The sequence below is a fragment of the Bacteroidia bacterium genome, from assembly GCA_037045145.1.
GTDB lineage: Bacteria > Bacteroidota > Bacteroidia > AKYH767-A > OLB10 > OLB10.
In genome coordinates, this window is record JBAOIA010000011.1 from 692,060 (window position 1) to 749,730 (window position 57,671).

Genomic DNA, 57,671 nt, shown 5'->3' on the forward strand with positions numbered 1-57,671 from the left:
CCCATACCACCGGTGTTAAGTCCGGTATCATTATCGCCTATACGTTTATAATCTTTTGCTTCTGGCAGCAGACAATAGTCGTTGCCATCGGTCAGAACAAAGACAGAGAGCTCTATGCCTTTTAGGAATTCTTCTATGACTACTTTGCTTGCTGCTTTACCAAAAGGTTGATTGATGAGAAGATGATGCAATTGCTCCTTTGCCTCAGTTATGGTTTCGCAAATAATAACACCTTTGCCGGCAGCCAAACCATCCGCTTTTAGTACATAGGGCGCAGAAAGTGTTTTCAGGAAATCATAACCTTGCTGTAATTGCGTTGAGTCAAAGGTTTCATATCGTGCAGTGGGTATATTGTTCCGTAACATAAAAGCTTTAGAGAAATCTTTGCTGCCTTCAAGTCTGGCACCCGAACGTGCCGGACCAATTACAGGAACAGATTTTAATTCGCTATCAGCAAGAAAAAAATCATGAATCCCATTAACCAAAGGCTCTTCAGGACCCACAATAACCATGTCAATTTTCTTCTCATGCACAGTCTTTTTGATGTGTTCAAAATCATTTATACTGCCTGAAATGTTTGTTCCTAACTGTAAAGTGCCTGCATTGCCGGGCATAATATATAAGTGTTTCAGTAATGCACTCTCACTCAGTTTTTGTGCAAATGCATGTTCGCGTCCACCAGACCCAAGCAATAAAATATTCATGCTAAATTTCTTTCTGCAATGATAAATAAATATGGCGTGCATTTACAGTTTGTTTGTTAACCGGTAGTCTGAATACTGTGCTGAAAGGGCATATTTCTATATTAAGACAAGGAGCTGCCAATAACTGATTTTTTTACTTTATTTTTATGCCGTAGAAATTTCTGATTGGCAAAAGAAACTACTTTATCATTTTAGCAAAAACAACTTTTGATGAGCAGCCTTTTTAACAAACAAGATAACGAAAGAATTGTTGCACGTGTTGCAGCAGTTCAATCGGAAAAAAAAGCTATTTGGGGAACAATGTCGGCAGAGCAAATGTTGTTGCATTGCCAACAGCCATTTAAAGTGGTGTTTGAAGAGTTGAAACTTAAACGCAGCCTGGTGGCAATTCTTTTTGGAGGTTTAATAAAAAAATCAGCCTTGGATGATAAAGCATTTAAAGCAAACTTACCTACAGCAACAGAATTTAAAACCAACCATCTGAATCCGGAATTTGAAACAGAAAAGAAAAATCTGATTGCCTGTATTCAGAAATTTCAGTCTGCAGGCCCCGAAGGTGTAACGCAACAACCACATCCTTTTTTTGGAAAAATGACAGATAATGAGTGGGATAAGCTTATGTACAAACACCTTGATCACCACTTAAGACAATTTGGCGCATGAAATGGAGGTTCATACCTGTGGTTTTTATAATATCTTTGCTTATGATGTCATGTGAAAATGATATAGAGCAAGTAAAATTAGTTACAGGTAACATTGTTGAACCTATTGAAAGTGCTAAAGGACTTGAAATTTTATACAGTGACTCAGGTAAAGTTAAAGTTCGCATATCTGCAGGTGAGATGAATCGTTATTTGCAGCCCAAGCCTATCACAGAAATGCCAAAAGGTGTTAAGATTGATTTTTTTGATGACAACCTGAAGGTGACTTCCACACTCACTAGCGACTATGCCGTGCGTGACGATTTTAATAAAAACATGGAAGCAAAAAAGAACGTGGAGGTTGTGAATGTTAAAGGAGACAAGTTAATGACAGAATATTTGAAATGGGATGAAAAAACAGGGCTGATATCCTCTCCCGAATTTGTAAAAATAATTACTGCCGATGAAATAATATATGGCAACGGTTTTGAGTCAAATCAGGATTTCAGTCGCTACAAAATATTTAATATCAAAGGCATTATTAACCTGAAGAAAAATGAAAATACTGAGAATACTTGAGATATCATGGCTAATAATAGCCATAGGTTCATTATGTGCCGGAGTCTATAAATTGATTTCAGCAGGACTCAATCAGGCTGTATTTATTTTTGCTATCTCTATTATAGCATTTGTTTTTTTTATGATAAGACGAAAACAAAGAATTGCAATGGAGAAGCAAAATACTTCACGATAATTACTTTTGCAGCACTAAATTGATTTAATACCTGATAATGATTTCCGACTATCTTCCTGCCATACTTGCATCGCTTGCTTTTGTTGCATTTTATTCAGGGATAGAAATTGCCTATCTGTCAAGCAATAAATTTAAAATTGAGCTCGACAGTAAGCAAGGAAAGTGGAGTGGCAAAATCTTATCTTATTTCAGCAAATCGCCTTCGCGTTTTATCTGCACCATACTTGTAGGTGTAAATATCTCATTGGTTATTTATGGTACCAATATGAGTGGTTTACTCAATCCCTATTTGCAACAGTGGTTACCTCAGCAACTTAACAGTGAAATTAGTCGTTTGATAATCGAAACATTAATAACCACATTCTTTTTACTTATTGCAGGTGAATTTTTACCCAAAATTTTATTCAGTATTAACCCTAACGAAACACTCAACATGTTTACCTGGTTTATATGGCTGAGCTACATTATACTTTTCCCAATTGTTTGGCTGATACTTAAACTGGCACATTTTCTTTTACGCAATGTTTTTAAAGTTGATTTTGTAGAGGAGACCTCCGGTTTTGGTCGTGTAGATTTGGATAATTTTATTGAAGAGATAAGCGAAAATTCAGGTGGCAATGGCGAATACAATAAAGAAATTCAGATGTTTCAGAATGCACTCGATTTCGATAGCTTAAAGGTGCGTCAATGTATGATACCGCGTAATGAAATTATTTCGCTCAGCAATAAGGAGTCTGTAGAAACATTAAGAAAGAAATTTGTTGAAACAGGGTTATCTAAAATAATGATTTATCAGGATACCAGAGATAACATCATTGGGTTTGTGCACAGCTATGAAATGTTTAAAAATCCTGAAAGTATCATGTCAGTTTTGTTGCCTGTATCAATTTTCCCGGAAACTTTGCCTGCACGTGAGTTACTCACACATCTTACTGCCAATCATCGTAGTGTTGCCATTGTTGTTGATGAATATGGTACTACCTCAGGTATGGTAACCATTGAAGATATAATTGAAGAGATTTTTGGTGAAATTGATGATGAACATGACATTGATGTTTATCTGGAGCAGAAAATATCGGAAACAGAATTTTTATTTGCGGGAAGACTTGAGGTTGATTATCTGAATCAGAAATACAATCTTGAGCTGCCGGAATCAGAATTATATACCACCTTGGCAGGACTGATTTTTAATCATCTTGAAGATATTCCGCATGTAAAAGAACAATTCACCATTGGCAGCTACAAGTTAACTGTTGAACAGATAAGTGGAAATAAAATTGAACAGGTAAGACTTGTGATTTTGGTTAATGCCGAAAACTGAACTTCTTATTAATAAGCTCTGGCATTGATTCCCTGTATGTAGTTAATGAAAGCTTTACTCACCACTTTATTGCCACCGGGGGTTGGGTAGTTTCCTGTAAAATACCAATCACCTTTATTCTGCGGACAAGCAGTATGCAGGTCTTCTATTTTCTGAAAAATTATTTCTACATCAGATTTACAGTCTTCAGGTTTTAGCATTGATGTGATTTTTGCCGAAAGTTGCTCAGGTGAAAAAGGATTATATAAATCACGCACATAATTTTTCATTTCATTTACTCCCAATTCAAGTTGTTGTTTGCAGTGCATGTAGGTTTCTTCAATAATATGTTCCATATTATTTTCTTCAAGCAAAGCAATGGCAGCTTTGAACGCACACAGGTCTCCGATTTTTGCCATGTCAATACCATAACAATCGGGATAGCGTATCTGTGGCGCTGACGAAACAATAATTATTTTCTTAGGACCTAAACGATCGAGCATTCTGATAATAGAATTTTTTAATGTTGTGCCACGCACAATGCTATCGTCAATAACCACTAAATTGTCTATGCCTTTTCTGATAGTACCGTAAGTAATATCATAAACGTGTGTCACCATATCACTTCTGTCGTCATCGTTTGTGATGAAGGTGCGTAACTTGGCATCTTTAATTGCTATTTTTTCAAACCTTGGTTTAATAGAAAGGATTTCATTGAGTTTCTCATCAGAGATTTCTTTTCCTAAAGCTTTTAATTTTTTCTTCTTTACTTCACGAAGATAATCTTCCATTCCCTGCATCATTCCATAAAAGGCAACTTCTGCAGTATTGGGTATGAAGGAAAAAACAGTATTTCTTAAATCGTTATCAACAGCAGGCAAAATACTTTTACAGAGAAGTCGTCCTAGTTCTTTTCGTTCCTGATAAATTTCTGCATCGCTGCCTCTTGAAAAATAGATTCTTTCAAACGAACAAGATTTGCGTTCTACGGGCTCTTTGATGCACGGCATTGAAATGTGTCCGTTTTTTTTCATTATCAGTGCATGGCCTGGTTTTATTTCTGTTATGTCACTGAACGATAAATTGAATGCAGTTTGAATGGCAGGTCGCTCGCTGGCAACTACTACCACTTCATTGTCGGCATACATATAGGCAGGACGGATTCCGGCAGGATCGCGAAGCACAAATGCATCACCATGACCCATCATGCCGCATATAACATAACCACCATCCCACTTTTTTGAAGATTGTTTAAGGATACTTTCCACATCAAGATGCTCGGCAATGAGTGGTGAAATTTCTTGCTTGCTATATCCCTTCTCTTTAAAAGCATAGTACAGCCGTTCATTTTCTTCATCAAGGTAGTGACCAATATTTTCCATTACAGTCACCGTGTCGGCTTTTTCTTTTGGATGCTGACCAATACGAATCAGATTTTCAAATAACTCATCAACATTGGTCATGTTAAAATTTCCGGCCACAACAAGGTTGCGTGTCATCCAGTTGTTTTGTCGCAGAAAAGGATGACAGGCCTCTATGCCATTGCCGCCATAGGTGCCATAGCGCAAGTGTCCCATCCAAACTTCTCCACTAAAGGCAAGATGTTTTTTCATCCATGCTGTATCATTCAGTTTGGAAACATCACCATTAACATCAACTTTAAACTTATTGTAGATTCTGGAAAAAATATCCTGAATGGCATGTTTATCATTAGACCGGTAGCGACTGATGTAGCGTGTTCCGGGTTCGGCATCAAATTTTATGTTGGCAACACCTGCACCATCTTGCCCACGGTTATGCTGTTTCTCCATCAGCAGATAGAGTTTGTTTAAAGCATAAAATGGTGTACCGTATTTTTTATGGTAATAGTCAAGGGGCTTTAGTAGCCTTATCATGGCTACGCCACATTCGTGATGAAGTATGTCTGACATTGGGCTACAAAGATATAGCAAAAATCAGTACACGACAATATGTCAATGCTTAATTAATGATTTTTATGGATTGGTTTAGCTGTAGGCAGTTTGTCCTCTCCATCAGAATTTCAATTTCTAAATAGATTTTCAAATCCCTGTTGCTACAGAAGTACTGTTACTTGTGAAGCTGAAATACAAACTCCAAGCCACCGCCTTTTCTGGATTTTGCAGATATTGTTCCACCATGCATGGTTATGGCATTTTTTACAATAGAAAGTCCGAGTCCTGAACCACCTGTTTCTCGGGTTCTGCCTTCATCAACCCTATAAAAGCGTTCAAAAATTCGAGGCAGGTGTTTTTGGTCCGAAATCCCGACCCCGGTGTCGGCAAATGAAAAATAGTAATAATCCTTGTCTTCTTTTATCAGGGTCAAAAAGATATTTATGTTTTTACCTGCATATCGAATGGCGTTGTCAAATAAATTTTTAAATATTGATTTTATTAAACTTTCATTTGCATTGATGATGGTTTGCTCAGGCAGCTTCACGTGAAGGGTAATGTTGTTGTCTCGAAGCAGAATAGCATACTCTTCCTGAATTTTCTTTAAGAGAAAAGAAATGTCAAGTGGACTCTTTTTAAAGGTGTATCCGGCTTCATCAATCTTATTGATTAGGTTCATGTCTTGAACCAACTCGGTTAAGACCTTGGTTTGATTGAATGCCTGCGTAATAAAATATTGTTGCGTTTTTGTATCTAGATTTTTTTCCAAAACAGTTTCCAAATAGCCACTTACTCCAGTAATTGGAGTTCGGAGTTCGTGCGCAATGTTGCTTATCATCTGTTGTTTCAAAATTTTTACTTCTTCCTGCTTAGAAATATCGTTGATGACAACTTCAAAACTTTTATCTTCAAATAGTATAGCCCGTACAGAGAATATTTTTCCCTGTTTTTGAATTTTATACTCTTTATAATTGTCTTTATCATTGTTTAGAAACTGCTGCAGTTCTTCAAAGGCGCTGTCAACAAAAATAACTTTAGGGTCTGAACTGTTTTCATCGGTAATAATATGTGTGTATTGAATAAATAATCCATTATACAACTCAGCATTTTTATCAACCGTAAAAAAACAAATTCCCTCTTGAGAACTATGGATGTGTTGCAGTAGTTTTTCGCGTTCTAACTCAATCTTGTTTTTGTTAGCTCTTAATTGTTTGTAGTTTTCAGCAATTTCCTTACCTATTTCACCAATTTCATTTTTAGGAAAATTTAATGCGGCTTTTGCTTTTGGGTTAACTGCATAATTACGGAGTTCGTTTATAGAATTGCCAAAGCTATTTGCAATCCAATTCACAAGTATTAGTAAAATACAGAACAGCATTAACGTAAAATACAGAAAAACATTATCTGACTTAAAAAAGCTCTGCACCTGGATATCGTTTGGAAGGGCCACTCGAACAAAATAATCACCTTCGTTTTTTGCAAAATACAGATATTCCTTTCCTGTGGAGTGAGAAAGTCTAATATCTGTTCCAGTTCGGTTTTTGATGGAATTAGCAATTTCCGGCCGGCCTAAATGGTTTTCAAGTTTGTTCCATCCTAAAACAGAATTATCGTAAAGCACCTTACCGCTTCTATTGATAATGGTTAGCCTTAAATTTGCCGGAAATAAATTAGAGAGATTATCTAGAATGAGAATGTACTGATCCGGAGTTTTTTTTGCGATACTTTCATTTACAATATCGGCATATGTTCCCAGTTTTCCTTCAATAGCCTCTGACTTAAATCTCTTTTCACGAGTTTGTTCAAACAAAAAAACACTTAGTGCAAATAATGCAAACGCAATGGAAATGTATAGAAAAAGACGTTGTTTGAAAGAAAGTTTCATAGTTTCATTAAGTCGAACTTATATCCGTAGCCTAAGCGATTGGAAATAACATTGCCATATTCTTCCAATTTCTTTCTTAATCGTGTAATATGTACATCAACTGTGCGCTCTGTAACAAATACGTTATTGCCCCAAACACCTTCTATAATTTCCTGCCTTGAAAAAATACGGTTTGGGTTCTTGGCGAGTTTTTGTAAAATTTCAAACTCTGTTTTTGTTAAGTTAATAAGTTTTCCTTTGATAAAAGCTTCTTTGTTCTTTGTATTTATTTCAAGGTCTTTAAATTCCAGTGTTTCTTTTTGTTCTGTAGTTTCATTTTTGAATCTTTTGAGAATGGCTTTAATACGAGCACTGACTTCTTTAATGGAGAACGGTTTGGAAATGTAATCGTCAGCACCCACAGAAAATCCTGTTAACATATCGTTTTCGGTATTCTTAGCAGTTAAAAAAATTACCGGGATTGTACTTCCATCGAGTCGAATCTTTTCCAACATTTTATAGCCCGACATACCATCCATCATCACATCCAGTAAAATTAATTGTGTTTGTGGGTTTAGTTTGGCCAGTGCTTCTTCAGCAGAATAGGCAGTATCTACAATGTAGCCTTCGCTTTTGAGGTTGAATTCAAGAATTTCACAAATACTTTTGTCGTCATCAACAATTAGAATATTCTCGTTCATTTAGGAGAGATAGCAGTGTCAAAGATAGTTAATAGTTTATTTTAGAAGTTATTATTCCCGGAATGTTTTAGTACTCTGGCGTCAACAAAAAACACAATTTCTTCTACAATATTATTGTTATGGTCGCCAATTCGTTCTAATTTTCGAATCAACAGTAATAGTTTCAACATGCAAATCGTTTGATCCGGATTGTTTTTAATATGATTGGATAGTGTTTCAAATACATTATTGTAAATTTCATCTACTTGATCATCTTTTGAAATTATTTTTTCGCTTACTTTAGTTTGTTCTGACTCAAAGGCAACAAAACCATCCAATAGCATACCCAGTAGAATATCAAACATTTTTTCAATACCAAGTCGTTCTACTAAGTCATGATCAATATTTTCACATTCTTGTTCGGTTATAAAGCGTGCTATGCCATCAGTAAAATCTCCAATGCGTTCCAAACTACTGCTTATTTTAATGAGGGACAAAGCAAGCCTCAGGTCAATGGCAACAGGGTTGTTTAAGGCAATAAAATTTTCACAAAGATTGTCAACCTTTAGTTCAAAGTTGTTTACATCATTTTCGTTCTGTATTATTTTTGATGCCAATGCTATATCGTTATTTAGCATGGCTTTTTTGGCATTTTCAAGCTGTGAGATAACCAGTTTCCACATTAGTTTTACCTCATCTTTCAACAGTTGAATTTCCTTTTCAGTATGTTTCATTTTTTTTAAATAAAGAATTTTTAAATTTTTATTATATGTTGCTATCCAAATCTTCCTGTAATGTAGTTTTGTGTTTCTGTTTTGTCGGGGGCTAAAAACATTTTTTTAGTTTCAGAATGTTCAACCAACTCGCCATACATAAAAAATCCTGTTTTGTCACTTACTCTGGCTGCCTGTTGCATATTGTGTGTTACTATGATGATAGTGTAGCGTTGTTTTAATTCAAAAATAAGCTCTTCTATTTTAGCTGTAGATATAGGATCCAGGGCAGATGCGGGTTCATCCATCAGAAGAATAGAGGGCGACACGGCTAATGCTCTGGCTATACAAAGCCTTTGTTGTTGGCCTCCGGAAAGCTCAAATGCCGACTTGTGAAGTTTATCTTTCACTTCATTCCATAATGCGGCTGCCGTTAAAGATTCTTGTACTTTATCTTCTATCAATTGTTTATTGTTAATACCATTCACTCGGAGACCATAAGCAACATTTTCAAAAATTGATTTTGGAAAAGGATTGGGTTTTTGAAAAACCATGCCTACGTTTTTTCTCAGCTGATCAACCTGTACAGATTTGTGATAAATATTTTCATTGTTGATTAAACATTCTCCGGTTAATTTTGAGCCGTCTATTTCGTCATTCATTCTGTTAAACAATCGAAGGAAAGTGGATTTACCACAACCTGACGGTCCAATGAGCGCAGTAACGGAATTGTCTTCTATCTGCATGTTTATATCCTTCAATGCATGAAATGTATGGTAATAGAAATTTACATTTTTAGCTTCAATCATTTTTTGTTTTTTTGAAATTGATTTTTAATAATTCCTGCAATAGTATTCATCAGTAAAACAATGAGGATTAATACTAATGCAGTTCCATAAGCAACAGGCTGTGATTTTTCTATATCTGTTCCGCTGGTTGCTAGTACGTATAAGTGGTATGGTAATGCCATCACCTGATCAAAGATGCTACTTGGTAATTTTGGGAGAAAATAAGCTACCACAGTAAACAATATTGGGGCAGTTTCTCCTGAAACCCTTCCAATGGAAAGCACTAACCCGGTGATGATGTTAGGAAAAGCTGTTGGTAGAATTATTCTTTTAATAGTTTGTATTTTATTGGCACCAAGCGCCATACTTCCAGTACGATAGGTGTTGGGTACCGCTTTAAGAGCTTCTTCTGTGGTTCGAATTACCACAGGTAAAATGAGTAAACTCAGTGTCAGCGATCCGGCAATAATAGAATCGCCAAAAGCTAATGTGTTTACAAATAAAGTCATGCCAAACAATCCAAAAACAATAGAAGGAATACTAGCCAGGTTGTTGGTCATTATACGGATAAGTTTAGTTACCCAATTGTTTTTTGCATACTCAACAGTATAAATTGCAGACATTACGCCAAGTGGAAAAGCAATGAGTATGCTGCCTAAAACAAGATAAAGCGTGCCCACTATTGCCGGAAAAATACCACCGGAAGTCATTCCTTCTTCAGGATATGAGAAGATAAAATCCCAACTCATTACACTTATTCCATTGTAGCAGATAAATCCTAAAATCCAAATAAGTACACCCAATGTTATTATTCCCAGAATGCGGAATATGGCAAATGCAATCTGCTCTTTAGTTCTTTTTGAAGTAATCATTCTTTAATAATTTTTCTCCCTGAAATTTTTTCTGAAATTATGCTAATGATTAAAGTGATTAAGAACAAAACACAACCTAAAAGAAAGAGTGATTGATAATGTGTGCCACCACCTGGGGCTTCGCCTAACTCAGCTGCAATGGTTGCCGGTATTGTTCTTACAGATTCAAAAAGTGAGTGAGGCATTACAGCAGCATTTCCTGTTACCATTAACACTGCCATGGTTTCGCCAATTGCTCTGCCAACACCCAGAATGATAGCAGCCGAAATTCCTGATGATGCATAAGGAATGACAACCTTATAAATGGTTTGCCATCGGTTGGCGCCTAAGGCATAACTGGCATCACGCATAGCCTTTGGTGTATTTCTTAAAGCGTCTTCCGAGATAGTGATGATGGTGGGCAAGGCCATTATGGCTAGAATTAAGCTACCTGTAAATGCAGTTTCTCCTAAGGTCAAACCTCCAGCTTTTTGTACTATTGGTGCCATTACCACTAATCCAAAAAACCCATACACTACAGAAGGAATTCCTGCTAATAATTCAATAGCAGGTTTCATAATTTTTCTCACTTTTTCACTTGCAATCTCTGATAGATAAACCGCTACTCCTACTCCAAAAGGAATGGCTATTACTATAGCTATAAAACTCACTAAAAGTGTTCCCAGAATTAATGGGAGGATTCCAAAGAGTGCAGAAGGTGTTGCCGTAGGCAACCATGTAGTCCCCAAAAAGAAATCAGAAATGCTTATTGTGTCTGTTTTCAGTTCTTTTATGCCAGACATATTTTTAGGTACATATTTTAGAGGTAAAAACGCTATTATTGTTGAATCGGATTGAATAATTTCTTCCAGCTTTTGTGGTAATAATGAATAGTCATCACCCAATTCTTCATCAGAGTACATAGTAAAGATTTCATCAAATCTGAAAATGCGAATATCTTCATTACTACCACCAACATCTTTCCAGTTTTCAATCTCTGAATCAAATATTTCTTTAATCTCAACAGCGGTAAGCTTGTCAACAGGATTTTGTGTATTAACTACTAATGTATATCCTTTCTCCACTGTTGAAGATTTAAATAACCCTAACCCCTCTTTAAAAAGAAAAATAATGATAAGCAGCACTGTTATTCCGGTAACAGCACTGCTTATTTTAAGTAAACTCTCAACAAATTTTTCTAACACTTTATTCATTGTGCAGTTTTCGAAAATAATCTTACTTTATAGTAATATATCCTACTTTAGAAACTACGTTCTGACCTTTAGGGGTTAGAATAAAATCAATGAACGACTTTCCTTCTGTGCTTAGGTTGGTGTAATAATAGTAAAGCGGTCTTACAATAGGGTAGCTTTTATTTTTTGCGTTGGCTATTGTAGGCTCAATAAATGTTTTACCATTATTGTAAGAAACATTAAGTGCTTTTACTTTGTCTGTAATGTAGGCAAACCCAACATATCCAATTGCACCTTTTGTTTGACTTATCGACTGTATAATACCACCGGTTGCAGGCATACTCAATATACCATTCATGTAGTTTTTGTTTTTTAACACACTTTCTTTAAAAAACTCATAAGTCCCTGATGATGTTTCTCTCGAATAAGGTATTATTTTCATATCGTCTCCACCCACCTCTTTCCAGTTTGTTATCTTTCCCGTAAAAATCTTTTCTAATTGTTCACGTGTAAGTTGCGATACTTTGTTTGACGGATGAACAACAATACTCAAAGCATCATAAGCAATAATCACTTCCTTAACCGCTTTACCGGCTTCAGCGAGTTTTTGTTTTTCGTCAAATTTTATTTTGCGTGATGATTGTGCAATATCTGTTGTTCCGTTTAATAATGCTGTAATTCCCACACCACTACCTCCGCCAGTTACTGAGATTGAAGCAGATGGTTTTTCTTTTTTATATGCCTCTATTTCTTCTTGGGTTAGTGGTAAAACAGTGTCAGATCCTTTGACTTTTTGTGCATAACTTCCGGAAAGTGTAAGGACAATCACTAATGCCGTTAAAATTGATTTTTTCATTTTTGTTCTATATTTTTTTGCAAAGAAAGACCGCCTATGTTGTAATGGGCTTACTTTGCTGTTACATTTCAATTACGATTAAAATTTATATTGGAGACGACAGGTAAAAGCATTGTCTTTTTTATCGGTTTCATAACCTTTGAGATTAATGCATTTTTCATTATTAACTAATTCATAATAGCCTGTTAAACGGAAATTGGTATTGATTTTCCACTGCAATCCAAAGCCTGTGGTATTGAAAGCCACATCGCCTGCATCGGTATTGTTTTTTCCAATTTCATCACCTTTAGATTTTGTATTTGGGTCGTACCAGTCGTACTTAACAATAGCGGAAACCGGTAACGTTCCAAAATCTTGAACCAACATAACATAACCACCATTAAATTGTCTCATGTAAACATCGTTGGTAGGTAGGGTTGCAGCATTTGGGCTTTTACTGTTTGATTTTGCTCCTGGCTGTGTTCCAAAAAGATATTCAGAAGTAATTTTCGTAAGTCCAATAGTACTATAGGCTGTAAGATATAAATTAAAACCAACATATTCTCTCTTGGCAAATGAGCCTAAATTGCTTGCACTAGAATCAACAGTAAATCCATTGCCTGAATTTTTATAAACAAACTTTTTACCTTGATATACACCACCATTATAATAAGAAACTCCTGCACCCCATTTTATAATATCCTTAATAGAATTATTGATACTTAATTGTCCTATAAAATCTTTGTGGTTATCAATTTCAGATTTAATACCATTACCAGCAAACAGACCCGCATCTAGTTTCAAAATACTCCAAGGGGATGTTTTTGGTGCCTGAAGTGTTACTTTTGCTCCTAAATCACGTTCTTCTGGAAACAAAGTTTGAAAGATGGTAGATCTTTCCGGAGATTCTCTTAAAGAGGAAGAGTAGGATATTTCATAACCAAAAGGTCGGTCAAAAACACCTAAGCTTGCAGAAAGAGAATTTAACCATGGGTCAGTAAGTTTTAAATAGGCATCTTTTAATCCAAGACCTTTTTCGGTCAGGTCAAGTTGAAATACACCTATGCCGATGCCACGTGTGTATGCAAATTTTATTCTTCCCCTTCTGATGCCAACTCTGTTATACGATTTCTCTTTATTCTCGTTGGTGGCACCCACTTTGAGAGAGGCATCTTTTTCGCCATACTGAAACTGTGTTTGGATGTAGCCTGAAACAGAAAGATTTCTTACTTCTTTCAAGGCATCTTCAATTTCATAAATTTTTTGTTCTAAGCCGGATATTGACTGTTCCTGCACCGTTGTAGTGTCGTTTTGTGCAAACAAGATTGTGCCTGATATAATGTATCCGACAGTTAATAATAATTTCTTCATTTTTATTCTTATTAAATTTTATGCAAAGAAATTTGTGTTCTATTTCAACAACATTTCTTCCGGATTACATGTTGGTTAAGATTTGTTTAGTCATAGATGACCATTTGATACCTCTTTGATTTGCTAATATACAAATCATTTAAGCCTAGGAGCCCAATTCAACGGTAGTTTAATAATAAGTTTTCAGGTAAATGCCTATGGTTCTATTTATCAAATTAAATGCAAGTTACATTTTTTAAAAAGTGGTAATAGATTTAAAAGTGAAACAAAGATTTTAAGAAGAGGCAATTTAAGTATTTTTGTGCTTTATTTTAAAGTAGTTTTTTTATAATATGGAGTTTAAAATTTTAGAAAGCAATACTCAGTTGATTGACATTGAAGCAGAGTCAGAAACAAAAAGACAGGTAATCTTTAAGCATAGTACACGCTGTTCTGTAAGTGCATTTGCTAAAAAGGTGTTATTGTCAGAATTTTCTGAGGAATTGGGAGATGAATTTGATGTATATTATCTTGACTTACTTAATAACAGAATGTTAAGTAACACAATTGCCAAAAGATATGAAGTGCAGCATGAATCACCACAAATTTTAATACTTGACAGGGGGAAATGTATTTATCATGCTTCGCATAATGAAGTTTCCCTGTCTGATGCAAAAGCTTCTATTCAGAAATAATTTTTCCATACAAGGTTACTTACAACGGAAGCCCAATAACAACACATCATCAACCTGCTCGTTATTGCCACGCCACTTTTTTAAATAGTCTGAAAAGAAAGTTAATTGCTCTTTCATAGGTAGCTTATGTTTTTCAAAAAACAATTCTTTGAGTTTGCCCGACATGAGCTTTTTATTTTTATCGCCCCCAAATTGATCGGCATAGCCATCAGTAAAAAGATATACAGTACCTGCCTCGTCAAAAGAAATGGTCTGATTGATAAATTCCTGCTGTTGAGAATTGTTATTTCCACCGATAAATATTTTATTTCCCGAAAGCGTTTTAAGTTCATTCCCTGAAACAAATACAAGAGGGCGGCAAGCTCCGGCAAATGTAATTTGCTTTGCACGGCAATTGATGTAGCAAACGGCAATATCCATTCCTTCGGCAGCATGAGTTTCTGTTTGATTGAGTGATCGCGAAACTTCAATGCGTAGCTGATTTAATAATTCAGCAGGTTGCGTAATATTTTTATCTCTAACAAGGTGATTCAAAAGGGATATTCCCAACATACTTAGTAAGGCACCTGCAACACCGTGACCGGTACAATCTGCCACCACTACAATGTGCCCGTCTTCAACAGGCTCTAACCAATAAAAATCTCCGGCAACTATATCTTTAGGTTGATATAACACAAAACTTTCTTTAAAGAAAGAAGAAAATGTTTCTTCAGAAGGCAGAATGGCGCGTTGCAAATAGCTTGCATAATGTATGGAGTCGAGAATCTCTTTGTTTTTTTCTTCTATAAGAACTTTTTGTTGTTGTAGTTCGGCAGTTCGTTGCTGAACCTGTGTTTCGAGAAGTTCGTTTTGCTGAAGTATTAATTTTTCCTTTTCTAAAAGGGCTTCTAATGTTTTTTGTTGTGCTTCGGCTTTTTGAAGTAAGGCATCATCGAGTTTACGGGAGGCTTCAATGCCTTTACGAAGCATTTCCATTTCTAAAATAGTTTTCTTGATGGTAGCTTCAAGGTCTGAAAGGTCAATAGGCTTGGTAATAAAATCAAAAGCACCACGATTCATTGCAGTTCGTATGTTGCTCAGGTCGGCATAAGCAGATACTACAACAGCCTTGGTAAGAATATTGTTTTCTCTTAGTTTTTCAAGCAATGTCAGCCCATCCATCACAGGCATGTTGATGTCAGTAAGCATCAGATCAAAACTGTCATCGTTCTTTAATATCTCTAATGCACTTTTGCCATTAGACACATATTCAAATTCAAATTGATTTTCTTTAATCTGTTTTCTGAATTTTTGTCTGACTAAATCCTCTATGTAAGGCTCGTCATCTACTAATAATATTTTATTTGGCATAAGTTAGGATATTTTTATTCCAATTACTAAAATGTCATCAACCTGATCTTGCACTCCCTTCCACTTAATGAAAGTGTTATATAGATGATTTTTTTGTTCTTTCATTGGGAGATGGTTAATCGTTAAAAGCGTTTCTCTTAAGTTTTTTATCATAAATTTCTTCCCTTTCTCTCCTCCAAATTGATCGGCATAGCCATCAGAAAATAGATAGAGGGCATCTCCGGGTTGTAAGTTTATATGATGCTGAAGGAAACCTTCTGACTTATTGACTTGTTGCCCACCAATAGGCATTTTGGTAGGCTTGAAAGATAAAAACTCTTTATTACGTATCAGCCAAAGTGGACGGTTGGCTCCCGAAAATTGCATATTGCCATTCTTTTTGTCTATGGTACAAAATGCAATATCCATCCCTTCATTCATTTCGCTTTTGCGTTGCTTAAGTGCCGTTATAATACCTTCGTTGAGTTGTTCGAGTATTATGGAGGGTTCAGTAGTGCCTTTTTCATTAATTATCTGATTGATTAATGCGATTCCAATCATACTCATAAATGCTCCTGCCACACCATGTCCGGTACAATCTGCCGCAGCAATCATTACTTTTTCGTCACGTTGTGCAAAACTGTAAAAATCACCACTTACTATGTCTTTAGGCTGGTAGAGGATAAACAAATCAGAGAAACTTTGGTTCATCAGATTGATGTCAGGTAAAATTGCAGCTTGAATTCTTTTAGCGTAGTGCAAACTCTCAGTAACTTCCCGGTTTTTGGTTTCTATCACATTTTTCTGCTGCAATACTTCTGCTGTCCGTTCTTTTACTTCAGACTCAAGCAAAGCCTTTTGGTTTTCGAGGATATGTTTTTTTTCTTGTTCCTGAAGAATGGTTTTTGTGGATAATTCTGTTATTTCATCAATTTGTTTCGTCAAGGTTTTTCCCATTCGTGCAAAATCGCGTGCCAGATACAAGGCTACAGAAAAGGGAAGTCCCAAAATCATACCATATAGCACAATAACAGAATCTGAAATTTCAAATGATATTCCCGCAAAGTTCATATTGTCAGGCAATAAACGTGCAAGAATAAAAAGTATTAGAGGCAGCAAAAAAGCCATGACAAAAACTCTTGCACCATCTCTTTTTTTTCTGACAGATACGATAATCACTCTCAAAATTTCCACAAAGGAAATCATCATTAGCACTCCAATGAGGACATTGGCTGCATTTTTAAATGATGCCAGATAGAGCACAATCATGATGGCATACAAGGTTAATATAAACCACAAAATTTTTCTGAAACGGTTGTAAAATATTGTATGTAGCATTGCTACTATTGGCACTACAATCAAGGGGGCAATAAATTGTAGGGTTTTTGACATGAAGGCAATAGATGCATAGTTTGTAGAGGTTACTAAATGGTAGGTATAAAAAGAAAAAAGAAAAATACCAATACAATACAAGCTATAGTATAAGTTGGTTATTTTTCTTCTGTAATAGAGAAACATGATGAAATGTACCACAGCAAGGGTAAGGAAGATAGCGGAAATAAAAATGTTAAGTGAAAATTTTTTAGAAGTGCTAACGGTATCTTCAATTTCATTATTCAGGTCTTTGAATTTTATGGAGAAGTTTCGTCCTATGTTAAACCCACTGGTTTTAGCACCGGCACGGTGAAAATTAGAATAGCGGATGGCTAAAACATGGTTATGAGGATGAGAAAAAACTACGGCAACAGGTAATGGGTTAGCATTAAAGACAGCATCTTCGTCTATAAGGTTAGTTGCAACAGTTCCATACTTTTTCAGTAGTTTACCATCTAAATAAACCTCGGCAGCTGAACCATAAAGATGCAGTATAAAAGCCAGTGGACGATTTAACAGATGGCTGTCCACATCAAAATGCATGCGATACCAAACTATAGTATTGTAATTAGCATTGTCACGTATGGAGTCGGCTTTTTGTTCCCAGTCGGTATCGTTTAAGTTTTGATTATACCAAGTGGTGTCATCACCAATTTTAAGTTTCCAGTTGTTTTTAAACTCCAGTAGATTCTCAATATTTTCAAAAACACGAATAGCGGAGTCGGCTTGTTCTTGTCTTTGTTCATCATCAGAAAGTAAGTCGTTAAGATTAATTTTAACATTAACTCCCGTATCTTTTTTAGATTTTTCGAGGGTATTGTTGCCCCATGCAGCATGAAAAAGACAACAAAGAAAAAAACAAAAGAAAAACTTTGTAAAAGGATAGCTCATACTGCAAACTTAATTTGCAGTAAAGGTATATAAATTCACAGTAAGGTTTCTGATTTTAATTATTGGATATTCTGATTTAAGTGTAATTTAACAACTGTAATATTTGGTTTTCTACTTCTGCACTATTCCATTTGTTTTCAATATCTGTAATTTTCATTACTTCATTCATGATGTCGTTTTGCCTCTGACCACGAGCCTGTGCTTCATGATATGGAATATGGCTAAACGTAACCATAGTGTAAAGAGGAATCCATTTGTCAGGATGTTTTTCACTGAACCATCCTTCAATTTTTTTACGCAATAAAAATTCAGGCTTACCCACTAAATCACGCATCTCAATAAAATTGTCAACTGCAAGTTCACCAATAGCATCGGCAGCAGGTTTTCTCAACCGTTCGTATTCCAGTATTACTTTCTCCCAATCGTCAGCATGTTGATTGAGCAGATCGTTCAATACACTGCAATCTTCAAAACCACAGTTCATGCCCTGACCATAGAATGGAACAATAGCATGTGCAGCATCACCGATAAGAACTACTTTATTCTTAAAACTCCATGGTGCACACTTAACCGTTACCAACGAACCTGTTGGATTATGAAAAAAATCTTCTTCAAGATCATGTAACAATGGAACAGCATCAGGAAATGTTTTTTGAAAAAAAGCTTTAACTTCTTGTTTGTTGTGAAGCGATTCGAAAGAAGGATTTCCTTTTAAAGGGAAGAAAAGCGTTACTGTAAAAGTTCCATCAAGATTAGGTAGTGCAATGAGCATATATCCACCACGAGGCCAGATATGAAGAGCATTTTTTTCGAGTTGGTGACTGCCATCGGCTTTTGCAACAAACATCAGTTCTTTGTAGCCATGTTGAAGATAACTCTGTGAATAGTTGAACTGATCTGTTGAAAGCTGAAGTTGAAGACGCGAAGCTGCAAAGGCACCATCAGCACCAAAAATCAAATCTGCATGCTGAGAAGATTTCTGATTATTTTCCGAATGCTCAAATTGCATTTCACCTGATGCAAGTGTAATTCCGGTACACCGCTGATTAAAATGAATTTCAACACCACCTGCTTCAGCCAAATCAAGTAGTGTGCAGTTTAAAATTCCTCTGGAAACTGCGTAAATGCCCTGACCGTCTTTCCCATAGGGCTGTGTAGTTATTTTTCCGTCAACACTATGCATTGTGCGGTGTGTCATCGGTATTCCGATTTGACGAATTGCATCGTCAATGCCTACGCCCTGAAGACCTTTCCAACCACGGTCGCTCAATGCAAGGTTAATACTTCTTCCTGCCGGAATTTTTACTTTACGCATATCAGGTCTGCGCTCGTGAAGTGTAACTTTATATCCTCGTTTATTAAGATATAGTGCCAGCAACGAACCCACAAGACCGGCACCTATGATGGAAATTTTTTTCATTGTTGTTATTTATTTAGAAGCAAAGCTTCATGCAGGCATTTGCCGAATTGATAAATGTCGTTAAAGGAATTGTATAGTGGAACAGGAGCAATGCGTAACACTTCAGGTTCACGCCAGTCGGCAATGATTCCTTGCTCTGTCAGGTAACTATGTATTTTTTTACCATTGTGTTTGCATAACATACTCACCTGTGCAGCTCGTTCGTTTTCATTTTCAGGTGTTATCATTATAATATTTTTTTCTGAATTTGTCTTGCCAATAATGTCATTAATGATAAATCGTAAGAAGTCATTCATCAGCCTGCGTTTTTTTATCAGGTTTTGTATTCCTGCTTCGGCAAAAATTTCTAATGAGGCACGCAAAGCAGCCATAGGAAGCACAGGTGCATTACTCAGTTGCCATGCATCGGCACTTTTAACCGGAACAAAATCGTGCGGCATGGTGAAACGTGTTTGTGGGTCGTTTCCCCACCAACCTGCAAACCGAATCAACTCAATGTTGTTACAATGTTTTTGATGAACAAAAGCACCTGCCACACCTCCGGGTCCGGCATTAAGGTACTTGTAGCTGCACCATACTGCAAAATCAACATTCCAGTCGTGAAGATGTAACTCCAGATTTCCTATGCCATGTGCCAGATCGAAGCCAACCAATGATCCTGCAGCGTGTCCTGCTTTTGTGATAGAAGCCATATCAAAAACCTGCCCTGTATAATAATTGGGGTTGCCTAAAAAAACAAGCGCCAGTTCGTTCTGATGTTTAGTTATTGTTGAAAGGATGTCTTCATGTCTGATTGTATATTCTCCGTTGCGCGGATGCAATTCAATAATGGCATCATCAGGATTGAAGCCATGAAATTTCACTTGTGTTTGTAAGGCATACTGGTCGGATGGAAAGGCAGATGATTCACAGATTATTTTAAAACGTTTTGAAGTAGGTTTGTAAAACGACACCAACATGAAATGAATATTGGCAGTGAGCGAATTCATTACCACAGTTTCTGACGACAGTGAGCCTGCAATAAGTGCCATGTTATCTCTCAGAAATTCGTGATAGGGATACCATGGGTTTTTTGCCTGAAAATGTCCTTCAACACCAAAATCTTTCCAGTCATTTAACTCCTGTAAAACATATTCGCGTGTTTGTTTTGGTTGAAGTCCTAGCGAGTTTCCACAGAAATAGATGACATCTTTATCCTGATGCTTCGGAAAAAGAAATTTCTGCCGGAATGATTTTAAATTATCCTGCTCATCAAGTTGGGCAGCAAAATCATTTGAATTGATAAATTGCATGTGTGTAATTTAAATGCAAATAAACAAAAAACATTTTCGAATGACAGGCTATCTGCTCAGGCAATTTAATAATAAATAAATTATAACTTGTGTTTTAATGCTTAGCGACTCAAGAATGCATTAACCAAAGTTTCGGCTTTAATACACGATTGTTCAAAATAGTCATTGATAATTATATTATCGAAACGATTTTCGTACGATAATTCTTTGATAGATTTATTAAGGCGAATTTCAAGTGACTCTGCTGTTTCGGTATTACGTGCAATCAGCCGCTCACGAAGATTTTCTATTGAAGGTGGACGAATGAATACGGCAAGCAGGTTGTTGCCGAAATGTTGTTTTATCTTTAATCCTCCTTCAACGTCAACATCAAAAACAACAGAACAGTTTATAGCTTCAATGCGTTCAACTTCTGATTTTAAAGTACCATAATACCGACCTTCATAAACTTGTTCCCATTCAACAAAATGATCCTGTTCAATATGATTACGAAAGTTTTCAATCGTCATAAAATAATAGTCTTGACCTTCTGTTTCATGTGCACGTTTTGGTCGTGTAGTTGCAGAAATACTGAACTGCATGAAACTATATTTTGTTAACAGATGTTGAACAATGCTTGTTTTGCCACTACCGCTTGGACCACAGAAAAGAAAATGCTTTCTCATAAAATATTTGAGAGTTGTTCTTTTATTTTTTCTGCTTCATCTTTCATCTCAACAACTTTCCGTTGTATGTCTGCATCATTGGCTTTGCTGCCAATAGTATTTATTTCACGACCTATTTCCTGCATGAGGAAGCCTAACTTTTTACCATTATTGTTTTCATCATTCAGCATAGATAAGAAATAGCGGCAATGTTCTGCAAGTCTTACTTTTTCTTCAGTGATGTCTAATTTTTCGAGATAATAAATCAACTCTTGTTCAAAACGGTTTTTGTCCGTCTCGATATTTCCTCCAAGAGCTTTTAATGAATTGATTAGTTTACTACGCACAGTGTTTATCCGCCCTTCTTCAAAAGGAGTTATTTGTTCAAGTAATTGTAAAATCAAGTTCATCCGTAGCGAAATATCCTGTTGCAGATTCTGCCCTTCACGCTGACGGAACAGATTAAATTTTTCTATTGCCTGACTGATCAGGGAAGAAATATATTTCCATTCATTTTCATCAGCTTCATCAGAATCGGTGTTTACCACCTGTGGCATTTGCATCACTATTTGCAATAGATTGTCATCTGGCAATGAAAATTCTTTTTTAACTGCTTTTAAATCGGTCAGTAATGACTTTATTATTTCACGATTGAGCAGATTTTCCTGTTGCGAAAGATCGGACTCCATCGTAATCATCACATCCATCTTTCCTCTTTCAGCTTCTTTTAAAAACAAACTGCGCAAGTCCATTTCTTTATCCTTGTATGGATGCGGCAAGCGTAAATTCAGGTCAAAAAATTTACTGTTAAGAGATTTTATCTCTACGGAAATGGTCTTACTCTTATAGTCACCGGTGGCTTTTCCATAGCCTGTCATGGAACGAATCATTCTTCACAAAATTTTGGCTAAAGTAATCAGAATGATAACAGCAACATCAGCTATTCTCAGTATTATTTAAACCGGCTATTTTTTGCTTGCTTACTAAATAGACACCTGCAAAAATCAAAACAGCAGAAGCCAGATGCAGCCAGCCAGGACTGGCTTCGCCAAGAGCAATAGAAATAAGTGTAGCAAACACAGGCTGAAAGTAAATGTAGATACTCACTACCGAAGGACTAAGATGACGCAGCGCAAATACATTCATCAGATAAGCAACAAAAGTTACAGCTACAACAACAAAAAGAATACATAGCCATAAATTTAGTGACAGGGTGCTCCAGGCTACTTCCGTTACTTCATGATATCCAAAGGGCAAAACCATTAGTGCACCAAAAAAGAATGTCCATTTCATCACGGTTATTGGATGATAGTGCAGCATGAGAGGTTTTACCAGAATAATGAATATGGCAAACGAAACAGAGTTTAAGAAAATGTAAAGATCACCCTCTGTGTTTCCTCCCTGCAAGTTGAAGTTCTTACCCAAAAGAATTAACAGCATAGCACCGGCAATACCAATGGTTATTCCAACATATTTTATCCATCCCACAGGCTCTTTAAGAATTATGGCTGCCATCAATAAGACCAACACAGGGTTAGTTGTCATAATTAACGCCCCATTTATTGGTGATGTGAGGGAAAGCCCTTTAAAAAAGAGTAGTTGGTTTATGGCAACACCAAAGAGGGCACAAAGCAAAATAGTGTTTCGGTCTTTCTTTTTTATTTTTTCTGAAGGGATTAAAAATGCTGCAAGAAAAAATAAGACTGTTGCAGGAATTACTCTGATGACAATAAATCCAAAAGGTTTAATAAATTCAGGCATCACCTGTTTAGCAATGCTGAAGTTGGCTGCATAAAGCAGGTTAACAAACAAAACGGAAAGGTGAGCGCGTGTAGTGGCTTTCAAGCCTTAGTGGTTTTTATTTTTTTTTCTGCATTGCAGCTTTGGCTGCCGCAACTGTTTTTGGAGCATTTCCAACAAAAATTTCTTTGTCTATGATGATAACCGGCCGCTTCAAAAATGTATATTCTTCAAGAATATATTTTTTGTAATCTTTTTCTGTTAGTTTTAATTGATTGAGTCCTAAAGAACGGTATTTCATAGCTATTTTGCTAAACAATGCTTCATAGCTACCTGTAAGTTTTTGCATGGCATCAAGTTGTTGTTCTGTGATAGGTTCACTTTTAATATCCTGTACAATAATTTCAGCACCGGGTTTCAGCTCTTTTAATATACGCTGGCAAGTGGTGCAGTTGGCAAGATGATATATTTTTTTCATTCAACTTTATGGTGTAAAATCATTTTGCAAAGAACATCAAAAAACCTCAGATTCTTGTGTTCCTTACTTTATGTTTACCATCTCCGGCAATCTGTTTTATCATGTTGCGGAAAATAAAAAAATGAAAAGGTAACATGGCATACCAGTAATTCCGACCCATAATACCTCTTGGCCTGAATGTGGCAGTTTGTTTCAGAATACAACGGTTGTTGTTGTGAATGATAGAAAATTCTAACCATGCTTCACCCGGAAGTTTCATTTCGGCAAATAGTAAAAGCCTGTAATTTTTTCTGTCAACCAGCAGTACACGCCAAAAGTCGAGACTGTCACCCGGTTCAATATCTACATCACTTCTTCGTCCACGACTCATACCAACACCACCAATGAGTTTGTCAATTATTCCACGCATTCTCCAAAGTGTATCTGCATAGTACCATCCATTTTGACCACCAATATTAAAAAAGCGGCTGGCCACTTCTTCGGCTTTGTCTTTGTCAATTTCAATCCACTTGCGGTCTTTATAACATCCATTTGATGGAACTTCAATATGTTGGTTAACATCTAAACGACTTAAACTGCTGGATGCCGAATCTGTCCAGCTAGAAATAACCATGTTTTGTTCTATCCTTGCAAAGGCCATTTGTATTGCTTCGCGATAGGTGTACAACTCTTGAGGAATTACATCGCGAACAGAAGTTTCTTTACACACTACATCATTTTTCATACTCTGAACTAAAAGCTTTGCAATGGTGTAGTTGGCCGGTGTAGAAAAATAAATCCATGTTGCAGATAATCCCATGAAGCCAAAAGGCAGCGTTATGATTAACCTTCTGTATCCTCTTTCTGCTGCATATTCAAGCAACATTTTACGGTATGTGAGTACATCTGGTCCTCCTATTTCAAAAACTCTGTTAAAGGCTTTTTCATTCATCAGAGAAAGGTGCAGGTAATTCATCACATTGCGGATGGCTATTGGCTGACATTTTGATTTTAACCATCGCGGCACAATCATAACAGGTATTTTTTCTGTTAACCCTCTGATAATTTCAAATGAAATACTACCGGAACCTACTATAATACCCGCTTCAAAAATAGTGTAGGCAATACCTGAGTTTATAAAAACGTCTGTCACTCCCTTGCGTGCTGTCAGGTGTTTAGAAAGATTTTCTTCATTGCTGATGCCGCTCAGGTAAATGATTTGTTTAACCTGTGTGAGGGTGGCTACCAACACAAAACATCCGGCACAACGCAACTCATATTCTTTGAGAGTTGTTGCTGTATCACCTAAAGAGTGAATCAGGTAATATGCAGCATCAAAATTTTTGTTGTTAAAATGCTGAATGGCATTTTCCGGTTCCAGAAAATCATATTCAATAATATGTATTTTATCGAGCAGGTCGGGCGATGGTTTAAATCGCAGTGCATCTCTTACTACACAGGTAACATCATGACCTGCTTCTACCAATACAGGCAGTAGCCGCATACCAATATATCCGTTTGCTCCTGTAAGTAATATACGCATTTTTTACTTGAGGTTTTGTAATTATTCAGTCCTTGCAAACATAGCAGGATATTTGATTTCATGAAATGATATTTATTAGTAATTTTTAAGTTGTAGAAATCCTTTTTAGAGATGGGATTGAATAGAAATGAATTTTCTATCTTTGAATCTTAAATTTTCGTAAATGGCAAAGAGAACAGTAAAACAAAACACCAGGTTGAAATTTGATACGACATGGCAATATTCTTCAGCACCTGAAACGCCAGATCACATTGTGTTGGCCGACAAATACGATCTTTTTATCAATGGTAAGTTTGTTGCACCACAGAGTAAAAAATATTTTGACACCATCAATCCTGCAAAAGAAACACGCATTGCATCTGTTGCCGAAGCATCACAGGCCGATGTGGATTCGGCAGTTAAGGCAGCCCGAACAGCGTATGAAAAAGTATGGAGTAAAATGCCGGCACGCGAAAGAGGAAAATATATTTACCGCATAGCGCGCATTATGCAGGAGCGTGCCCGCGAACTTGCCATTATTGAAAGTTTAGATGGCGGAAAGCCTATTCGTGAAAGCAGAGATATTGATGTGCCTTTGGCTGCCGCACACTTTTTTTATTATGCAGGATGGGCAGATAAACTTGATTATGCATTGCCGGGAATGGCAGCACGACCTTTAGGTGTTGCCGGACAAATTATTCCATGGAATTTTCCATTATTAATGGCAGCATGGAAGATTGCACCTGCACTTGCCTGTGGCAATACTGTTGTACTGAAACCTGCTGAAACCACTCCGCTTACTGCATTAAAACTAGCAGAGATTTTCAGAGATGCAGACCTGCCTCCGGGTGTAGTAAATATTATTACTGGAGCCGGTTCAACAGGTGCTGCCATTGTTAATCACCCGGGAATTGATAAGGTTGCTTTTACAGGCTCAACAGATGTAGGGAAAATTATTCAGAAAGCATTAGCAGGAACAACAAAAAAATATACTCTAGAACTGGGAGGTAAGGCAGCTAATATCATTTTTGAAGATGCTGCCATTGATCAGGCCGTTGAAGGTATTGTTAACGGAATATTTTTTAATCAAGGCCATGTTTGTTGTGCAGGTTCACGATTGTTTGTTCAGGAAAGTGTTGCCAACGAAGTTGTACGTAAACTCAAAGACCGTATGGAAACACTCATCATTGGCGACCCATTAGATAAAAATACAGACATAGGCGCTATCAACTCACGCGAGCAATTGAATAAAATAAAAGCATTGGTTAAAGTTGGTGTTAACGAAGGTGGCGATTGCTATCAGTCACCATGTACATTGCCATCAAAAGGTTTTTGGTTTAAGCCTACAATTTTTACCGGTGTTGCACAGTCAAGTAGAATTGTTCAGGAAGAAATTTTTGGACCGGTACTGTCTATTCAAACTTTCAGAACGGTAGAAGAAGCCATTGAAAAAGCTAACAATACTCCTTATGGATTAAGTGGAGGTGTGTGGTCTGATAAAGGCAGTAAAGTATTTAAAGTTACTTCAAAAATTAAAGCCGGTGTGTTATGGGCCAACACCTATAATAAATTTGACCCTACTTCTCCATTTGGAGGATTTAAAGAAAGCGGCATGGGTCGCGAAGGTGGCATGCATGGACTTAATGCCTATTTAAAATAATTTTAGCACAATTGTATTATGGAGACGAAACAAAAAGAAAAAGAAAAAAAAGTTGCTGTTGGACTTAATGGTCATAGTCATCATGCCGAAACCGAAGTAAGGTTAGCTGTACAAAAAACATATAAGCTTTACATTGACGGTAAATTTCCTCGAACAGAGAGTGGAAGATATTATAAGCTTAATGATAAAAACGGAAAGGTTATCGCTAATATTTGCCGTGCATCAAGAAAAGATTTCAGAGATGCTGTAGTTGTTGCACGTAAAGCGCAAGGCGACTGGCAAAAAAAATCGGCCTTTAACAAGGGTCAGATTTTGTATCGTATTGCAGAAACTCTGGAAACACGCAGACAACAGTTTGTGTCAGCCCTAGGTCTGCAAGGTGTGAGCGAAGCGGCAGCGCAGAAAGAAGTGAGTGCAGCAGTAGATATGCTTGTTTATTATGCCGGATGGTCTGATAAATACCAGCAGGTTTTTTCAAGTGTAAATCCTGTGGAGTCATCACACTTCAATTTTTCTTTTCCTGAACCAACAGGTGTTGTTGCAGCAATTGAATCACAGCAGCAAGGCTTACTAAACCTGGTTTCACTTATGGCACCTGCTCTTGCAGGAGGAAATTCAATAATTATTTTGGCAGCAGAAAAATTTCCACTCACTGCAATTGATTTTGCCGAAGTACTGAATGCAAGCGATGTGCCCGGTGGTGTTGTAAATATTCTTACGGGCTTTAGTAAAGAGTTGCATTCACACTTTTCGTCACACATGGATGTTAATGCTATTGTTTATGCAGGCGATGACAGTACGGAATTAAAGACCATTCAGACCAATGCAGCTGGTAATGTTAAAAGGGTAGTTGTAGTCAGGAATATTGCCGAAGAAAGTCCATACCGTATCATGGAACTTCAGGAAGTAAAAACGACCTGGCATCCTGTAGGAATTTAAGTCAATAAATATTTCTTCCACTAATCATTAATGCAATTTCAATATCCAAGAAGTTTTTACAGATGGATATATGAAATTTAAATACCGGTATTTACATTCATAGTGAAATGACAGCCTTTATGATAAGGGCGTTATTATTTAATCTTTACAGGTATTCTATTTGGTGCAGTTTGCAGCCTCCTCTACGGAAACAAAATCCCCGGAAACGAATTTGCATCTGTTTGAGGAATGCGTGTTTGATATTTTTCGTTAATGGCTTTAATAAATTCATTGGCAATAAGCGCACTGCCTCTGCCTGTAGGTGTAATACCGTCAAGTGAAAAAAACTGTCCTTTAAGAAACTCACTGCTGTAAGCAACACCATTATGAGAATAGCCACTGCTTATTTTTTTAAAGAAAGCATACATGTCCACATAGGCTAAATTGTTTTCATCAGCTTTTGTTTTCAGATAGTTGTTGTAGCCTGTAATGGTGTTCCTCAGTGTATTGATTTCTGAAGCAGTGAGTACAAATCTGTTACCTAATGGTTTTTGTGTATTGCTACCCCAGCCTGCACAGTTTATACTATCAAGTGTAACCGGTAACAGTACTAACTCACCCGGCTTCATTTGTCTTTTTCCGGAAGCTGCCAAAGGGTCAGAAATTACCAATGGATTGTTGCCTGCTTGAAAAGTTATTGGAGGATTGTTTGAGGCATAAAGTGCATTAAGATCCTGTGCCTGCTGCTCTGTTAGTACCAAAGCATTGTATGCTATAGATGTAAAATATGGAAGATCGAGTAAGTCAGGAATATTTGCAACTACACCTTTGCGGTTGCCGGCAATGAGTGAGGTAAGTGCATTATTGATATTATTTTGAAAATTAGCTAATGGAGTAATTGTGGCCAATGATTGATTGCTACCTGCCATTGCACAGTCATAAATATCATTAAAACCAACCCAGAAAGAAAAAAAAGTCGGTAATTGTCTAACAGCATCTGAAAGTACTGTTGAAGTTTCAGGATTGGTAGCAAATCGAGAATAATATGGATTTTTAGAAAGCAGTAAATCCGGAGAACCAAAATTTGCATTGTCCAGATCAGATGATTTCATTCCCGGCACGCCCATATTGTTGAATGGTACATTACTGCCAATATAAGATTCTACTGCGGCAATGTCAGTTACGTTGGATGAGAATGTAGAAAATCCCGGAGCTGCACCACATGCTGTGCCATATTGAAGTTTCAGCTGTGGTATATAGGTCTGAAGAAAAAAGTTAAACCCTGCACCATCATTTCCGCTAACCAGTGGTTGCAGGAACTCGCCTCCGCCAACTTTCTTCAGTTGTCCGGCAAGAATAGCTGCAAAACTATTTTGTTGCCCAAGGTCGAACAGTGCATTATTCTGATAGCCTGCTGTGTAAGAACTGCCAATAGCAACATACTTCGAAAAGTCAATACTGTTGTTGTCGAACTTTATCTCTTTCAACTCTGGTTTGCAACCGGCAACTATTAAAACTGCAAGAAGTAAACTTTTCAGAAGATGGTTATTATTCATGTTTTTTATTGTGGTTTATTATTTAATTAAAATGAATAATTGATGCCAACACCAAAACAATGCGAAAGTGAATTGAATGCACCATTCAATCCGGTATCTTTATTTACCCCTTCACGCTCGGCCTTGGTTTCAAAATTATATGAACCTTCAATAACAAAAGCTTTACTCACATTAAACGATGCACCAATACCAAAAACATATCTGTCACCATCAGGCATGTCAGGGGTCATGTAGTTTTCTTTTACCGGAGTCTGATCAAAGGCAATACCTGCACGGCCTGTAACCTTATTACTTATTTTATACATTGCCCCTAAACGAAGTGTTAATGCATCTCTGTATTTACGAGACTGACGAAATTCTTCATTGAGTGTTGCGTTTGATGCATCAAATTCATAGTTTAGAGAATCGAATGAAGACCAACTGTTGAGGTTGGTTTCAAAATTCAGCTTTAATCCTTTAAAAACTTCATAGCTGAAACCTATTGACAAAACCGAAGGTAGCGGCATTTCTGCATCGGCATTTGTTGAGGATGGATATTGATCAACCAGCGAAGCAGGAATATTACTAAAGGTAACATCAGTGTTTTTAAAATTGAGTTTAACTTTTGATCGGTAGGTAAGTGCAGCGGTTAATTTTTTATTGATAGCATAATTTATTCCTGCATTAAAACCGAAACCGGTTGCCTTACTTTCAAATTGTACATCTGCTCCATCGGCAACTATCAACGCTCGATTCCATTTATGGTTAGCACTGGCAAAAACAAAGCCTGCACCGACACCTAATTTTTCAGAAAATTTATACGATAAAGTAGGTTGAATAAATAGCGTGTTCAGCTTAGATGACAATACGATATATCGCCCTTCCCAATCGCTTCTCCAGGTTGTATTGTACCCAAACGGTGTATTCACAACAATACCGGCAGCCATTTTATCAGATAACTTTATGGTGCCACCAACATAAAAAGGCAACATATTTTTTGATTCAGTACGATTTACCAATCCACTGTTATTACTACGGAAAGCTATTCTCGACTGCGAATAAGAAACGCCACCAAAAACATTGCTTTTCTCAAGAAAAACCATGCCACCGGGGTTGTAAAATATGACTGAACCATCAGTTTGCAATGCAGTCACCGCACCGGCCATACCGGCTGAACTATGGCTTTGTGGTAACATTTGAAATCCACCACCTGATACATGAAGACTACAGAGAAGAATCAGAATTAAAAAAGCTGAAATAAAATTTTTCATATTAATTTTAACGCAAACAAAAATAGCAACATCAAGTTTAGTAAACAAAGATATACATAACGATGACAATTTGTTGTTAACATTGCTTTGTTGGTCGCTTATTCATGAAAATGTTTATACTGCAATAATAAAAAATTGAAATTTTTATATTAAAATTGCACTGTAATTGCAACGCATTTTTTTCATCAACCAAAATCATTTTACATGTTAGTTAAAAAGTTATTTCTGATATTATTTTCTGTAACAACAACTTTATCCTGTATTGCATCTGTTGGTGACACTACATTTGTAAGTTCTCATACCAATGACACTGTAGTAACCAATCCCGGCACAGGAAGCAATGGTTATGCAAAATGGGCAGTTTTTCCTTCTGCCTCCACCAACTATCGCAAGATAATTTTAACCTTATCGCACAGATGTCCAAGTCCAATGGCATGTGGTGAGTGGGATTATCTTGATTACATTTACATCAGACGTACAGGAGGCCAGAACAACCCATCTCAGGATATTGAACTGGCACGTTACATTACTCCCTACGGAAACACATTCAATTCTACATTCAAATCATCATGGACTCTTGATGTAACAGATTTTGCATCTTTCCTTCACGATTCAGTAGAAATAGAATATATACACACCGGCTACGAAACGAATGTTGGTCGCGGATGGCTTGTTAGTGTTGATTTTGCCTTGATAGAAGGTACACCGGTAATGAATCCTATTGCATTTAAAAGATTGTGGCATGGTAGTTTTCCGTATGGTAATGCTTCCAATCCGATAGAAAATTTTCTAGGTGCCGACACCGTGACGCTTAATTTTAATACAGCAAATCTAAGATTGAAGGTTACACAGTCCGGGCATGGAGCAGATGCTAATTACTGTGCAGAGTTTTGCTCAAAGACCAGAACAATTTATTTTGATAATTCATTGGTTGATACCAAACAGGTTTGGCGTTTGTGTGGAACAAATCCTATTTATCCGCAAGGAGGCACATGGGTTTATGACAGAGCCAACTGGTGCCCCGGCAATTGGGTCTATCCATCAGTAAACAATTTTGCTGTTGCAGGAGGAAGCACGCATATCGTTGACATGAATATGCAAAGCTACAATGTGTCCAGTCCTTCAGCAAATTATGTCATTGAAGGACAACTTTTCGAATTTGGCCCATTAAACAATAGCATAGATGCAGCCATTGATGAAATCCTTGCACCTACAGATAAGTTTGAATTTTCAAGAAGCAACCCTACTTGCAACAATCCTAAAATAAGAATAAAAAATAATGGCTCTTCCACAATAACATCTGCAACAATAAAATATGGTTTACTTGGTGAACCCGAAAGTACTTTCAACTGGACAGGCTCATTAAACACTTTTGCTACAGCAGATGTTGATTTACCGGGATTAATCAGCTATACAAGTGGAAACAGAATTTTTAAAGCTTATATTGCTGACGTAAACAATACAGCAGATCAGTATGTTTATGACGATACAGCCTATTCCAATGCCAATGTTCCTGAGGTTATGGATACGGTGTTTATTCTGCTTGTAAAGACAAATAATTATCCCAATGAAAATGGTTATACACTGTACGATGAAAATAATAATATCATTGTGCAACGACTTGCCGGATCATTGGCAGTAAATACAATTTATCGTGACACCATTCATGCAACCCCGGGCTGCTATCGTTATGAAATAACAGACAGTGGTGATGATGGTTTATATTGGTGGGCAAACGCTGCACAGGGAACAGGTTATCATCGGATTCTACGAATGAATAATAGCATTGCAAGAAATTTTGAAAGAGATTTTGGTTCGCGCTACAGCTATCGTTTTGTATCATCTCCGGGTGCTGTAGTTGGCATTAACAGTCAAGAACGTTATGCCGATATAGTTGTTTATCCAAATCCAACCAAAGGTATCATCAATGCCGATATTACTTTAACTTCGGCAAGTCCGTTAGAGGTATCGGTTTATAATCCTTTAGGACAACGTATAGCAGTTCAAAGCAGAAATAATTTTAATTCAGGTATTATTTCTTTTGATTTCGAAAAACAGCCTAAAGGAATATATTTAGTAAAGGTAGTTGCCAACGATCAGGTTAAAGTACAACGAGTTGTGTTGGAATAATCAGTAAAGAAATTTAAAATTACAGCAGGTAGTTTTATATTAAAAATGCCTGCTGTAACTTTTTGTAACTGGCCAGCGTCATACATTAAAATAAAGGATATGAAAAGAAGTTATCAATATAGTCTGACCTTGTTTTTGATGTTTTTTGCACTTCTTGCAAATGCACAAACACATAAAACCTTAGAACAGTTTACCGGTATAGAACTGCGTGGGTCTCTTAATGCAGTTTATAAATCAGACAGCACATGGTCTATTGAAGTGCCTGAAGGAAATGTTGCCACACAATGGAGTCTTGAAAATAAAACGCTTGTTCTTAGTGGAGCAGGAAGTAATATTATTGTCAGGAGTCCTGATTTGCAAAAAATAAATATTACGGGCTCGGGAAGTGTTTCTGCAGAAGATACTATCGAATTGCACGATTTGAATATTGATATTTCAGGTAGTGGGAAGTTTAAGATGAACTATGTAAAAGCAAAAAACATAGAAGCTAATATGCGTGGTTCAGGAAAAATAATTCTCGGTGGCTCGGCACAGACATTAAATGCAAATCTTGCAGGCTCCGGAAAAATTATTACCAATAAATTAAATGTTGATAGAGCAGAAGTAAATGTAAGTGGTAGTGGCACATCTTCTGTTTGGGTAAGCGACTCACTCACTGCCAACATTGCAGGCTCCGGTAATCTGTATTACGTTTCTTCTCCAAGAACAATTAATCAGGCAGTTGCAGGCTCCGGAAAAATTGAACCTATAACACCTGCAATTGAATCTGAACTTAATTCAAACAGTATTACAATTACTACAAGTAACAAATCCGGTACCTACTGGGCAGGATTTGAGTTAGGATTTAACGGACTATATAACAGCAAATCAAAATTCGACACGCCTGATGGATATGATTTTTTAGAAATGATTCCTGAAAAATCATTGGCAGTAAACTTCAACTTTTACGAGTATGATGTGAAACTTGTTAAACGTTATGTTATTGCTTCAACCGGTATAGGTCTTTCCTATAACAACTACCGTTTCAGAAAAAACATGAGTCTGATACCCGACACCAATGCCTTGCTTTATACTGTTGACACCATGAACCTGCGCAAGAATAAACTCACGGTAAGCTATGCTACAGTACCTGTTCTGTTGACTTTTAATACTTGTGAAAATCTGAAAAAATCATTTCACATTACCACCGGTTTGTTGTTAAGCTATAAGCTTGGCTCGCATACTAAAAAAGTATATAATAAAGATGGCAAGAAAGAGAAGGATAAAACATTTGACGATTTTAATATAGATCCCTTCCGTTATGATGCTACCATCAGAATAGGCTATCGTGATTTTACGGTGTTTGCCAACTATGCACTCTCAGAACTTTTTAAGAGGGGTAAAGGCCCGGAGTTGCATCCATGGACAATTGGTGTTTCCCTGCTGCCTTGGTAAGATAAAATACCCAAACGGCATTGGCGAAGTGTTTCTAAGAAAATTTATTTAACTTTAATGTAGGCGTGAACTATTTCGCGCCTACGTAGTTGATGACATCATCCTTGCTGATAGTTTTGCCACCAAGAATCACCAAACGTTCTACCACATTGCGCAGTTCACGAATATTTCCTGTCCAGTTCTTTTGTTGCAATTGTTCAATGGCATCAGGAGTAATTGTTTTTACAGGACTTTTATATTCATCAGCAATTTCTTTCAGAAAATAATTAACCAACACCGGAATATCTTCTCTGCGATCGTCCAATGAAGGAACATGAATAAGTATAACACTCAGACGATGATATAAATCTTCTCTGAAATTATTTTTTTCAATTTCAGAACGCAGGTCTTTGTTGGTGGCAGCAATGATACGCACATCCACAGGAAAATCTTTTTCGCCACCCACACGTGTAATTCTGTTTTCCTGCAAGGCTCTTAAAACTTTTGCCTGTGCCGAAAGGCTCATATCACCAATCTCGTCTAAAAAAATAGTGCCTCCGTTGGCTTGCTCAAATTTTCCGCTGCGTGTTTTGATAGCAGACGTAAAGGCCCCTTTTTCATGACCAAACAATTCACTCTCTATCAACTCAGATGGTATTGCCGCACAGTTGACTTCTATAAGCGGCATGTTGTTTCTTTCACTTTTTTCATGTATCCACCGTGCTACTAATTCTTTTCCTGTGCCGTTGCTACCTGTTATCATCACGCGTGCATCTGTTGGTGCCACACGTTCAATCATGTCTTTTATTTTTTTGATACCCTCACTGTCACCAATCATTTCATTGGTGCGTGACATCTTTCTTTTCAGCGTTTTGGTTTCTTTTACCAGCACGGTGCGGTCCAAGGCATTGCGTACGGTAATGAGGATGCGGTTAAGGTCGAGCGGCTTGGCAATAAAATCAAATGCACCTTTTCGAATAGCTTCTACGGCAGTGTCAATATTACCATGTCCCGATATCATCACCACCGGAACTTCAGGACATTTGTTTTGCAGGTTTTCCAGCACTTCTATGCCATCCATCCGGGGCATTTTAATATCGCAGAAAATAATATCGTACTTTTCTTTCTCTGCCATCTTAATACCCTCAATACCATCGGGAGCTTCATCCACTTTGTAATTTTCGTACTCCAGAATTTCTTTCAGTGAATGACGGATGCTTTTCTCATCATCAATAATCAATATTCGCGACATGTCCTTTTATTTACGGTTAGCTTCTGATATTACTTGTTCTTCATTGCAAAATAAAGCATTCCTTCCTTTAATGCGTAGGCACTAACCAAAAGTTTATTCATATTGTGTTTGTGGATAACATAATTCAGCAACATGGATGCAACAACAATCATATCGGCACGCATGGCAATCATTCCGGGCATTTCAAGTCGCTGCTGTAAGGTGGAGGTCAACAAAGTTTGATGTACTTTAATATATTCTTCTAACTCCAAGAGCCACCAGGTTGTGTTTGTTTTTGTCCTGCTAAAACGCTGAAGACATAAATCCAGAAACGTATCGAAAGATCCTGCAGACCCTACCAATGTATTTACCGGGCCATGTTGTGTTAAGGCATCAGAAAGGGGTATTAAAACGGAATTGATATGTTCAGTAATCAACTTCTCCTGTGCATCATTAATCGGGTCTGAAGGCTTAAACATATCTAACAATAATGCAGCACCCAATGGAAAGCTTTGTCGCCACAATATGTGGCTGTTTCCGGCAATTACAAACTCTGTGCTGCCGCCACCAATATCCATTATCAGCACTTTTTCATTTCCAAAAGGTACGGCATGACTTACTCCCGAGAATATCAATTCTGCTTCGCGCAAGCCATCAATTATTTCAAGCATAATGCCTGATTGTTTTTTTGCTTCTTCAACAAAATCTTTTCCATTTGCTGCTCTGCGTATGGCTTCTGTAGCATAACATAACTGTTTGTTTATAATAAATTGTTTCATATCGTCAGCAAATTCTTTGAGTGCGTCAATGCCACGACCGAAGGCAGCGGGTGCTATTTTATTACTGCTAATACCACCTTCTCCAAGTTTTACAGCAATGTTTTTCCGAAAAAGAATTTTAAAATTATCCTCTTGCTGCTCTGCAACAATAAGGTGAAAAGTGTTGGTGCCACAATCAATTACAGAAATTGTCATTGACATTACTTATAAAACAACCAGCGAAACAGTTCTTTGTAAGTAGGTTTTTTGCCATACATCAATATTCCTGTGCGATAAATTTTTGCAGCTATCCATGTTGTGAAAACAAATCCTGCAACTAACAAGACCATGGAAATTACAATATCAATTACAGGTGGATCAAATGGCATACGCACCATCATCACAATGGGCGATGTAAACGGAATAATCGAAAACCAATAGCCTAACTCACTTTCCGGATTGGTCATCACAATGGTTGAGACCACATAGGCAAATATGAGTGGAATGGTTATTGGCAGCATAAACTGTTGTGTGTCGGTTTCTGCATCAACAGCAGCGCCAATGGCAGCAAACAAAGCACTGTAAAGCAAATATCCGCCTAAGAAATAAAATACAAAACATAAAAGAATTTTTGTGATGTTAAACCCTTCAAATATTTTCATGAAATCCATGCTGGCAGGCTGCATTTTTTCCTGTGGAATATTGCTGTTTTGAATCATTTGTTTTTGTTGCATTTCAGCCAACTTGCTCTGGTCCTTACCAACTATCAATGAGGTTGCAGTGCCTGAAATAGCCATTGTTAGAACTATCCAAAGCAGGAACTGCGTCAATCCCACCAGCGCAATACCTATAATTTTTCCCATCATCAACTGAAATGGCTTTACGGATGATATGATAACTTCTACAATACGGTTTGTTTTTTCCTCTATCACACCACGCATCACCTGTATGCCATACATAAAAATAAACATATAAATAAGAAGACCTGCACCAAAGCCAATACCTGCTGTCACTCCGGCAGAAAATGATTTGTCTTTTCCACTAGGGTCAACAGGTTTTTGCTGCAGACTAATGTCTGTTTTGATAGAGTCAAGAGTGGATTTTTGAATTCCGGCATCGGTCAGTTTCATGTTTTCAATATTCTTACTCAACTCACTTTCCAGATAACCCACTACTGTAAGGTTGGGTTGTTTTTCTGTATAAAGAACTGTTGCATCAGGCTTCTGCAAAGTGTTGGCAGGCAGGTAAAGTATGCCATAGTCTGTATTCGGATTAAACAAATGCCTTGCTGTTTGTATAGGCATGGTGTCTTTGGTAAAGATTACTGTTTTAGAATTGGTGAGTTTACCTGCAAGAACTCCTGTTTCGTCCACTACACGAATCATTGAAATAGAGTCACCCTGATTCATGGAAAGGTAAGCAAATCCTGCAATGAGACCACCCATAAGTAATGGCCCAAGGATGGTCATTACAATAAAAGATTTTTTCTTTACACGTGTCAGATATTCACGTTGTATAATCAGTAGTATGATGTTCATGCTTCTACAGGTTTGTTATTTTGTACCGATTCAATAAAAATGTCATTCATAGTAGGAATACGCTCTCGGAAAGAAATTAATTCTACATCGTTGAGCAGTTGTCGCAACAAATCGTTTGCACTGCTGTTGTTCAGATTTTTTACTACTGCAAATGCATGATCGTCTTGCGTACGTGTTTCTACCAATTCAAAACCTGTCCAAAGGGCATTGGCAAAACCTACAGACGTGCCTTTGTACTCTATTTCGAAAAGATTGGAACGGAACTGTTTTCTTACATCCTTTACTTGTCCGTCAAGAATTTTTTTCGACTTATTGATGAGGGCAATGTGCGTACACAACTCTTCAACGCTTTCCATGCGGTGTGTAGAGAGGATGATGGTAGCCCCTTTCTGCCGTAGTCCCAGCAATTCATCTTTAATCAGGTTGGCATTTATTGGGTCAAAACCGGTAAAGGGTTCATCAAGAATCAGCAGTCGCGGCTCATGCAAAATGGTTACAATAAACTGTACTTTTTGCTGCATACCTTTGCTGAGTTCCTCAACTTTTTTGCGCCACCAGCTTTGCATTTCAAATTTTTCGAACCAATAGCGCAGCTTTTTTAATGCGTCACTCCGGCTCAAACCTTTTAATCGCGCAAGGTAGATGGCTTGCTCGCCCACTTCCATCTTTTTGTATAAGCCTCTTTCTTCAGGCAGATATCCTATTGCAGAAATGTGAGAAGGATTAAGTGTTTGTCCGCCAAATAAAATACTGCCGCCATCAGGACCTGTTATTTGATTGATGATGCGTATGAGTGAAGTCTTGCCTGCACCATTAGGACCCAAAAGTCCAAAAACACTTGACTCGGGAATTTCAATACTCACCGAATCTAAGGCTTTGTGGTTTGCATAAATTTTTGTAACCTCTCGTATAGAAAGCAGATTCATAGTTCAATATTATGCGACAAATGTAATGTTTAAGTGATGTGATATTAATGAAAACAATATTTCGTTTTAAACAAGTCTGTTGATTTCCTCATAAAAATTATAGTTATCTTTCCACCATTCAAAAAATTAAACCATGCGGTGGCTTTCTTTTGTTTTTGGTTTTATATTTTGTTTGCATGTCACCGTTTGGGCACAGCAGGCAGAGTTAGATTCATTACAACAATTGCTTGTTAAGCAAGCTGACGATACTTCTAAAGTCAAAACACTGAACGAACTCAGTTATGTTTATTATCAGACTGCCGTTTATGACAGCGAACTGTATTACGCCCAACAGGCATTAACCTTAGCGCAAAAGTTGAATTGGAAAAGAGGCATGGCTGTTTCACTTAAAAATATTGGCAGTGCCTGTGATGATATGGGCAATAACAGCGATGCATTAGTTTATTACGGACGCGCATTAAATATTTTTAGCTCTATTGATGATAAATCCGGTGTATCGGCATGCTATAATAATATGGGCTTGGTATATCGTACTATCGGTAATTTCTCCGAAGCACTAAAAAATCATTATGCATCGTTAAAAATTAAAGAAACATTGGGCGATAAAAATGGTATTGCACTTTCTTACAATAATATTGGTGTTGTACTCTATGCACAAAAAAATTATTCCGAAGCCATAAAAAGCCATCTTGCAGCATTGGAAATAAGAAAGGCATTGGGCAACAAAAGAGGCATAGCATCATCTTATGGAAATATGGGTAATGTTTATCAGGCTCAGGGAAATTATAAAGAAGCATTAAAAAACTATGAGCAAACACTTAAAATTGAAGAGGAAATTGGCAACAAGGTAGGAATGACTACAGCCCTCAACAACATGGGTGCAGCATATTATGAACTGGGCGACTACGATCAGGCATTACAACACAACACAAACGCATTGCGCATTGCCGAAGAAGCGGGCGACCTTTCATCAATTGCAGCGTCAAGCATCAACACCGGAAATGTTTTGGTAAAACTGCAGCAGCCGCAGGCGGCATCGGAATGGCTTCAAAAAGCTTTGGGTATAGGCAAAGAAATTGGCGAAGTGGAAGTTATAAAAAACAGCTACGAAGGACTCAGTCAGGCAGACAGTGCTTTAGGAAAATATCAGGAAGCACTGCATCACTACAAAATGTTTATCAGCTATCGCGACAGCCTCGTTAACGAAGAGAATACGCTTAAAACTGTACAACTTCAAATGCAATATGAGTATGATAAAAAAGATGCCATTGCCCGAGCTGTTCAGGAGAAGAAAGACGAAGTTGTGAGACAGGAAGTGCAGAAACAAAAACTACTACGAAACAGCTTTGTTGCCGGATTTGCATTGATGCTTGCTCTTGCTGCTGTTAGCTACAGAAGCTATGTGCGCAAAAGAAAAGATAACCTCCTCATTGAAAAACAAAAGCTGCTGGTGGAGGAGAAAAATAATGAAATTACACAGAGTCTTCAATATGCGCAGCACATACAGGAAGCGGTGCTGCCATCACATAAAAATATTGACACCTGGCTGAAAGATTATTTTATATTTTATAAACCAAAAGACATTGTAAGTGGCGATTTCTACAGTTTTATCCCAAATCAGGGTAAACTGCTGGTGGCTGCTGCCGATTGTACCGGACATGGTGTGGCAGGAGCTTTTATGAGTATGATTGGCGCCTCGCTCATCAATCAGCTGGTAAATGAAAAAAATATAACTACACCTGCTGAAATCTTGGATGAGTTGAACGAAGGCATTATCAATGCACTGAAACAGAGACAAGGTTTTTCTAATGATGGCATGGACATAGCACTGATTTGTTTAGACCACCAAAAAAAGCAATTACAGTTTGCCGGTGCCAACCGCCCGTTGTGGTTGTTTCGCAACCATGAACTGCTGGTGGTTAAACCCGATAAATATCCTATTGGCGGTATGCAGGTAGCACACACCACCCAATTTACCAATCATGTGATAGAACTGCAAACCGGTGACAGTTGCTACCTTTTTTCTGACGGTTTTGCCGATCAGTTTGGAGGCGAACAGGGTAAGAAAATGATGAGTAAAAAGTTTAAGCAGTACCTGCAGGTTATGCAGCACCTGCCTATGGACAAGCAGAAAGAACAACTTGAGCAACTTTTTAATTCATGGAAAGGAAACTACGCCCAGGTTGACGATGTTTTGGTTGTGGGCATAAAGATATAATAGCCGGCAAATGTTAAAAACTAAATTTTTCAATTAGCGTTGTTGTTTTATTTTTGCATCGTTGCCAATGGCAACAAAGAACCTTTTTGTAAATCATTAAAACCAAATATTATGTTTAAAAATTTATTCTTTTCGAGAAGACTAAACATTGCCGCTTTATTTCTGGCAGCGTTTCTCTTTAATCTGCAAAGTAGTGTTGGGCAGACTTCTACTCAAAACTTTGGAACGACAACTGGAAGTCATACATCTGGTACCGGTTCATCGAGTTTTATTCCTAACCCAACTTCAGGTACGACCTATGCTAGGGGCGGAGCAACTGCGCCTAATGCACCTGTTAATTTGGAAAACACATCCAACCCTTTAGGAACCACAGGTTCCTTTGTCAGAGCAGTTGCTTCATCTTCTACTTCAGTTACTAAAGTTTCACCTGCAATTGCTTATACAGCAGGAAAAGAGTTTTATACTTCGATGAAGGTTCTTTTTGGAGATGCCTCTGCAAGTAATACTGCAAATAGTGGAGAGTGGGCTTTTTTTCAAGGTGATGGTGCAATGTATAACAATAACAGTGGATTTACAGGCAATCAAGTTTTTACTGGTTTACGATTTACTTATGCTTCAGGTGTAGTCAACTTGGATTATAGAAGTGGAGGCAGTTGGTCAACATCTGGACTTCTGACTACTTCTTTTAATCAGGGTACTACTTACATTATTGAAATTGTTGGAAATAACAAGTCAAGTGGAACTATTAATTATACTTACAATGGAAACCCAAAGTCAGTTGCTATAGATAAATTTGATTTATATATTAATGGTACAGAAGTAGGTGATGATTTGTCTAAAGCACAATTAACTAATAATACAGACATTAAGAGTACAACCTTTACTGGGCAATCAAGTGCATCGAATGTTGCTAATTTATTTCTAGATGATGTTGTTATTTATAACTCAGTACCTGCTGTGATTGGTTCCGGAGGTTCACCAGTTTTATCTGTGGGTACGCTGTCAAATCAATTCGGTAATGTTTGTACCGGCACAACAACAGCCTATGAAACATTTACCGTTTCGGGAGCAAACCTTGATGGCAGCAGTGTGGATGTAGGGACATTAAGTGGTTTTTCTTATTGCCTTACTCCTAATGGTACCTATACTTCAACCTTAAACCTTCCTTATACAGCACCTACTTTAAACAGCACTACTGTGTATGTAAAATTCAGCCCCACGTTAGTACAAAGCTACACTGGCACCATTCCGGTTACCGGAGGTAGTGCTGCGGCATCAGGTTGTTCTGTAACTTCTGCTGCGGGTATTAACACCATGCCATCGCTTACTACAGGCGCAGCAACGGGTGTAACACAAAATACAGCCACCTGCGAAGGAACCATTACCGACAATGGCTGTACTGCTGTTTCGGCCTATGGTATAGAATACAGCACTACCAACAACTTTACACCAGGCACCGGTACACAGGTGAGCAGCAGTAACATCAGCAGCAACACCTATACTTCTGCCCTTAGCGGATTGGCATCAAGCACAACTTACTACTACCGTGCCTATGCCACCAACACTGCCGGAACAGGCTATGGCGCTCAGGCCTCTTTTACCACCGATGCCATCAATGCACCGGTTGCAGTTGCTGCTACCAACATTGGCATACATAGTTTCCGTGCCAACTGGAATACTGTGAGCGGAGCAACAGGATACTTTTTAGATGTTTCTACAGCATCAACATTTATGGCTCCCATAACTACTGATTTGGTTTATTGGGATTTCCCCAATAGCCCTGATGATGCTACTGCCGATGGTGGAATCTTGGCCAATGTCTCGGCTACCATCTCAACACAAGGTGGAACCAGTGCAATCACATATTCAGCTGGAGCAACTACTGAAGCTGCATCAGCTACAGGATGGGATGGAGGTAATGGCACAAAATATTGGGAAATAAATTTTGATGCTACCAACTACTACAGTCTGGCATTTTCAAGCAAACAACGCTCTTCAGGTACAGGTCCTCGTGATTTTAAAGTACAGTATAAAATTGGCAGCGGTGGCACCTGGACAGATGTAACAGGCGGTGCTGTTACAGTAGGTAATGATTTTACAACAGGGGTATTAACAGATATTGCATTGCCAACAGCTTGTGATAACCAAAGCAGTGTTTACCTGCGCTGGATAATGACCAGCAACACTTCAGTAGGCAATGGCACTGTTGCTAGCACGGGTACCAGCCGTATGGACGATTTGTTTGTAACCGGCTATGAAGGTGATTTTGTTGTAAACAACCAAAGCGAAGCTGGATTATTTTATGATGTTACATTGCTCAGTCCTTCTACCACATATTATTATCGTGTTCGTGCCACAGATGGCGTGCTCACCTCTGACAACAGCAATGTTATTAACCTAACCACATTAGGCGTTTGTGATTTGTTTACAGTAAATGCATCGAGTGATGCACCATCGCCAATATGCTCCACTACCAACATCAACTTAACGGCAACTGCCAGCGGCTCTGATGGAACTATTACAGGCTACGAATGGTCAGGCCCGGGTGGTTATAGCAACATGACACAAAACCCAACAGTAGTAAATCCGGTTAGTGGAACTTATACAGTTACCGTAACAGATGACAATGGCTGTACCGTTACCGATAATGTATCGGCAACAGTAGAAGCTGCACCAACAGCCAATGCCGGCAGCGATGATATTATTTGCTCAAACGGAAGTGCTTCACTAAACGGTTCTATCGGTGGCGATGCTACCGGTGGCAATTGGACAACAACCGGTGACGGAACTTTTTCGCCCAATGCTACAACATTAAATGCATCTTATATTCCGGGTACAACAGATATCAGCAATGGTAGCGTAGTGCTTACACTTACCTCTACAGGTAGTGTATTGTGCAGTGCAGATAACGACCAGGTGACAATTACCATTCAAACAGGTGTGCCTTCGCAACCTGCTGTTGTAATAGGAGCGCCAACCAGCGTTTGCCCTCCTGCAGGCCCTTATACATTAACAACCTCGGCTGCAAACGCCAACACCTACAATTGGTATGTAGTTGGTGCAAATACCGGAGTAACATTTTTATCTGCCAATGGCAGCAACTCAATGGATGTACAATACGGTGTTACTGCTAACAGCAGTTATTCTGTACGTGTAGAAGCCAGCAATGCCTGCGGTACCAGCGCCTATCGTTCGGCCTTTACACGCAGATCTGTTTCAACACCTGCAAGTGTTAGTGGAAACAAAGTGGCTTGTGCCAGCACCAGCGACACATACTCTTGCACTGCAGTAGCCGGAGCAGAATCCTATCAGTGGTCTATCACAGGTGATGCTACCGTTATCGGTACAACAAACAGCGTAACCGTAAACTTCGGCCCTGCCTGGACAGGAGGAACACTTTGTGTGGCTGCCAAAGTTGGCTGTTTCACCAGCCCGTTAAAATGTATGTCTATCAGTTCATCAACTACTGCCTTAGGAACTATTACAGGTTCTGTAACCGCTTGTCCTAATGGTGTGGTTGGTTTCAGTGTTGTACCGGTTGCAGGTATTCAAACCTATAACTGGACAACTCCGGCCAATGCATCAGTAACTTCCGGTATAGGAACAAACAGCGTTCAGGTAACATTTAATGGCAGTTACAATGGTGTTGGAAACATTTGCGTTTCTGCTACCAGCATTTGTGGTGTAACAACAGCACCTAAGTGTAAAACAGTTGCTCCCGGTTTGCCTTCAGTACCGGCATCTATCACAGGTGTGACTAATGGATTATGCAATACATCATCAACCTTCAGCACCACTCAACAGGCCAGCAACACCTACAACTGGACAGCACCGGGAACCATAAACAACAATGGCTCTAACAGTGTAAGTATTCAGTTTGGTGTAGTTGTAAATGGAAGTAGTGTTTGTGTTAGCGCCAGCAATTCTTGCGGCACCAGTGCCCCAAGATGTGTAACCATTAAAGGTGCGCCAAACTCACCGGTTGCTTTAACCAGCAATCCTGCTACCATCTGCGCCAACACATCCGGTGTTGAGTTTAATGCCAACACGTCAAATACTACCGGTGCTTATAACCTGGCATGGACCTTTACACCAACAGCAGCAACTTATGCAAGCGGTGGAGGAAATACATCACAGCTGATTCTCGACTGGGGAACAAGCAACGGAACAGTAGTTGTTACAGCACACAATGCTTGTGGTAGTGGTGCTAAGTCACTTCCCGTAAATATCAGTTGCCGTATGCAAGGTGATGCAGCAAAAACAGTTAGTATGTATCCAAACCCTGCAAGCAACAATGTAAATGTTGAATTTAGTACAGACAAAAACGAAACTGTAAAACTCATCATCACCGACCTGAGTGGAAAAGTAGTGATGCAGCAAGCGTTTAATGCCACTGTAGGGAACAACACATTACAGGCAGATATTTCTCATCTGGCTAAAGGAATTTACATGGCACAACTGTCTGGCAGCAATTTGATGTCGCCACAGAAGCTGATTGTAGAATAATTTTCCGATAATTTTATTATTAACGAGAGCGAGCCGCTGTGCGAAAGCACAGCGGCTCGCTCTCGTTTAGGCCGGCAGTTTTGTGTTGCATCATATTCCAAACAGCAACAAACAACCGCAACACATCAAACAATGACTTTAAAAAACACTAAAACGCAATAAGAGAAAACTACAAAACGACCTACACAAAAATACACGTGTCGTTGAATTTACGCTGAGCTTGCCTCAGTACATCGAACAGTAAAAAGCCTTGAGGTGAAAGAACTTCAGGGCTTTTTTGTAATGGGGCTTTGTTCTATTCGGTATAATGCTATAAGCCGCTTTACTATTTGTCACTAGTGTCAATTAGTTCAAAAATTAATTCTGTCAAAGTATTCACGTCACTTTCAATTGTTCCTTTCATATATCGTTCGTAAACACTTTTGTTGTCTGGTGGGTTGAGATTTAGTGTCATGTCTTTTTCTAACGCCAACAGTCTTAAAAACTCTCTTTGTGTTCGTCCGTTACCATCTCTGAATGGGTGTAAATAATTGACGTTATCTAAAATTTTTCGCCAATTTCTCGGCTATTAGTTTTTTGTTGTCTTTCGGAATTTTCTTGAACTCAATAATTAATTGGTCAATGTATCTGAAAGCGTTGTCAAAGTGCGAAATAAGGAAGAACTGCTTACCGTCTTTGCTAATTTCGACTGTCCGCTTTTTGCCTGCCCAAACGTAAATGTCTTGAAATAAATGTCTGTGAATTTCAAAAAGGGTGTCAATACCCTTGAATTTTATTGGGTTTTCGTAAAGTTCTTGTAGTCGTTTTGTTACCGCACCGCTCTCAACAAAGAGCATTACATCGGGGTCGGTTATGTCCTGTAAATTCTTTAAAAGTCCTGTCTTGGGGTCAGTGTAGGTGAAGTCGGGGTCTATGTATTTGTAGGAATTAGACATAAGCTTTTTGTTTGGCGTATGCCACAAGTTCATTTAGTGATATTTTTCCAGTCACATAGTCCCGTATAATTTCTATCCCTTTTGCTGTCGGTATAAATCCTTCAAACATATTGCTTCCCAAAGCGTTTGCAGTACTTTCAAGCGTTTTTAAGTCTGAAAATTTCACACCCATTATGGTCAGGTTATTTCTGTCTATTTCTATTGTATTAAACATATCTTTCAGTCTTAAATTCTCTTCAAATTTACAAAATATTTAGGTCAAATGGTTTGTTTTTCTGTCTCTTTAAAATGGCTTATAACGGCAACCAATGAAAAAAATAACTTCAAACACATGTTCAAATATAGGGATAATGTTGTGTGCTTGCAATATTTCAATCAGCCATAAATAACCACAACACATCAAACAACGACTTTAAAAAACACGAAAAAACAAAAAGCGAAAACTACAAAACAACCTACATAAAAATACACGATGTCGCTGAATTTATGCTGAGTTTGCCTCAGTACACCGAATAGCAAAAAGCCCTGAGGTGAAGGAACTTCAGAGCCTTTTTTGTAGTTGGTTTTTTTCTATTCGGCATAATATTAGGTGCATACCCTTGTGTTTCAGCTTATAAGTTGTCTGTTACAAACTGTATGCAATACTCCTTTATTAGCTGTCTGACTTTTCTAAATTCGGCAATGATTTCTTCTTCTGTTCCTGTTGCTTTTGCTGGGTCGGGAAAATTTTGATGAAACTTTTTTGCTTTGGTTGGGAAGTAGGGACAACGTTCTTTTGCATTGTCGCAAACTGTGATTACAAAGTCAAAATCAATGTCGTAATATTCGTCAATATTGTTTGATGTATGATTTGAAATGTCAATGCCGTCTTCTTTCATTGTCGCAATGGCTTTGGGATTTACTCCGTGAGTTTCAACACCTGCACTGTAAACGTCAGCTTTATTCTCAGCAAAGTGGCGTAAGTAGCCTTCGGCTATTTGACTTCTGCAACTGTTTCCTGTGCAAAGCACTAAAATTTTCTTTGTCATTTTGTATAATATTTTTGTTTTAATCCTAAACTTACTTTCACTAATAAAATCAATACAGGCACTTCTACCAATGGACCGATAACACCTACAAATGCCTGTGGTGAGTTGATACCAAAAACTGCAATCGCAACAGCAATTGCCAATTCAAAATTGTTTCCTGTGGCAGTAAATGCAATGGAAGCATTTTTGTCGTAGGGGATTTTCAGCGCTTTATTGATGAAAAAGCTTACGAAAAACATCAGCACAAAATAGATGATGAGCGGAACGGCTATTTTAATAACATCAAAAGGCAATTCTACAATTTTGTTGCCTTTTAAGCTGAACATTAATACGATTGTCAATAAAAGTGCAATCAATGTTATCGGTGATATTTTTGGAACAAATTTATGGTTGTACCAATCTTTCCCTTTTTGTTTTATCAAGATGTATCGTGTAAGAAAACCTGCAAAAAACGGAATGCCTAAATATATCAATACACTTTCGGTAACAGCACGCATAGAAACGTTGACATTAAAATTTCCTAAGCCAAGATACTTAGGCAAAACATTGATGAATAGCCACACAAAAAAACTATACGATAGAATTTGAAAAATACTGTTCAATGCAACAAGCATGGCGGTGTATTCTCTGTTGGCTTTGGCTAAATCACTCCAAACAATGACCATCGCAATGCATCTTGCCAAACCTATCAAAATCAATCCTGTCATATATTCAGGTTCGTTTCGTAAAAACAAAATGGCTAAACCAAACATCAAAATCGTGCCTACAACCCAATTGAGCATTAAGGAAATTGCGATGGCTTTTTTATCTTGCAATACTTTGGGCAGCAAAGAATAATCAACTTTTGCCAATGGTGGATACATCATTAAAATCAATCCAATTGCCAACGGAATATTGGTCGTTCCTACTGAAACAGCATTAATTTGATTGGAAATATTCGGGAATAAATAACCCAAACCTACACCAATAGCCATTGCAAGGAATATCCAAAGCGTTAAGTAGCGGTCTAAAAACTTTAATTTTACTTCCATCTTAGCAACAACCTGAATTTGGAGAACATGAAGTGGTTGAGGTTTGCAATTCCGACAATTTTATTTTTTGTTTTTCTTGTGGTATTCCGCATTTGTCTTGTGCTAAGCAATTTGTTGTTTTACTTTGCAGAATAAAGTTTGTGCCGTCAAAAGCTAACGCATATTTCCCAATCGTGTCGCTTTGATATTCTACTTCAATTTCGGCATCTTCAATACCTAACTGCTTTTCGGAAAGTTCAATGATATGAAGCAATTTCGTTGGTTTCAAACGGTGGTCAAAGTCGTTGGCGTTCCACAACTGAAAATTGACGGTTTTTTCGTTTCGGATTGTTCCGCCACAATCAATAAAATTTTTTGTTACCATTCCAACTTCGGTAACGTGAAAATGTTCGGGAACAAAAGTTCCGTTTTCTAATTTAAACGCAACATTTTCTAATGTCGGCAAAAGTGCTTTTACTTGTGAAAGTTTCATTTTTCTTCTTTTTTAGTTTAACAACAATCGTTTTTCTTTTTCGTAAGTTTGGTTGAGATGTTACCGAAATAGTTTTGCAGTTTTTCAATCGCTTTTTCGTCAATGCAGTAGCAAATGGCGTTGCCCTCAATGTTTCCTTTAATCAGTCCTGCGTTTTTGAGTTCTTTCAAATGTTGCGAAACTGTCGGCTGTGCAAGTGGCAATTCATTTACGATGTCGCCACAAATGCAAGTGTCCACTTTCATTAAATACTCAATGATTGCAACTCTTGCGGGGTGTCCGATTGCTTTTGCAAGTGTCGCAATGGCGTTTTGTTTGTCTGTGAAATGATCTGTTTTAGTTGCACCCATTGTCTTATAATATATACACATTGCAATATTACGATAAAGATTTGTAACAATCAAAAATTTCTACAAAAAAGTTATTAAATCGTTGTCTTGTTGAGGCCTGGGTGGGCTTGGTTAGTCAGTTGATGTTAACAGGGTCGTCCGTATGGTTGCACATAATGGCATCCGGTGAAAAAAATAATTTCAAAAACATGTTCAAATATAGGGATAATGTTGTGTGTTCAGATAAAAAAATAGTTCATAACAATGCTCACATTAACAGGAATAGATCGGAAGCAAATAACTTTTTCAAACCTTGAAAGTCAGATAGCTTCAGACAATGAAATCCGTCTTATAGATGCTTTTGTAGAAGAGTATATTTCAACTGTCAGGGGCGCAAAGGAGTGCAACTTGACAGGTGAAGTCATAAATTTTATTCCGTATAGTGTACAGACTTTACTTTTCTAACGTACTTTTCAAATGCTTTTGCAATACAAAATACGATGCAATAAATGTGCATCATATCACAACAGTTATTCCCCAAAACTATGTTTTCGATACATCATAAGGATAAAAAATGATCTGTATTACCTTAACCTGTGTATTTACAGAGTCTCTTTTTATTCTTTGACGAAAGCATGTGTAATATTGATTTGCAGCTACTATTCTAATTTCTTTGCTGCCAATAAAAAAAGAGTCTGCGCAACTTTAGCGACAGACTCTTTTTTGTATAGAATGATTTAGTTAAAAAACTCTTTCATTTTTTCGAAGAAGCTCTTATCCCCTTTTCCCGGTTTGGGTTTAAAGTTTTCCGAGTCGCGCATTTTTTCTAATGCTTTGCGCTCATCGGCAGTAAGTTGTTGTGGTGTCCATACGTTGATGTTTACCAGCAAATCGCCTTTATGATAGCTGTTCACACGTGGCAGTCCTTTACCTTTCAGTCGTAAAACTTTGCCGCCTTGTGTGCCGGCATCAATCTTTATTTTGGCTTTGCCGTCAACGGTAGGTATCTCTACTTGTGTGCCCAAAGCGGCATCTATAAAAGTGATATAAAGATCATACAAAAGGTTATCCCCATCACGTTGTAGTTTGGGGTCTTCAATTTCTTCTATCACTATAAGCAAATCACCGGCAATGCCATTACGCTCTCCCAGGTTGCCTTTGCCGCTTACATTTAATTGCATGCCATCGGCAACACCTGCCGGAATAGGCACTGTAATCATATCTTCTCCCTGTTCAACACCCGTACCATGACACGTCTTGCAGGTATTGGCTATCACCTGTCCTTCGCCACCACAAACATTACAAGTGGTGACCGTTTGCATCTGACCTAAAATTGTATTCGTAACACGTCTGACTTGTCCGGAACCTTTACAGGCACTGCATGTTGTAAAGGCATTGCTGCCTTGCGCACCACTACCATGGCAGGTATGGCAGGCAATTTTCTTATTAACCTTTAATTTCTTTTCTACACCGTTGGCAATTTCTTCCAGCGTGAGTTTAACTTTAATGCGTAAGTTGGAGCCACGGTTTACCCTGCGGCCACCACGCTGTCCGCCACCACCACCGCCAAAAAAACTTTCAAATGGATTGTGACCACCAAAAATATCTCCAAACTGACTGAAGATGTCCTCCATATTCATGTGCTGACCTCCGCCATAACCACCACCATTCATAGCCTGATGGCCAAACTGATCATAACGGCTTTTCTTTTCGGGAGTGCTCAGAACCTCATAGGCCTCTGCAGCTTCTTTAAATTTTTCTTCAGCCTCTTTGTTACCCGGATTCTTGTCAGGATGGTATTTGATAGCCATCTGACGGTAAGCTTTTTTAATCTCAACTTCCGAGGCATTGCGCCCAACTCCTAATATTTCGTAATAATCTCGTTTCGACATTTTTAAAAAATCGTTTAGTTACCTACAACCACTTTTGTATGACGGATAACTTTATCATTAAGCATATAGCCTTTTTCAATTTCATCTACTACCAATCCTTTTTTATCGTCATCGGCAGCAATGCTGGTAATAGCTTCGTGTAGGTCGGTATCAAAAGGCTGATTCACCGATTCTATAGCCGCCAATCCATGTTGTGAAAGTGTAGTTTTAAGTTTGTTGAATATAAGCTGAACACCTTCTTTAAAAGCTTCGGCATTGTGTGTCTCCTGTGCTTTCAAGGCTCGCTCAAAGTCGTCCATAACGGGCAATAAAGATGTAATAACATCGGCACCGGCATTTTTTATCAACTCAATGCGCTCCTTGGATTGTCTGCGTTTATAGTTTTCAAAGTCACTATAAAGTCTGACATATTTGTCGTTGGCAACAGCTAACTCATCTTTGAGCAACTCCAATGGATTTTCGGGCTCACTTTCTATAGCAGTACCGGCTTCAACCTCCTGTTTGGGGTTTGTTTCTTCTGCTTGGGAAGATTCTTCGTTGTTCAGAATTTCGTTTTCCTTATTCATTTTTCTTCGCTTAAATAACTTCATCGCTGATTTTCAAAAACATTGCCATTCAACCAATGGGGTCAAAATGGCAGGCAAAGATAGCTTTTACAGTACCTCAACTGTCAAACTTGAGGTAAAATGTCAACAACAGGAATTTCTTGTTGTTTTTCAGTTAAAATGTTTTTTAGACTTGTCTGCTTACGTTTCGCTATTATGGTAGTAAAGTACCAGCATTCAAGCAGCACTTATTCAATAAATCATTTAGAGCCTCCTAAAAAACACCACCAAGCATCCAAATAGTAATAAATTAGTTTCTGAAAAATTTGATAATTTGAGTTGAATAGTTTTAATTTTACAATTCTTTAAATTAGGCCAAGCTACCATGATTACAACAGAAACACTTGCACGTTTCACGCGCTACAAGCGCATGGGCTGCGCTTTTCTAAATTCACAGCCGCCTTCGCCATAACACATCGTTTCCATTTTGCAAAGTGAGTTAGAAGTAAACGGCACCATAACCACCAAACAACTCATCATAGCAAACGAAAACCAAAAGCAAGATGTAACAGCCATGCTCAACGAACTAAAAAATGAAATAGCCCAACTAAAAGAACAAATTAATCAAATAACAAAAAATTAAAGGTGATGAAAAAACTTATACTTCTTATGTTAACTTTTGCTTGCAGCTTATGCAATGCACAAATTAATTTAGTGCCTAATTTTGGATTTGAAGAATACGATACGTGTCCGAATACTTGGGATGAAGTGAATCTTGCTACGGGGTGGAGTAAATATTGCCCTTCAAGTTATACGCCCGATTATTTCAATGCTTGTGCATCACCAAGTACAGTTGGTGTACCAAAAAGTTTATTCTGTTATCAATCAGATCATCGAAATTGTGGGGCTTACATGGGATTAGTTACATGGGGTGTAGCTGTTCCGAATGAAAGAGAATTAATAGGTATTCAACTAACTCAATCATTGGTTATAGGGCAAAAATATTTTCTGTCGTTTTATACTGTTATGGGTGGAGCAAGTGATGGAACATATTATTACGATGTTCCTTCCAATAATATTGGAATGCGTTTATCAACCGTTGCTTATTCGGCTTCTAATCCTGTTCCTATTGACAACTTTTCTCATTTACGCTCTACTACAATAATTACAGATACAGCTAACTGGATTAGGATTTCGGGTAGTATTGTAGCGGATTCGGCTTATCAATATTTGATTTTGGGTAATTTTTATGATGATGCGAATACTGATACCATATCACTCACTTGTCCTGAATGTTTTAATGCGTGGGGTTATTATTTAATTGATGATGTTTGTATAAGTACTGATTCCAGCCTGTGTAACGGTGGTATTGATGCCTTGCCTTGTGTGGTTTCCGTTGAAGAAAACATTCTTGAACATCAATTTTCTTTTTACCCGAATCCTGCAACTGATTTTGTTAGGATTCAAAATAACTTTAATGCTCCTTTTAATCTAAGCGTTTTTAATGCACTTGGGCAAGAACTTTACAGTAAACAAAATATTACTTCCAATAACCTGCAACTGGATGTAAATAGCTACAATGCAGGTTTGCTTTTTATTAAAATCACTTCGCAAAACAATCAATTTACATATAAACTTTTAAAACAATAGCTTATGAAGTGCATCAATTCAATACGGCTGATGAGATGACAAAGTTCAACGAGGCAATTGCTGCTGACCCTTCAAATGCAAAGCTTGCCAAACACCTTGCAGCACGCAAATTGATACATGCCGGAAAAATTAAAGAAGCCTGGATGTTGTTATTGGCATGATAAAACAAGACAAGTAAGTTGTTAAGTCCGGTATTATTGTGTATTAATGTAAGATAGTGTTCAATAAAAAAAGATCCCAAAACATTTGTTTTTAAAATTTAAACACTTACTTTTACACTACTAAATAACCATGCCATGTTAGAAAATAAACTTTGTTTGCCTTTATCGGGGAGTTGGCTGCGTTTTTCTTAGCCCGCAGCCACAACAGAAATCTTTTTTACATTTCTTGCTTTTACAAATTATTAATTAAATAATCCATAAATCTTTAATTGGGTAAAATGCAAGGTGATGCACCTGTTTTGGATTTAAGGATAAAAAGAAACTCAAAATGAAAAAATTTATACTATTAATTACCATTTACTGCTTTTTAATACAAACATCGGAAGCACAAATTAATTTAGTTAGAAACTATTCATTTGAAGATACAATAAGTTGTATAACAGGTGGCGGCCAAGTTTCAAAAGCAAGGTATTGGCAAATTGTATCTTTTACCCCAGATTATTTTCATACTTGTAGTCCTTTTTGGCAAGTAGGAATACCATTTAATAATTTTGGATTCCAATGGCCTAATACAGGAGAGGCTTATATGGGCGCAATTTCCTATTCCGCAAGCACACCTTTATATAGAGAATGTATTGGGCAGCAACTTTTCTCAGCTTTAAGCATAGGTGTTAAATACTATGTTACCTTGAAAGTTTGTTTAGCTTTTAGTCCAAGTACAGGTTGGAATGCTGCATGTAATAAAATAGGGGTTTTATTATCTACAACAAATTATTTAAATGATTCGAATATAATAAACAACTGGTGTCAAGTATCTTCTGATTCTATAATAAAAGATTCCATAAATTGGGTTACGGTAAGAGGGTCTTTTATTGCGGACTCCGCCTATTCTTTTATTACAATTGGTAATTTATTTAGCAATGCCAATACTGATACAATTAACTTGTCACCATCAAATACACATCAAGTATATTATTACCTTGATGATGTTTGCCTTTCTACAGATTCACTTTTTTGTGAATCATTAACTGTATTGCCTGAAGTAATTCACAATACAAAATTAGGTATTTATCCAAGCCCTGCCAAAGACAAGATACATATAGAAAACCTGCCTTCAAGCACAGTTTCGATTGAAATTATTAATGTGAACGGTATTATAATAAAAAAGATTTATCCTATAGGAAGGAAAAATTTAGTTGAAGATATTTCTATATATCAAGAAGGAATTTATATTTTAAAATTTAATTATGAATATTCAGAAAATACAGTGAAATTTATTAAATCTAACTATTAAATAAGTTTATTATGAGAACAAAATTATTTTGTACAGTAGTTGCGTTTACTTTAATTAGTGTTACATTGAACGCACAGCAGTGGAATGTTTTTGGAGGTAATTACCTCGCTGGTGCTGAATATATAGGAGCAAATGGAACAAGTATATTCCCATTAGAATTAAAGACAATTCCACCTTTGTCCATCAATTTTTATACTAATAATTTACCACGCGCCACAATACTTGGCAACGGCAAAGTAGGAATAGGAATCAATAATCCGTTGTGGCAATTAGATGTAGCCGATGAGATTAACATATCTCAGCCACGTAACTATTTTATGATAGGAGGCGAAACAGTGCTTCACAATGCCGGAACAGAAAATATTTTTACCGGTGTAAATTGTGGAAAAGATATTTTGGCAGGAAATGCTTCGGCAAACATGAATACTTTCAATGGATTTTCTGCCGGTGAGTTTGCTTCTGGAAATGATAATGTTTTTATTGGGCATAGCACAGGACGATATAGTAACGGACAATCCAATTCATTTATGGGTACTCTAAACGGAAGTTCAAATGCAGTTGGCAGTAATAATACTTTTATAGGCACACAGGCAGGAAGCAGAGAAGAACAAGTGAACAATGCCGTTGCTATTGGCTACAAAGCCGAAGTAGAATGTAATGATTGTACGGTGCTAGGTGGAAAGTTTGTAGGCATAAACACCACCACACCCAAAACCACCCTTGAAGTAAACGGCACTATAACCACCAAACAACTCATCATAGCAAACGAAAACCAAAAACAAGATTTAATAGCCATTCTCAACGAACTGAAAAACGAAATAGGCCAACTGAAAGAACAAATTAATCAATTGACAAAAAATTAAAGGTGATGAAAAAACTTATACTACTTATTTTAACTTTTGCTTACAACCTTTGCAATGCACAAATTAATTTAGTACCCAACCCCTCCTTTGAGGATACTGTTGCTTGTCCAACTAACGTAATGATGATTGATAGTACTGTAGGATGGAGCAGTTACCGATTATCCCCTGATTATTTTAATTCATGTAATCAAAACGGACATGCGGGTGTACCAGCTAATGATTGGGGATATCAATATGCTAAAACAGGTGATGCTTATGCAGGAATTGTAACTTATGCAAAATTTGCAACTGATTTTAGAGAAATGATAGGTATTCAGCTATTGCAAGCTCTTACAGTTGGACAAAAATATTATTTATCATTTTATGTTAATAACTCTCGGGATAGCTCAAGTCATTATAATGCAGCCTCTAACAAAATGGGAGCTAAATTTTTAACCACAGCGTATTCCCAAGCAAGCCCTATTCCGATAGACAATTTCGCTCATATTTATTCTGATTCAATAATTACTGATTCCATAAATTGGATAAAAATTTCAGGCTCTTTTATAGCTAATTTAGCCTACCAGTATTTAGCAATAGGTAATTTTTTTTCCGATTCAACTTGTACACACATCTTATTAGACAGCCTCGCTTCAATGGCTTATTATTACATTGATGATGTCAAGCTTTCCACCGATTCCGACTTTGTTAATTCAATTCATGCAATTGATAATATTGATTTAGTTCAAATTTTTCCGAATCCTGCAAGGGATTGGATAGTAGTGGAAGGAAGAAATATTACATCAATTGAGGTATTTGATTTATGCGGAAAATTAATAATTCCTAAAATAACAGTTTCTTCTTTCAAAACACAAGTAGATATTTCTACTTTAAGCTATGGAGTTTATATTGTTAAAACAAATACCTCAATTGATACATACAGAAACAAATTTATTCACTTTTAAAATCAAAATATTATGAAATATACATTCACATATTTATTTGCATTGAGCATATTGCTCTGCAATTTAAGATTTGCTTATAGTCAGGCAACATCTGGAAATAATGCTAATGCTCCTGTTGGAGCAAATGATTATATTGGCTGGACAAGCGGCACTAACACACCTCTTGTAATAAAAAATGAAGATGCACAACCCATCCATTTTTACACCAATGCAGGGGCGGGTACTTTTAATAATATGCGAATGACCATACTAGGCAATGGCAGAGTAGGAATAGGAATCAATAATCCGTTGTGGCAATTAGATGTAGCCGATGAGATTAACATATCTCAGCCACGCAACTATTATATGATAGGAGGCGAAACAGTGCTTCACAATGCCGGAACAGAAAATATTTTTACCGGTGTAAATTGTGGAAAAGATATTTTGGCAGGAAATGTTTCGGGAAACATGAATACTTTCAATGGATTTTCTGCCGGTGAGTTTGCTTCCGGAAATGATAATGTTTTTATTGGGGATAACACAGGACGATATAGTAACGGACAATCCAATATATTTATTGGTACTGCTGCCGGCATCAACAATCTTGGTGATTACAATTCAATAGTTGGTTTTACAGCTGGAATGTATTTAACCACAGGAAATGAAAATACCTTTATGGGATTACGCGCAGGCGAATGTAATACATCGGGCAGCAACAATACCTTTATGGGTGCACTTAGCGGAAGTTCAAATGCAGGTGGCAGCAATAATACTTTTATAGGCGCACAGGCAGGAAGCAGAGCAGAACAAGTGAATAATGCCATAGCCATTGGCTACAAAGCCGAAGTAAGATGTAATGACTGTACAGTACTTGGTGGAAAGTTTGTAGGTATAAACACCACCACACCCCAAACCACCCTTGAAGTAAACGGCACTATAACCACCAAACAACTCATCATAGCCAACGAAAATCAAAAACAAGATGTAACAGCCATGCTCAACGAGCTGAAAAATGAAATAGCCCAACTGAAAGAACAAATTAATCAATTAACAAAAAATTAAAGGTGATGAAAAAACTTATACTATTAATTTTAACTTTCGCTTGCACGTTTTGTAATGCACAAATTAATTTAGTACCTAACCCCTCCTTTGAAGATACCATAGAGTGCCCCCATTTTTCCAATCAAGTGGATAAGGCTATGGGGTGGTGGCCAAGTAATACCTCACCAGATTATTTTCATGCATGTAATTGGTTAAACGGAGCAACAGCCGTCCCTCAAAATTTTTGCGGATTCCAATATGCTTATCATGGTTCTGCGTATGTTGGTTTAATTGCTTATTATAGGCCTGTAAATAATATAAGAGAAACGATTTCTTGTCAGCTAATCAGTCCGTTACAAGTTGGCATGGCATATGAATTCTCATTTTATGTGTCATTATCAGGATCAGGAGGCAGAAATATACCATGTAATAAAATTGGAATGCTATTCAGTA

At 37.5% G+C, this 57,671-nt stretch carries 53 protein-coding genes (2 of these 53 running past the window's edge); 20 read left to right on the forward strand and 33 right to left on the reverse strand.

The features are described 5' to 3' along the window. Positions 1-704: the 5' portion of a phosphoribosylamine--glycine ligase gene (gene purD / locus V9G42_04060; GenBank protein ID MEI2758594.1), read on the reverse strand. 571 nt of this gene lie to the left of the window's left edge; the window shows 704 of its 1,275 coding nt (coding positions 1-704); its start codon is at positions 702-704; its stop codon lies beyond the left edge, outside the window. A gap of 210 nt (positions 705-914) precedes the next feature. Between purD and V9G42_04065 the strand changes: the two genes are divergently transcribed. Genes V9G42_04065 through V9G42_04080 form a run of 4 tightly spaced genes read left to right on the forward strand, consistent with a single transcriptional unit; the run spans position 915 to position 3,420 of the window. Next, positions 915-1,367 carry a DUF1569 domain-containing protein gene (locus V9G42_04065; protein MEI2758595.1) on the forward strand — a complete coding sequence of 151 codons (453 nt, stop codon included), beginning with the start codon at positions 915-917 and terminating at the stop codon, positions 1,365-1,367. Positions 1,368-1,408: 41 nt separating this feature from the next. Beyond that, the gene (gene lptC, locus V9G42_04070) at positions 1,409-1,924 is read left to right on the forward strand and encodes an LPS export ABC transporter periplasmic protein LptC (protein MEI2758596.1); all 516 of its coding nucleotides are present in this window, start codon (positions 1,409-1,411) and stop codon (positions 1,922-1,924) included. Continuing rightward, positions 1,902-2,099: a hypothetical protein gene (locus tag V9G42_04075; protein ID MEI2758597.1), complete on the forward strand. Its 198-nt coding sequence runs from the start codon at positions 1,902-1,904 to the stop codon at positions 2,097-2,099. The genes lptC and V9G42_04075 overlap by 23 nt, the downstream gene beginning before the upstream one ends. Before the next feature lie 37 nt (positions 2,100-2,136). Then, complete coding sequence (locus V9G42_04080) at positions 2,137-3,420, forward strand: hemolysin family protein (protein MEI2758598.1); 1,284 nt, start codon at positions 2,137-2,139, stop codon at positions 3,418-3,420. Positions 3,421-3,428: 8 nt separating this feature from the next. On the opposite strand, the gene V9G42_04085 is transcribed toward V9G42_04080, so the two are convergent. The 9 genes from V9G42_04085 to V9G42_04125 all read right to left on the reverse strand — a co-directional run bounded on the left by V9G42_04085 (position 3,429) and on the right by V9G42_04125 (position 13,607). Beyond that, a complete protein-coding gene (locus V9G42_04085) occupies positions 3,429-5,330 on the reverse strand; it encodes an amidophosphoribosyltransferase (protein MEI2758599.1) in 1,902 nt (633 codons plus the stop codon). 157 nt (positions 5,331-5,487) lie between these two features. Then, the gene (locus tag V9G42_04090; protein MEI2758600.1) at positions 5,488-7,197 is read right to left on the reverse strand and encodes an ATP-binding protein; all 1,710 of its coding nucleotides are present in this window, start codon (positions 7,195-7,197) and stop codon (positions 5,488-5,490) included. Further along, complete coding sequence (locus tag V9G42_04095; GenBank protein MEI2758601.1) at positions 7,194-7,877, reverse strand: response regulator transcription factor; 684 nt, start codon at positions 7,875-7,877, stop codon at positions 7,194-7,196. The genes V9G42_04090 and V9G42_04095 overlap by 4 nt, the downstream gene beginning before the upstream one ends. A 41-nt stretch (positions 7,878-7,918) precedes the next feature. After that, on the reverse strand, positions 7,919-8,590 hold the full coding sequence (gene phoU / locus V9G42_04100; protein MEI2758602.1) for a phosphate signaling complex protein PhoU: 672 nt from the start codon (positions 8,588-8,590) through the stop codon (positions 7,919-7,921). Between the two features lie 41 nt (positions 8,591-8,631). After that, positions 8,632-9,378 (reverse strand): phosphate ABC transporter ATP-binding protein PstB, encoded by a 747-nt coding sequence (pstB, locus tag V9G42_04105; protein MEI2758603.1) that lies wholly within the window; start codon positions 9,376-9,378, stop codon positions 8,632-8,634. After that, positions 9,375-10,229 carry a phosphate ABC transporter permease PstA gene (pstA, locus tag V9G42_04110; protein ID MEI2758604.1) on the reverse strand — a complete coding sequence of 285 codons (855 nt, stop codon included), beginning with the start codon at positions 10,227-10,229 and terminating at the stop codon, positions 9,375-9,377. Before pstA ends, pstB begins: the two co-directional genes overlap by 4 nt. Then, positions 10,226-11,422 carry a phosphate ABC transporter permease subunit PstC gene (gene pstC, locus V9G42_04115; GenBank protein ID MEI2758605.1) on the reverse strand — a complete coding sequence of 399 codons (1,197 nt, stop codon included), beginning with the start codon at positions 11,420-11,422 and terminating at the stop codon, positions 10,226-10,228. Before pstC ends, pstA begins: the two co-directional genes overlap by 4 nt. Positions 11,423-11,444: 22 nt before the next feature. Next, on the reverse strand, positions 11,445-12,257 hold the full coding sequence (locus V9G42_04120) for a PstS family phosphate ABC transporter substrate-binding protein (GenBank protein ID MEI2758606.1): 813 nt from the start codon (positions 12,255-12,257) through the stop codon (positions 11,445-11,447). Between the two features lie 78 nt (positions 12,258-12,335). After that, a complete protein-coding gene (locus V9G42_04125) occupies positions 12,336-13,607 on the reverse strand; it encodes a hypothetical protein (GenBank protein MEI2758607.1) in 1,272 nt (423 codons plus the stop codon). 332 nt (positions 13,608-13,939) lie between these two features. On the opposite strand from V9G42_04125, the gene ytxJ reads away from it, so the two are divergent. Continuing rightward, a complete protein-coding gene (gene ytxJ / locus V9G42_04130) occupies positions 13,940-14,281 on the forward strand; it encodes a bacillithiol system redox-active protein YtxJ (protein ID MEI2758608.1) in 342 nt (113 codons plus the stop codon). Between the two features lie 15 nt (positions 14,282-14,296). On the opposite strand, the gene V9G42_04135 is transcribed toward ytxJ, so the two are convergent. From V9G42_04135 to V9G42_04175, 9 genes are all read right to left on the reverse strand, one after another. Further along, positions 14,297-15,631, reverse strand: coding sequence for a response regulator (locus tag V9G42_04135; GenBank protein ID MEI2758609.1), 1,335 nt, complete (start codon positions 15,629-15,631; stop codon positions 14,297-14,299). Positions 15,632-15,634: 3 nt separating this feature from the next. Next, complete coding sequence (locus V9G42_04140; protein ID MEI2758610.1) at positions 15,635-17,875, reverse strand: SpoIIE family protein phosphatase; 2,241 nt, start codon at positions 17,873-17,875, stop codon at positions 15,635-15,637. 76 nt (positions 17,876-17,951) lie between these two features. Next, complete coding sequence (locus V9G42_04145; GenBank protein ID MEI2758611.1) at positions 17,952-19,304, reverse strand: NAD(P)/FAD-dependent oxidoreductase; 1,353 nt, start codon at positions 19,302-19,304, stop codon at positions 17,952-17,954. Beyond that, positions 19,301-20,587 carry a kynureninase gene (gene kynU / locus V9G42_04150; protein MEI2758612.1) on the reverse strand — a complete coding sequence of 429 codons (1,287 nt, stop codon included), beginning with the start codon at positions 20,585-20,587 and terminating at the stop codon, positions 19,301-19,303. Before kynU ends, V9G42_04145 begins: the two co-directional genes overlap by 4 nt. A 101-nt stretch (positions 20,588-20,688) precedes the next feature. After that, the gene (gene gmk / locus V9G42_04155; GenBank protein MEI2758613.1) at positions 20,689-21,252 is read right to left on the reverse strand and encodes a guanylate kinase; all 564 of its coding nucleotides are present in this window, start codon (positions 21,250-21,252) and stop codon (positions 20,689-20,691) included. Next, positions 21,249-22,121: a YicC/YloC family endoribonuclease gene (locus tag V9G42_04160; protein MEI2758614.1), complete on the reverse strand. Its 873-nt coding sequence runs from the start codon at positions 22,119-22,121 to the stop codon at positions 21,249-21,251. The genes gmk and V9G42_04160 overlap by 4 nt, the downstream gene beginning before the upstream one ends. Before the next feature lie 46 nt (positions 22,122-22,167). After that, entirely contained in the window at positions 22,168-23,076 is a 909-nt protein-coding gene (locus tag V9G42_04165; GenBank protein MEI2758615.1) for a DMT family transporter, read from the reverse strand. 13 nt (positions 23,077-23,089) lie between these two features. Next, on the reverse strand, positions 23,090-23,449 hold the full coding sequence (locus V9G42_04170) for an ArsC/Spx/MgsR family protein (GenBank protein MEI2758616.1): 360 nt from the start codon (positions 23,447-23,449) through the stop codon (positions 23,090-23,092). Between the two features lie 46 nt (positions 23,450-23,495). Next, entirely contained in the window at positions 23,496-24,971 is a 1,476-nt protein-coding gene (locus tag V9G42_04175; GenBank protein ID MEI2758617.1) for an SDR family oxidoreductase, read from the reverse strand. 163 nt (positions 24,972-25,134) lie between these two features. Here V9G42_04175 and V9G42_04180 point away from each other — a divergent pair, with 163 nt between their 5' ends. Both V9G42_04180 and V9G42_04185 read left to right on the forward strand, forming a co-directional pair. Beyond that, a complete protein-coding gene (locus tag V9G42_04180; protein ID MEI2758618.1) occupies positions 25,135-26,610 on the forward strand; it encodes an aldehyde dehydrogenase family protein in 1,476 nt (491 codons plus the stop codon). An 18-nt stretch (positions 26,611-26,628) separates the two neighbouring features. Further along, entirely contained in the window at positions 26,629-27,549 is a 921-nt protein-coding gene (locus V9G42_04185) for an aldehyde dehydrogenase family protein (GenBank protein MEI2758619.1), read from the forward strand. Between the two features lie 182 nt (positions 27,550-27,731). On the opposite strand, the gene V9G42_04190 is transcribed toward V9G42_04185, so the two are convergent. Both V9G42_04190 and V9G42_04195 read right to left on the reverse strand, forming a co-directional pair. Beyond that, a complete protein-coding gene (locus V9G42_04190; GenBank protein ID MEI2758620.1) occupies positions 27,732-29,084 on the reverse strand; it encodes an SGNH/GDSL hydrolase family protein in 1,353 nt (450 codons plus the stop codon). Between the two features lie 26 nt (positions 29,085-29,110). Continuing rightward, positions 29,111-30,334: an outer membrane protein transport protein gene (locus V9G42_04195; GenBank protein MEI2758621.1), complete on the reverse strand. Its 1,224-nt coding sequence runs from the start codon at positions 30,332-30,334 to the stop codon at positions 29,111-29,113. Positions 30,335-30,538: 204 nt separating this feature from the next. Here V9G42_04195 and V9G42_04200 point away from each other — a divergent pair, with 204 nt between their 5' ends. Beyond that, the gene (locus tag V9G42_04200; protein MEI2758622.1) at positions 30,539-32,464 is read left to right on the forward strand and encodes a peptide-N-glycosidase F-related protein; all 1,926 of its coding nucleotides are present in this window, start codon (positions 30,539-30,541) and stop codon (positions 32,462-32,464) included. Between the two features lie 99 nt (positions 32,465-32,563). Then, the gene (locus tag V9G42_04205) at positions 32,564-33,898 is read left to right on the forward strand and encodes a DUF2807 domain-containing protein (GenBank protein MEI2758623.1); all 1,335 of its coding nucleotides are present in this window, start codon (positions 32,564-32,566) and stop codon (positions 33,896-33,898) included. A gap of 70 nt (positions 33,899-33,968) precedes the next feature. Here V9G42_04205 and V9G42_04210 read toward each other — a convergent pair whose 3' ends face one another. Genes V9G42_04210 through V9G42_04225 form a run of 4 tightly spaced genes read right to left on the reverse strand, consistent with a single transcriptional unit; the run spans position 33,969 to position 38,330 of the window. Further along, positions 33,969-35,129 carry a sigma-54 dependent transcriptional regulator gene (locus V9G42_04210; protein ID MEI2758624.1) on the reverse strand — a complete coding sequence of 387 codons (1,161 nt, stop codon included), beginning with the start codon at positions 35,127-35,129 and terminating at the stop codon, positions 33,969-33,971. Positions 35,130-35,158: 29 nt separating this feature from the next. Further along, positions 35,159-36,082, reverse strand: a complete 924-nt coding sequence (locus V9G42_04215) for an exopolyphosphatase (protein MEI2758625.1) — start codon at positions 36,080-36,082, stop codon at positions 35,159-35,161. Positions 36,083-36,087: 5 nt separating this feature from the next. Next, a complete protein-coding gene (locus V9G42_04220) occupies positions 36,088-37,404 on the reverse strand; it encodes an ABC transporter permease (GenBank protein ID MEI2758626.1) in 1,317 nt (438 codons plus the stop codon). Beyond that, complete coding sequence (locus tag V9G42_04225; GenBank protein ID MEI2758627.1) at positions 37,401-38,330, reverse strand: ATP-binding cassette domain-containing protein; 930 nt, start codon at positions 38,328-38,330, stop codon at positions 37,401-37,403. The genes V9G42_04220 and V9G42_04225 overlap by 4 nt, the downstream gene beginning before the upstream one ends. A gap of 133 nt (positions 38,331-38,463) precedes the next feature. Between V9G42_04225 and V9G42_04230 the strand changes: the two genes are divergently transcribed. Continuing rightward, positions 38,464-40,548, forward strand: coding sequence for a tetratricopeptide repeat protein (locus V9G42_04230; GenBank protein ID MEI2758628.1), 2,085 nt, complete (start codon positions 38,464-38,466; stop codon positions 40,546-40,548). Positions 40,549-40,659: 111 nt separating this feature from the next. Then, complete coding sequence (locus V9G42_04235; protein ID MEI2758629.1) at positions 40,660-45,054, forward strand: T9SS type A sorting domain-containing protein; 4,395 nt, start codon at positions 40,660-40,662, stop codon at positions 45,052-45,054. 536 nt (positions 45,055-45,590) lie between these two features. Here V9G42_04235 and V9G42_04240 read toward each other — a convergent pair. The 6 genes from V9G42_04240 to V9G42_04265 all read right to left on the reverse strand — a co-directional run bounded on the left by V9G42_04240 (position 45,591) and on the right by V9G42_04265 (position 48,870). Continuing rightward, on the reverse strand, positions 45,591-45,989 hold the full coding sequence (locus V9G42_04240) for a cell filamentation protein Fic (GenBank protein MEI2758630.1): 399 nt from the start codon (positions 45,987-45,989) through the stop codon (positions 45,591-45,593). Further along, positions 45,982-46,203: an antitoxin VbhA family protein gene (locus V9G42_04245; protein MEI2758631.1), complete on the reverse strand. Its 222-nt coding sequence runs from the start codon at positions 46,201-46,203 to the stop codon at positions 45,982-45,984. Before V9G42_04245 ends, V9G42_04240 begins: the two co-directional genes overlap by 8 nt. 397 nt (positions 46,204-46,600) lie before the next feature. Continuing rightward, positions 46,601-47,017 carry an arsenate reductase ArsC gene (locus V9G42_04250; GenBank protein ID MEI2758632.1) on the reverse strand — a complete coding sequence of 139 codons (417 nt, stop codon included), beginning with the start codon at positions 47,015-47,017 and terminating at the stop codon, positions 46,601-46,603. Continuing rightward, entirely contained in the window at positions 47,014-48,048 is a 1,035-nt protein-coding gene (gene arsB, locus V9G42_04255) for an ACR3 family arsenite efflux transporter (GenBank protein MEI2758633.1), read from the reverse strand. The genes V9G42_04250 and arsB overlap by 4 nt, the downstream gene beginning before the upstream one ends. Position 48,049: 1 nt before the next feature. Continuing rightward, positions 48,050-48,520, reverse strand: a complete 471-nt coding sequence (locus V9G42_04260; GenBank protein ID MEI2758634.1) for a DUF6428 family protein — start codon at positions 48,518-48,520, stop codon at positions 48,050-48,052. A 17-nt stretch (positions 48,521-48,537) separates the two neighbouring features. Next, entirely contained in the window at positions 48,538-48,870 is a 333-nt protein-coding gene (locus V9G42_04265; GenBank protein MEI2758635.1) for a metalloregulator ArsR/SmtB family transcription factor, read from the reverse strand. A gap of 243 nt (positions 48,871-49,113) precedes the next feature. On the opposite strand from V9G42_04265, the gene V9G42_04270 reads away from it, so the two are divergent. Continuing rightward, positions 49,114-49,314 carry a hypothetical protein gene (locus V9G42_04270; GenBank protein MEI2758636.1) on the forward strand — a complete coding sequence of 67 codons (201 nt, stop codon included), beginning with the start codon at positions 49,114-49,116 and terminating at the stop codon, positions 49,312-49,314. Positions 49,315-49,586: 272 nt separating this feature from the next. On the opposite strand, the gene dnaJ is transcribed toward V9G42_04270, so the two are convergent. Further along, positions 49,587-50,741, reverse strand: a complete 1,155-nt coding sequence (gene dnaJ / locus V9G42_04275) for a molecular chaperone DnaJ (GenBank protein MEI2758637.1) — start codon at positions 50,739-50,741, stop codon at positions 49,587-49,589. A gap of 14 nt (positions 50,742-50,755) precedes the next feature. Then, complete coding sequence (locus tag V9G42_04280) at positions 50,756-51,331, reverse strand: nucleotide exchange factor GrpE (protein MEI2758638.1); 576 nt, start codon at positions 51,329-51,331, stop codon at positions 50,756-50,758. Between the two features lie 442 nt (positions 51,332-51,773). Between V9G42_04280 and V9G42_04285 the strand changes: the two genes are divergently transcribed. The 8 genes from V9G42_04285 to V9G42_04320 form a co-directional block, all read left to right on the forward strand. Beyond that, on the forward strand, positions 51,774-51,929 hold the full coding sequence (locus V9G42_04285) for a hypothetical protein (GenBank protein ID MEI2758639.1): 156 nt from the start codon (positions 51,774-51,776) through the stop codon (positions 51,927-51,929). Between the two features lie 5 nt (positions 51,930-51,934). Then, positions 51,935-52,936, forward strand: coding sequence for a T9SS type A sorting domain-containing protein (locus V9G42_04290; GenBank protein ID MEI2758640.1), 1,002 nt, complete (start codon positions 51,935-51,937; stop codon positions 52,934-52,936). Between the two features lie 35 nt (positions 52,937-52,971). Continuing rightward, complete coding sequence (locus V9G42_04295; protein MEI2758641.1) at positions 52,972-53,097, forward strand: hypothetical protein; 126 nt, start codon at positions 52,972-52,974, stop codon at positions 53,095-53,097. Positions 53,098-53,425: 328 nt separating this feature from the next. After that, the gene (locus V9G42_04300) at positions 53,426-54,391 is read left to right on the forward strand and encodes a T9SS type A sorting domain-containing protein (protein ID MEI2758642.1); all 966 of its coding nucleotides are present in this window, start codon (positions 53,426-53,428) and stop codon (positions 54,389-54,391) included. Between the two features lie 11 nt (positions 54,392-54,402). After that, positions 54,403-55,254, forward strand: coding sequence for a hypothetical protein (locus tag V9G42_04305; protein ID MEI2758643.1), 852 nt, complete (start codon positions 54,403-54,405; stop codon positions 55,252-55,254). A 5-nt stretch (positions 55,255-55,259) separates the two neighbouring features. Further along, the gene (locus V9G42_04310; protein MEI2758644.1) at positions 55,260-56,198 is read left to right on the forward strand and encodes a T9SS type A sorting domain-containing protein; all 939 of its coding nucleotides are present in this window, start codon (positions 55,260-55,262) and stop codon (positions 56,196-56,198) included. A gap of 12 nt (positions 56,199-56,210) precedes the next feature. After that, entirely contained in the window at positions 56,211-57,239 is a 1,029-nt protein-coding gene (locus tag V9G42_04315) for a hypothetical protein (protein MEI2758645.1), read from the forward strand. Between the two features lie 5 nt (positions 57,240-57,244). Beyond that, positions 57,245-57,671, forward strand: partial view of a T9SS type A sorting domain-containing protein gene (locus V9G42_04320; protein ID MEI2758646.1) — the start only. 521 nt of this gene lie beyond the right edge of the window; only the first 427 of its 948 coding nucleotides appear in the window; its start codon is at positions 57,245-57,247; its stop codon lies off the right edge, out of view.

Coding starts and splice junctions, on each gene's coding strand:
- V9G42_04080 (MEI2758598.1), top strand. CDS start 2,137: ATGATTTCCGACTATCTTCCTGCCATACTTGCATCGCTTGCTTTTGTT.
- dnaJ (MEI2758637.1), bottom strand. CDS start 50,741: ATGTCGAAACGAGATTATTACGAAATATTAGGAGTTGGGCGCAATGCC.
- arsB (MEI2758633.1), bottom strand. CDS start 48,048: ATGGAAGTAAAATTAAAGTTTTTAGACCGCTACTTAACGCTTTGGATA.
- gmk (MEI2758613.1), bottom strand. CDS start 21,252: ATGAGAAAGCATTTTCTTTTCTGTGGTCCAAGCGGTAGTGGCAAAACA.
- lptC (MEI2758596.1), top strand. CDS start 1,409: ATGATGTCATGTGAAAATGATATAGAGCAAGTAAAATTAGTTACAGGT.
- V9G42_04265 (MEI2758635.1), bottom strand. CDS start 48,870: ATGGGTGCAACTAAAACAGATCATTTCACAGACAAACAAAACGCCATT.
- V9G42_04290 (MEI2758640.1), top strand. CDS start 51,935: ATGAAAAAACTTATACTTCTTATGTTAACTTTTGCTTGCAGCTTATGC.
- V9G42_04305 (MEI2758643.1), top strand. CDS start 54,403: ATGAGAACAAAATTATTTTGTACAGTAGTTGCGTTTACTTTAATTAGT.
- V9G42_04065 (MEI2758595.1), top strand. CDS start 915: ATGAGCAGCCTTTTTAACAAACAAGATAACGAAAGAATTGTTGCACGT.
- V9G42_04195 (MEI2758621.1), bottom strand. CDS start 30,334: ATGAAAAATTTTATTTCAGCTTTTTTAATTCTGATTCTTCTCTGTAGT.
- V9G42_04210 (MEI2758624.1), bottom strand. CDS start 35,129: ATGTCGCGAATATTGATTATTGATGATGAGAAAAGCATCCGTCATTCA.
- V9G42_04085 (MEI2758599.1), bottom strand. CDS start 5,330: ATGTCAGACATACTTCATCACGAATGTGGCGTAGCCATGATAAGGCTA.
- pstA (MEI2758604.1), bottom strand. CDS start 10,229: ATGATTACTTCAAAAAGAACTAAAGAGCAGATTGCATTTGCCATATTC.
- V9G42_04280 (MEI2758638.1), bottom strand. CDS start 51,331: ATGAAGTTATTTAAGCGAAGAAAAATGAATAAGGAAAACGAAATTCTG.
- V9G42_04235 (MEI2758629.1), top strand. CDS start 40,660: ATGTTTAAAAATTTATTCTTTTCGAGAAGACTAAACATTGCCGCTTTA.
- V9G42_04315 (MEI2758645.1), top strand. CDS start 56,211: ATGAAATATACATTCACATATTTATTTGCATTGAGCATATTGCTCTGC.
- V9G42_04095 (MEI2758601.1), bottom strand. CDS start 7,877: ATGAACGAGAATATTCTAATTGTTGATGACGACAAAAGTATTTGTGAA.
- V9G42_04270 (MEI2758636.1), top strand. CDS start 49,114: ATGCTCACATTAACAGGAATAGATCGGAAGCAAATAACTTTTTCAAAC.
- pstC (MEI2758605.1), bottom strand. CDS start 11,422: ATGAATAAAGTGTTAGAAAAATTTGTTGAGAGTTTACTTAAAATAAGC.
- ytxJ (MEI2758608.1), top strand. CDS start 13,940: ATGGAGTTTAAAATTTTAGAAAGCAATACTCAGTTGATTGACATTGAA.
- V9G42_04170 (MEI2758616.1), bottom strand. CDS start 23,449: ATGAAAAAAATATATCATCTTGCCAACTGCACCACTTGCCAGCGTATA.
- V9G42_04190 (MEI2758620.1), bottom strand. CDS start 29,084: ATGAATAATAACCATCTTCTGAAAAGTTTACTTCTTGCAGTTTTAATA.
- kynU (MEI2758612.1), bottom strand. CDS start 20,587: ATGCAATTTATCAATTCAAATGATTTTGCTGCCCAACTTGATGAGCAG.
- V9G42_04185 (MEI2758619.1), top strand. CDS start 26,629: ATGGAGACGAAACAAAAAGAAAAAGAAAAAAAAGTTGCTGTTGGACTT.
- V9G42_04140 (MEI2758610.1), bottom strand. CDS start 17,875: ATGAGCTATCCTTTTACAAAGTTTTTCTTTTGTTTTTTTCTTTGTTGT.
- V9G42_04300 (MEI2758642.1), top strand. CDS start 53,426: ATGAAAAAATTTATACTATTAATTACCATTTACTGCTTTTTAATACAA.
- V9G42_04260 (MEI2758634.1), bottom strand. CDS start 48,520: ATGAAACTTTCACAAGTAAAAGCACTTTTGCCGACATTAGAAAATGTT.
- V9G42_04220 (MEI2758626.1), bottom strand. CDS start 37,404: ATGAACATCATACTACTGATTATACAACGTGAATATCTGACACGTGTA.
- V9G42_04295 (MEI2758641.1), top strand. CDS start 52,972: ATGACAAAGTTCAACGAGGCAATTGCTGCTGACCCTTCAAATGCAAAG.
- V9G42_04215 (MEI2758625.1), bottom strand. CDS start 36,082: ATGACAATTTCTGTAATTGATTGTGGCACCAACACTTTTCACCTTATT.
- pstB (MEI2758603.1), bottom strand. CDS start 9,378: ATGATTGAAGCTAAAAATGTAAATTTCTATTACCATACATTTCATGCA.
- phoU (MEI2758602.1), bottom strand. CDS start 8,590: ATGAAACATACTGAAAAGGAAATTCAACTGTTGAAAGATGAGGTAAAA.
- V9G42_04075 (MEI2758597.1), top strand. CDS start 1,902: ATGAAAATACTGAGAATACTTGAGATATCATGGCTAATAATAGCCATA.
- V9G42_04090 (MEI2758600.1), bottom strand. CDS start 7,197: ATGAAACTTTCTTTCAAACAACGTCTTTTTCTATACATTTCCATTGCG.
- V9G42_04245 (MEI2758631.1), bottom strand. CDS start 46,203: ATGTTTAATACAATAGAAATAGACAGAAATAACCTGACCATAATGGGT.
- V9G42_04180 (MEI2758618.1), top strand. CDS start 25,135: ATGGCAAAGAGAACAGTAAAACAAAACACCAGGTTGAAATTTGATACG.
- V9G42_04160 (MEI2758614.1), bottom strand. CDS start 22,121: ATGATTCGTTCCATGACAGGCTATGGAAAAGCCACCGGTGACTATAAG.
- V9G42_04240 (MEI2758630.1), bottom strand. CDS start 45,989: ATGTCTAATTCCTACAAATACATAGACCCCGACTTCACCTACACTGAC.
- V9G42_04230 (MEI2758628.1), top strand. CDS start 38,464: ATGCGGTGGCTTTCTTTTGTTTTTGGTTTTATATTTTGTTTGCATGTC.
- V9G42_04310 (MEI2758644.1), top strand. CDS start 55,260: ATGAAAAAACTTATACTACTTATTTTAACTTTTGCTTACAACCTTTGC.
- V9G42_04250 (MEI2758632.1), bottom strand. CDS start 47,017: ATGACAAAGAAAATTTTAGTGCTTTGCACAGGAAACAGTTGCAGAAGT.
- V9G42_04125 (MEI2758607.1), bottom strand. CDS start 13,607: ATGAAGAAATTATTATTAACTGTCGGATACATTATATCAGGCACAATC.
- V9G42_04200 (MEI2758622.1), top strand. CDS start 30,539: ATGTTAGTTAAAAAGTTATTTCTGATATTATTTTCTGTAACAACAACT.
- V9G42_04225 (MEI2758627.1), bottom strand. CDS start 38,330: ATGAATCTGCTTTCTATACGAGAGGTTACAAAAATTTATGCAAACCAC.
- V9G42_04205 (MEI2758623.1), top strand. CDS start 32,564: ATGAAAAGAAGTTATCAATATAGTCTGACCTTGTTTTTGATGTTTTTT.
- V9G42_04175 (MEI2758617.1), bottom strand. CDS start 24,971: ATGCGTATATTACTTACAGGAGCAAACGGATATATTGGTATGCGGCTA.
- V9G42_04120 (MEI2758606.1), bottom strand. CDS start 12,257: ATGAAAAAATCAATTTTAACGGCATTAGTGATTGTCCTTACACTTTCC.
- V9G42_04135 (MEI2758609.1), bottom strand. CDS start 15,631: ATGCCAAATAAAATATTATTAGTAGATGACGAGCCTTACATAGAGGAT.